Here is a 57,671-nt window from a genome sequence, read left to right on the forward strand (position 1 = left end):
GCTGATGATAGTAATGACGCTGCGTATCGTATCTGTGCAGCGTAATATCGGCGTGTCTATCGCTTGGGTTGCGGTTCTTTATACGTTGCCGGTGTTTGGTTTTATCGCCTATATTTTGTTGGGTGAGCCGATGATTGGCCGCCGTTATCGTGAGCGGGTGGATCAAGCCAGTCTATTGATGAATGACATGGCACGGCGTGAGCATTTGGTGTTTGATCAAGGTCAAGAGCTGCTACCGCCCAACTATCGCGGCGTCAGTCAGATAGGAACGCGCTGGACAGGGTTTGGTGTGTTTCCAGGTCACAATATGCAGCTGTTGACAGAGCCGAGTGCGATCTTTAACAGCTTAATAGATGATATCAATGCCGCTCAGCGGACTGTTTTGATGGAGTTTTATATTGTCTATCCAAAAGGGCAGGTACTAGAGCTGATAGAGGCGCTGGCTGCGGCGGCGCGGCGCGGGGTAGAGTGTCATCTGTTGGCCGATAGTGTGGGCAGTTTTAGCTTTTTTAATAGTAGCGCGCATCGTACGCTTGAGCGGGCGGGGGTGTTTGTCCATCAGTCGCTTCCTGTGGGCTTATTTAAGACGCTCTTTAAGCGCTCTGATTTGCGCAATCATCGCAAGATTGTGGTGATTGATGAGTATATTGGCTATATCGGTAGCTTTAATCTGGTGGACCCAAGGTTTTTTAAACAAAACAAAAACGTCGGTCAATGGATTGATGTGGCGATTCGGGCGACCAGTCAGCAAGCGATTAGTATCGCGACGGCGATGGCAAAAGTGGTGGCGACTGATATCGGCGCCGAAAACAACGAAAACCTAGATGCGCTCAATCAGCGAGTCAATAACTATACGCGAAAGCTCTATGTGATGGATCCGACCATCAACGACTTAAACAGTCGCGTAAAAGTATTGAGCGATCACATTGATTATCACGAGCAGCCAGATATTGGCTCGACGTCGATTGTGATACCCAAAAAACCAATCGTAAAAGGCGTGTTGGCGCAGCTCATACCCTCAGCACCGCAAGTCACAGCGCATGTGATTTATAACACTTTGGTGACGGTCATTCATCGCGCCAATAAACGCATTCGCATTACCACGCCGTACTTTGTGCCTGATGAGGCGCTATCAGGAGCGCTGACCATCGCCGCAAAGCGCGGGGTCGAGGTGACGCTGATTGTACCGGAAAAGGTCGATTCGTTTTTGGTGCAGCACGCCTCACAAGCGTATTATCAAGAGCTGCTAGAGGCGGGGGTCAACATCGCTTTGTTTACAGGCGGGCTGTTGCATACCAAAACGGTGGTCGTCGATGATGACTATTGCCTCTTTGGGACGGTAAATATTGATATGCGCAGCTTTTATTTAAACATGGAGGTCAGCTTGGCGATTTATACGCCAGAGATGGTCGCACAGGTGGCAGACTGTCAAGAGGTGTATTTACAAAGCTGTCGCTATGTGAGTCTTGAGGCGTGGCAGCAGCGGCATGGTGCGGAGCGACTGTTTGATAACGTGGTGCGTCTGTTTAGTCCGTTATTGTAGCCTGTGATATTTTAGGATAAGGTAAGCAGACGCTCGCTGCCGCTTAGTAAGTGAGCTGGTCGATAAATGCGCTGTGTTACCGATTTTTGACTAAATTTTTGAATATTTAAATAAAGGACACGCTGGTTTATGGCTGCATCGCCCGTAACGCCCCTTGATTATATGGCAGCTGGTTATTGGCAGGATTTTTTGGCCAATCGTCCTATCGCAGGCGGTATGGCTTATGAAAGTCAGCTGCGCGCTTGTATGCTGGATGAGTCGCTGGCAAGCTTGCAGCGCGTCGATACCTTGCTGTCTCAGATACGCCGCGATCTGATCAAAACAGAGCGCTGGTCTGAAGAGATGCTGCTGGTTGATGAGCACTATCGCAATTTGATGGTGTTTTTGGCGTTTTATGCAGGTCGCGTGCTGGCGCAGCACTGGCAGCAGACGCCGCACTGGTACGGGCAGTTTGAATTAGGCAAGCGTTATCCTGAGCTTGCGCTCATTCGTGAGGATTTTTATCAGCATATGGCGGTCATCTATCGTGAGGATAATGAGGCGACTGAGGTGACTGAGGCGAATAAGCCGCCGTTGTTTTTTGCGTTAGAGCCTATCGGGCTGCGGCTGTTTGGCCATATCGATCGCCCCTTTGTTGCTGTGCAAGGCGATCAGGTGGCAAGCGGACTGTATCAAGCGGTGAGCGCCAGATTGCCTGCGGTACATACGCCCAGCATTCATGGCACTGATGCACTCGATACCACACCATCTTTTATCAAAGACAGCATCACTACAAATAAATATGCTGACAGCCGCAATAGCGCTGCTGGCATCGATAGTATAGACCGCCAAGTCAGTATCGATAATGACACAAAAGCAGGCGCGCGCGTCAGTACCGTGCCCACGGCAGATAGCCAAATTGCCTTCAGTGAGGTATCGTTCGATAAAACACAAACGCCAATTAGTAACTTATCCCATGACGCATCAATGATAACGCAACCTGCCTCGCCGCGCACTCAGCAACCAGCACCTCAGCCTTCAAAACATGAATCACCCCAGTCATCCCAAGCACCCCCAGAACCATTGGCACCGAGCGCCAAACTAGCGCCTACGCCCGAGCTGTTTACTCAGCTAATGACTGAGCTAAAGGACATTGAGGTCATGCAGAGCGCTGGCGAGTCAGACTATCAGCAAGCCAGTCGCATTCTAGAGCAGTTCGAGCAGTATATCGCCAAGCAAAACACACCGCGCGCGCAGGTGAAATTTGCCCCAAAGCATTTGGCTGTAAAAAAACAAGCACTACTCAAATTACAAACCGCAGCAGAGGCGGGTAATACTGCTGCCATGCTACGCCTGGCAATGTATGAGCTGCTCGGCGAAGGCGTCACAGCCGAGACAGAGGCAGCGCTGGCAGCGGGCGCTGAATGGGTCAAACAAGCGGCAAGCAAAAACGACAGCCGTGGTCAGCGTTTGCTAAGTAAGATGTACTACCAAGGGCTAGGGGTGGCGCAAGATATCGACAATGGTAAATATTGGCTCGAGCAAGCGGCAAAAAACGGTCATGCAGAAGCGGCAAGTGTGCTCGAGCAGTGGCAGCAAGCGCAAGCGCTGATTACCACCCAAAAACAAGAGCAACATAGCAGCAAGCGCTATCAGTTACTGCTCTCTGCTGTCGTTATGGTGGCGATACTGATATTTATCATTGTTTAACATATAGTCGTTTCAATCTAAAAAGAACACAGTACTGCTGGGATGAATTTTTTGAAGCCTCTGGAGTGCAAAGCGCACAGCAAGCGAGAAAAATTTATACCAGCAGAACGCAATTTTTAACGTTTCCCTTTTATTTTGGACTGCTTATACTTATGGCGGGCAGTGATTAAAGGCGTGTTGTTCAGTGTCAAATTGAGGTAGAATTGGCGCGTTTTTTATTGGCATTTTGTCATCATTGATTCAATCAAAAAAATTGATAGCAGCCAAGTACAGACATATACGAGTGTATCGGTATGTGTAATACTTCAAGCGCGTTTAATACTGTCATTCTTTTATAGTGGATTGACCATATAATCTGATTCATTACCAATCTGGGCGACGCTATGTCATCTTCTCCTACGCCATCTGAGCACGTTTCGCAGAGATCTGATTCAGTATCAGGGCTTAATCATGCGGTGTATCAGCCGCCGTTTTATTATCAATGTGCCATCAATGTCCTAAAGCCCTTGTATCGACTGCAAGTATGGCGACGCTCGCACCAGCGCGACAACTATCAGCAAGAAGTGGCGCAGCGCTTTGGTAAGCATTATCCCTCGCCTCCTATAGCTGTGAGCGATAATATGACGCATCATGGCGTCATTTGGTGTCACGCGGTTTCCTTGGGTGAGACCAATACGGTCGCGCCGCTACTGGAGGCGTTATTGGCAGCGGGTTATCAGATATGGTTGACCAATACCACTCAGACGGGTTTTGCCCGTGGTGCCAGCCGTTTTGCTGATGAGATTGCCCAAGGCCAGATGAGCCATAGTTATGTGCCGGTCGATAGCCCTGTCGTGATTGAGACGTTTTTGGCACATGTACAGCCTATAGCGGCATTGTTTGTTGAGACAGAGCTGTGGGCAAATATCTTATCTAAATTGGCCGAACAGCGTATTCCCAGTATTTTGGTCAATGGCCGGCTCTCAGCGTCTTCTTTTGCCAGTTATCAAAAAATTGCTGCTGTCAGTCGTAGTATGATGAAAAACCTTACCTTAATCATCGCGCAAGACAATGAATCTGCTAAGCGCTTTCGGCAGCTCGGTGCCAGCAGTGCCCAAATCCGTGTGGCAGGCTCGCTAAAATGGGTCATCAATGCGCCAAAGCAGGACAGCAGCGCCAGTGAGCCGCGCGTAGATGAGCAAAGCAATTCGCTGCACGGTAACATCAGCGATCAGATGAGTCTGGCCGAGCGATTTGGAGTCACCGGTCGTCCGATTTGGGTGGCGGCCAGCACTCACAGCGGCGAAGAAGAGATCGCCCTGTCACTACAGCAGCAATTGTTGTCACAGGCGGCACTGACCGATACGCTGCTTGTACTCGTGCCCAGACATCCTGAGCGCTTTGATGAGGTGGCCGAGCTCGTCAAAAAGTCGGCATTGACGATGGCGCGGCGCAGTCGTGATGAGGCGATTGAGGCAGCCACGCAAGTGTATGTGGCAGATAGTATGGGCGAGCTGATGATATGGTATCAGCTTGCTAATGTGGCATTGGTCGGTGGCTCGCTTGTCGATATCGGCGGACACAATCCTGTGGAGCCGGCAAGTGTGGCCACGCCTGTCATCATGGGGCGCTATACGCAGTCGTGCCAAAGCGTGGTCGACAAGCTCGCTGAGGTTGGGGCGCTGTATCAGCCGTACAATGCTTTTTATCGTCCTGTGACGACCTCTCACGCGCATACTTCTCCTGACACGGCGGCACCAGCTAATCTCACAGACGCGGCATGGGCGTCAGCCGCCCATACTGCTGGCGACATCCGTGCGGAAACCACGCTGATTTACCAGCAGTTAGCCGCTTGGCTTTATGATCTGGCACTGGCCAAACGGGCAGGGCTTGCAGGCGAGCGGCTGACCAGACAACAACAATCGGTACTGACCCGTCAAGTGACCATGATAGAAGAAGTGATTGCCCAGCAGTCGCATCAAGAGCCTTTATGAACTGTATCTTATTGCCCAGCGACAACTTTTCGGCAGACACCGCTTATATCGATGACGCGGCGCAAATCACGCACGTCACTCAAGTATTAGCCGCCACCGCCGGAGATAGGCTGAAAATAGGCCAGCTCGGTGGCCAGCTCGGTACGGGACAGATAGCAAGCATGCACTCTGATAAAATCGAGCTATGCGATGTACAGCTGAGCAGCGAACCGCCCAAAAAGCTTGATTTGACGGTGGTGTTGGCGCTGCCACGGCCAAAGGTCTTACGCCGCCTAATCATGGATATGACGGCGCTAGGTGTGCGACATATCGTCCTGATTAATAGCTACCGCACCCAAAAAAGCTACTGGCAAAGCCCGATGCTCGATCGTTTGGATGAGTTTGTCTTAGAGGGGCTACAACAAGGCGTCGATACCATCGTGCCGCGTATCACGTTGGCCAGGCGTTTTAAGCCGTTTGTCGAAGATGAGCTGGGGGGCTTGATCACTTGCCGTGCCATCGTGGCGCACCCGTACAGTGCGCAATCATTTGCCCAATACGTCCAGCCGTCATCATTGGCGCTACCGAGCTTGGTTTGTATCGGTAGCGAGGGCGGCTGGATAGATTACGAGATTGACTTACTTGCCAAGCAAGGCTGTACGGCGGTCACCATTGGTCCACGTATCTTACGTACTGAGGCGGTGGTCAATGTCATCTTGGGTCAGTGGTTGCTCTAACTGCTATGTTTGTGTTGGGAAGACACGGCCCAAAAATACGGCAAAAATGAGCGGAGATGGAGGCTAAATCTCGCTCAAACAAATTTATTGATAATTAATCTCATTTCTATTAGTATGTTGTTTCCATATATTTAAGGGTTATCAATCGCCAGTAACGGAACTTGCTAGTAGCTGGCATGACTATTCTGACATGCCTGACATGCCTGACATGATTATTAATGTCTTGTGTCAGCGCTCTGTATTGCAGCAAGTGTTGTTATTGATAAAATACCCATTTTATATCGTCGCCATCTTATCTATCTCACCTTTTTTATAGCACTATTATGGGGAAAACTATGTCATTGAACACCATCAGCGCTACGCGTTCTGCTTCTAAGCTTACTTTACCTGTTGTCGTCTGTGGCATGATGCTCGGACTAGCGGGTTGTAGTAATTCCTCAACGACAGAAGAGAGCGCCGAGACTACGGCCAGCGAGAGCACTGCGCCGCAAGCGACCACCGATGATGCCACAAGTGCAGATGGGCAAACCATTACTATTTATTCTTCTCGTAATGAGCAGCTGATCAAGCCGCTGCTTGATCGTTATACCGAAGAGACAGGCGTAAAAATTGAGCTGGTAACGGACAAGACAGGCCCGCTAATGGCGCGTTTGCAAGCAGAAGGCCAAAACACGCCAGCTGACATGCTATTGACCGTCGATGCGGGCAACTTATGGCAAGCCGCGCAGCAAGGCCTGCTCCAGCCTGTGGCTTCGACGGTACTTGAAAACAACGTCCCTGCCAAATATCGTGACCCAAAAGGCCAGTGGACAGGGCTGTCACTACGCGCTCGTACGATCTTTTATGATCCAAGCAAGGTCAGCGCCGATCAGCTGTCAACTTATGCAGATTTGGCTGATCCAAAATGGAAAGGCAAGCTATGCTTACGTACCTCAAAGAAAGTCTATAACCAATCATTGGTTGCTAGCATGATTGAGCACTTGGGCGCAGAAAAAACCGAAGAAATCATCCGCGGCTGGGTAGATAACTTAGCCACAGATGTGTTCAGTGATGACACCAGCATGCTAGAGGCGATCGCGGCGGGTCAGTGTGAGGTCGGTATCGCCAATAGCTACTATTATGGCCGTATATTGGACGAAAAACCAAACTTCCCAGTAAAAATATTTTGGGCCAATCAAGGCACCACTGGTACGCATGTAAACGTCTCAGGTGCCGGTGTGGTCGCAGGCTCAGACAATCCAGATGGTACGCTAAAGCTGATCGAATGGTTGTCCTCTGATGAAGCCCAAGGAATCTATGCCAGCTCGGACAAGGAGTTTCCGGTCAAAGAAGGCGTGGATGAGTCTGAGATGCTAAGATCATGGGGTAGCTTCAAGAAAGACGACATCAATGTACAAAAATTTGGTGAGCTGCAAACCCAAGCCATTCAGATGATGGATAAAGCGGGTTATAAATAGATCTCGATGACTGATGCCAATCTCAAATTTCTTTGGGATTGGTATTTGTTGTTTTGTGGACTCTATAAGTATGACACGGTAATAATGATATGATCACAACGCCAGATGCGTCTGTAAGTCAAAGCGATATCGTCGATGGTGATATGAGTGACGGGCATTCAGCAGTCAGTCAAGACCACACTTTGCGTAAGCGCATTCTTTCAAAATCAGTTTTAGGACTGATTTCGTTGTTTATGCTGGTGCCAATTTTGATCGTGCTGTTGTCTTGGACGCAGCCTGTCGCTGATATTTGGACACACATGCGTGAGTATGTGCTGCCACAAGTGCTCAAAAACACCGCTATTTTATTGATGATGGTCACCGTTATTTCTGGGACAGTCGGTACTGCCTTGGCGTGGGTGACCAGTATGTACCGCTTTCCTGGCCAGCGGTTTTTTTCGTGGGCGTTGATGTTGCCGCTGGCGATACCTGCCTATGTTTTGGCGTTTGTGACCGTCGGTATTGTGGATTTTAGTGGGCCGTTACAGACCGCCTTACGTGATTTGGGCATAAGTATGGCGATTCCGTCCGTGCGAAATGTCTGGGGCGCAGGGCTGGTGTTGTCGCTGGCGTTTTATCCTTATGTATATCTGCTGGCGCGTCAAGCGTTTTTATCTCAAGGTCGGCGGGCGATTGAAGCTGGTCAAATGCTGGGGCTGAGCCGTCGACGGGTGTTTTTTCGTTTGGCCTTGCCGCAAGCCTTGCCGTGGATTATCGGCGGTTTACTGTTGGCGAGTATGGAGACCTTGGCGGACTTTGGCGCGGTGTCGGTGTTTAATGTCGATACCTTTACCACAGCGATCTACAAGGCGTGGTTTGGGTTTTTTAGCTTGACCACGGCCGCGCAGCTTGCCGCGTTATTGATCGGTGTGGTCTTTGTCGTGGTGTTGTTTGAGCAGTATTGGCAGGCCAAGCGCGGCACTGCGGTCACCCAAGGCAGCAGTCATCGTTTTGAAGCGAGCAAACCTGCTAAGTGGGGTATGGCGCTGCTGTGTACGCTAGTGTTTGCGCTGGCTTTTTTGATACCGTTTTTGCAGCTTATCTACTGGACGGCGGCCAATTTTCGTCAAGACTTCGATGCTCGTTATATCGATTTTGTCACCAATAGCCTGATGATTGCGAGTATGACCACGATGTTTATTGCTTTTTTGGCGATTGTCATCGCGTGGATCAAGCGTCAGTATCCTGACAAAACAACCAAGCTGATGACGACCTTGGCAAACCTAGGCTATGTGGTACCAGGTACGGTACTGGCGGTGGGGATATTTATTCCCATTGCATGGCTTGACAATCAGATGATTGCCTTTGGTATCACCTCGCAGCAGATATTGTCAGGCAGCGTCATTGTGATGCTGCTGGCTCTATCGACGCGCTTTATGACGGTGAGTTTTCAGCCTGTCGATCGCCAGTTGCAGCGCCTGACGGTCAATCAAGAAGCGGCGGCCAAACTGCTCAGTGACAGTGCTTATCAGCGCTGGCGACAGGTCATGCTGCCGGTATTAAGCCCCGGGGTTTTGACAGCGTTGCTCATGGGTTTTGTTGAGGTGATGAAAGAGATGCCCATTACTTTGATGACGCGGCGGCAAGGCTGGGATACGCTGGCGGTGCGGGTGTTTGAGATGACAAGCGAGGGCATGTGGGGGCGAGCTGCGCTGCCAAGCCTCTTAATCGTGCTGGTTGGGCTGCTACCAGTATGGATATTGCTACGCCAAAGTGACAAACAAGGCTAACAGTAGTTTTGGACAGTGTGACTTATGCACTTTATCAGCCTGCGGTCTATGACTTGTGTGGCCTGAGTCCTTTAAACCTGCTACAGTACGATTTTAGTCTTTTTTAGCACCCATTTGTATGTGCGCGCAGCATGCCTAAGGTTTTATTTTTTATCGCTAACTGGTACCTTTTATGTACACTGATTCAACCCATGATCCATCAGAATCTAAACCTATCCATACCAGCAGTCTAAAGGCCAAGTCTATACAAGCCAAGACGCGTCTTGAGCACCGAAAAAACGCCTCAGTTATCAAAGCCCATAATCTGGCGCATGCGGCTGTCGAGCGAGATGCATCAAAACCCGATGAGGCACCGCAAAAGATAGACACCCGCCAAGACCATAAAGTTAAAAACACAAATTCCCAAAAAAAACAAGTAGATAGCGCAGCGTCGCCGTATTTTAGTGTCCAAGATCTCATCGTAGGTTATGACGATACGATCGTCGTCGATGGTTTGTCGTTGACGTTACAGCAGGGCGAGATTGGGTGTTTTTTGGGGTATAGTGGCTGTGGCAAAACCACGGCCTTACGTGCCATTGCAGGACTAGAGCAAAGCCGCGGTGGTAGTATTTATCTGAGCAATCAACGCCTGACAGATAAGCGCGCGCGCAAGTCGTTTGCCGTTGCGCCAGCCAAGCGCGGCATGGGTATGGTGTTTCAGGACTATGCGTTGTTTGGTCACCTAAGTGTGGCAAAAAACATCGCGTTTGGCCTGAATAAATGGTCTACCGCCGACAAAAAAGCCCGCGTGGCTGAGATGCTAAGTTTGGTTGACTTGACTGAGCACGCGGACAAACGCCCAAATGAGCTATCAGGCGGTCAGCAGCAGCGTGTGGCGCTTGCAAGAGCGCTGGCACCAAAACCTAAGCTACTACTGCTTGATGAGCCGTTCTCTAATCTAGACGTGGTACTGCGTGAGTCGCTGGCGATGAGTGTACGTGATATTCTCAAACGCACCAACACCACTGCGATACTGGTCACGCATGATCAAAACGAAGCGTTTGCTATTGCTGATAAAGTTGGGGTGATGCATCAAGGTAAGCTGGTACAGTGGGCCACGCCAAGTGAGCTATATCATGAGCCAGTCAGTCCTTTTGTTGCTGAGTTTGTCGGTGAAGGGGCGATGATAGATGGCATCATCAAAGAAGGGCACGTCGAGACAGCGCTGGGTGATATCTATCGCCGTATGGAAGTCTACGACGAAGCCGGCTATCCGCAGTACTGTGAGTATGATTATCCAAATGGCACACCGATCAAGGTGCTGGTGCGCCCTGATGACATCATTCATGACGATGACAGTACGCAGACTGCATTGGTGGTTGGCCGCGTGTTTCGCGGTGCAAACTATTTATACCGTTTGCAGTTGGATGATGGTCAGACGGTATTGTCTTTGGTCGCCAGCCACCACAATCATGAGATAGGCTCACACATCGGTATTTTGCCCATACTCGAGCATGTGGTTGTCTTCGATGAAACGGACGTCAATGCCACCACATGGTCAGAGTACGATGGCGTAGAGCGGTTTGCAGATATTCGGCAAGACTGAGCAAGCGAGCAGGCAGGTTAGGCTTGCTGTGTTGCCAGTATATGCAGGTAGCGTCCCAGCCATTTGTAGGGCTCGTACTGTGAATAGCGTAGCTCCATACGTATCACCGCCTCGGGGTCAGTGTGTCCGCCACGTTTGAGCGGGGCATAGTCATGAAACACGCGTAGACCACTGCTGCGTATGACGTGATAACGATGCGCGCCGAGCCATGTCTCGACCTCTTCTTTTGCGACTGGATGATTGGGCGTTAGGCTCTTGACGTTGTCTGCTTTATAGTCGCTATTGTCGAGTAAATTAAAATTCCCCATGATTAAATTACGATAATCAAAGCTCGCTGGGTTATAAAAACACAGTGATAGCGCGCCTTTGGGCATCAAATACTGATCAAAAAAGTCCATCACACCGGCAGGCTCTGCTAGCCATTCAAGCAGCGCATGACATAGTATTAAATCAAACTTTTCTGTATCTAACTTTTCTGTGCTTAGCTTAGCTGGCAGCTCCTGATAAGGGCAGACATGCCAAGTGATATCAAGAGGCGTGTCTGTCTGCGCTGCATGAGCCTGTGCTTTGGCAAGCATGTTGGCGGAGATGTCATTGATTACCACAGTATGCCCTTGGGCGGCCAGCTCGATGGCGATTTGTGCCAGACCTGCGCCCACATCCAGTACACGTAGTGGCCGGCCAAGGCGCTGGCGCATCTGGGCGCTGTACTCAAAAATGTCACGGCGTAGTACCGCCAGCCTAATCTCACCCTTTAATCCGCCGTAGACTTTTTTTTCAAAATGATCGGCGATGGCATCAAAGCTGCGATCTGTGCGCTCGCTGCGGCTTTGAGCGGCTGTTGCTGGTTGGGCGGTGGCTTTAGTGGTGAACTTAGTGGTGGCTTTGGTTTTTACTTTGGAAGATGCGTGCATGTCGCTGAGACTGAGGTCGTTGTCGTTTGCCATATTTGTCATATTATTATCGGTAAAAGGTGATTGTGGGCGTTGAGTGTGCTTAAGCGCTTGGTATCATCGGCTACGGGATGAAAGGCTGAGCAGGCTTGTCGATACTCAACGCGGGTATGGCTGGTGCTTGTGATGCGCTATTGTGTCTGTTTTCTGGTAGCTTTTCGGTAGTGTTTGCGATATAAAGGTATCATTACTTGCCAAGGACGCACGGCGCTTTTTTTTACAATTTTTCACCGCTTTTGACTGCTAAGGATAGCCATTATGATCACTCCCCACTCACGGCGCGGCCGCGCAGCGACTCACAAACCGATAGCGATGCGCAGTGTCTTATCAGTCGCCATCGCCAGTAGTATATGGCTGGTCGGCTGCGGCGATGACAATGACTTTGATAATGATGTTGATATCGTCTCATCAGCCACTGCTGAATTTGTCAACTCCTTTAGCGCCTCTCAAGTAGACAGCAGTTTTGGGCTGGGTAGTACAGCAACGCCCGCAGCCAAATGCGGCGTCACGATAGAAAAAGTCAGCTATGATACCAAGGGTGCTGCAGACGAAGATACCAATGCTACCGCAGCTTTGATGCTGCCAACGGGCGATGCTCCTGAATGCCAAGGCGCGCGACCGCTGCTATTATATGCCCATGGTACGACCACCGACAAGTCTTATGACTTTGCGCAAGTGGGTAATATTCAAAATCCTGCGGTAAGCGAAGCCAACTTAATCGCTGCTAATTTTGCCGCACAAGGCTATATCGTTGTCGCACCCAATTATGCAGGCTATGATGACTCCACGCTTGATTACCATCCTTACCTTGTGGCTCAGCAGCAGTCGACAGACATGGTCGACGCCCTAGACAGCGCGCGCGATATCATGGCACGGCAAAAGCGTGCCAATGCGGTCAATTACCGTGATATTGCGGATTCAGGCAAGCTATTTATCGCTGGCTACTCGCAAGGCGGCTATGTCACGATGGCAACGGCCAGATTGCTACAATCCCAAGAAAAACCAGTGACAGCCATCGCGCCATCTTCGGGGCCTTATGCGCTCGCAGCGTTTGGTGATGAGATATTTAGAGGTAACGTCAATATCGGTGCCTCAAGGTTTGCGCCATTACTTGGCAGTGGCCTACAAGAAAAATATGGCAATATTTATAATAAAAAATCAGACATATTCCTAGATAAATATGCGGATGCACAGCTGCCAAATGCGTTGTCGTTTGGTCAGCTAGTCGATACGAAAAAACTGCCTAATAATGCGCTGTTTCAAAAAAATCCTAGTGACCCTAGGCTGGCAGGGCTAGAGCAAGGTAAACTGTTTTCTATCTTGGGTGGTTATGATGAAAATGACTATCTGATTAAGACAGATTTTCGTGCCGCCTATGTCGCTGATACCGACAAACATCCTGATGGACTGTGGGCAGAGAACGGCGATGGTCTACCAGCAGCCATGCCTGAAAACACTCTACGTAAGGCATTAAAAGACAATGACTTACGTGGTTATGTGCCGACCATGCCGACACTGCTTTGCGGCGGCAACCAAGACCCGACGGTTTATTTTGATACCAATACCGGCTCGATGGTCACGCTACTGCAAGCAGCGGCAAAAGAATCAGCCAAAAACCTCAATGTCACCGTGCTCGATGTCGATATAGACAATGCTGACGAGCGCCCAGATCAGCAGACCTTGAGCTTGATTGGCCAAGCTGCCATGAATACTTGGGATGCAGAGGCGGTCAGAGTCCGCGTACAGACTCGCTTTAGTCAGAGCGTAGAAAAGGTAAAAGCTGACGCTGAGGCGCAAGGCAATATACCACTCCTAGCATTTTATACCAATTATCATGGTGGTCTGGTCAGTCCAGCCTGTACTGAGGCCACGCGTGCGTTTTTTGATCAAAACTTTAAGCCGGTAGTCAATCCAACATGACATCGGCAGCCTTTAGGTCATGTACTACGGCTGCTATTTCGCAATAGGTTAACGATACTCAAACGGATAAATCGTCTGACAATCCACCAAACTGTGTCCATAATATTGGACGCAGTTTTTTATGCCGCTTAACGAGACGTCAATAAGAGAAACCCTATGAAATCTATCTTGTTATCACTACTGGCTTGCGCTGTTATCACTGCGCCCATCAGCCAAGTACAAGCTCGAAATACGCCTTGTTCAGGGAAAATGGGCGGGGTGTCACACTGTTCAAAAGATGGCAAATTTGTTTGTCATAACGGCAAGATTAGTCAGTCTAAAAAGATCTGCCGCTGACACACAAAAAATAGAGAAAAAAAGTCAAAAAAACGACCGCTAATCTCCTGATTCGCTTGGTTTTAATCCTGTGCAAATGCCCCTAATACGGCAAATTTGTGCTAAAATAGCTTCTTTTATAAAACGTTACTTTTAACAAAAACCGTATCACTATTTTCTTGTTGTTTTGTGCGCTGAGTGAGGGTTTTTTGGAGTCTATATTTCAATGATAGCTGCATTTTTTTGCAGCTGTATTTTTGTATGACCCAAAGACATCTCAAGCAATGTTGACAGCATCAGAAAAAAGTGAGTGAAGGAGTGTATATGAGCGAATCGGTCAGTCCTATTGGCATCGTAGATGAACTAAAGCAGTCGTATTTGGATTATGCGATGAGCGTGATCGTCTCACGTGCGCTGCCTGATGTGCGTGATGGGTTCAAGCCTGTACACCGCCGTGTGATGTATGCCATGCACGTGCTATCAAACGATTATAACAAACCCTACAAAAAATCAGCACGTGTGGTCGGTGACGTCATCGGTAAATATCACCCACATGGTGATAGTGCGGTTTATGATGCTATCGTGCGTATGGCGCAGGATTTTAGTCTGCGTTATCCGATGATCGATGGCCAAGGTAACTTTGGCTCGATCGATGATGATCCACCGGCGGCCATGCGTTATACCGAAGTTCGTATGACCAAGCTGACTCACCAGATGCTTGCAGATTTGGATAAAGACACGGTCGATTGGGAAGACAACTACGACGGCTCTGAGCGCATGCCAAGCGTGATGCCAGCGCGTATTCCCAACCTACTGGTCAACGGGGCGACAGGTATCGCCGTTGGTATGGCGACCAATATGGCGCCGCATAACCTGACCGAAGTGATCAATGCTTGTCTTGCTTATGCTGCAAATCCGCAAGTTTCAGCGGAAGAGCTGATGTCGCATATCTCAGGCCCCGATTTCCCAACGGGCGGTATTATTTATGGCCGCGCGGGTATTTTAGATGCCTATCGTACCGGTAAAGGCCGCTTGCATATTCGTGGGCGCTATCATATCGAGCCGATGAGTGACACAGGTGTCAACCGTGATCGCGAGCGTATTGTCTTTACCGAAGTGCCGTATCAGGCCAATAAAGCCAAGTTGATTGAGCGTATTGCAGAGCTGGTACGAGACAAAAAAATCGAGGGCATCACCGAGATTCGCGATGAGTCGGATAAAGAAGGGATGCGTATCGCCATTGACTTGCGCCGCGGCGAGACGGCTGAAGTCATTGTCAATAATTTGTTTTTGCAAACGCCGCTAGAGTCGAGCTTTAGTATCAATATGGTGGCGCTGGATAATGGTCAGCCAAAACTGCTGACTTTGCGCCAGCTGATCGCCGCCTTTGTTCGTCACCGTCAAGAAGTGGTGACGCGTCGTACGATTTTTGAGCTAAACAAAGCGCGCGTCCGTGGTCATTTGCTCGAAGGTTTGACCGTTGCGCTCGCCAATATCGACGATATCATCGCCACTATCAAAGCCTCGGCCAACCGCGGCTTGGCACGCGAGAGCTTATTAAATAATACATGGGGCTCCGGTAGTGTCGTGGCGATGCTAACAGCGGCTGGTAGCCAGTCTGTGCGTCCTGAATTTATCGAAGGCGAGGACCCAAAAGCGCCGTTTGGTTTGATCGAAGGTGAGGAGCGCTATCGCTTATCACTTGAGCAGGTCAATGCGATTTTAGACATGCAGCTGCACCGTTTGACGGGACTTGAGCAAGACAAGTTGACCGAAGAGTATCAAGATTTGCTGCGTGAAATCGCTCATTTGGAGTCGATTCTTGGTGATTTTGATAAGCTGATGAGTATCATCTCTAATGAGCTTATCGAGATTCGTGATAACTTTGGTGATGAGCGCCGTACCGATATTATCGACTCGCGTATGGACTTTAACCGTGAAGACCTCATCCCTGAGCAGACTGTCGTGATGACTGTCTCGCGCACCGGCTACGCCAAGACTCAGCCCATTGATGATTATGTGGCGCAAAAACGCGGCGGCAAAGGCAAGTCGGCAACTGCTATGAAAGAAGATGATGTGATAGATCACTTGGTAGTGACCTCGACGCATGCGACCGTGCTGTGCTTTACGGACAGCGGCCGCGTCTTTAGCCTACGTGGGTTTGAAGTGCCGATTGCTAGCCGAGGCTCACGCGGTCGTCCATTGGTCAACCTCATCAGTTTGGATGCTGACGAAACCGTCACCACCATTTTGCCTATTCCAAAAATCGTCGAAGAGCTGTCTGGCAACACTGTGAGCGATGGCGATGATGATAGCTCAGAGAGTAGCAATGAGGCCGAGCCGCCGTTTGTTTTCTTTGCCACTGCCAATGGTACGGTGAAACGCGTAGAGCTCAAGCAGTTTGCCAATATCCGCTCCAATGGCTTGATTGCCATTGGTCTAGAAGACGGTGACAAACTGGTGAGCGCCCGTATCACCAACGGTAGCCAAGAGGTGATGCTATTTGCATCGAGTGGTAAAGCCATTCGTTTTGATGAAAACGATGCCCGCGCCATGGGCCGTACTGCCAAAGGTGTACGCGGTATGCGTTTGGCTGATGATGAATTTATCAAATCACTAGTCGTTATCGAAGATGATGTACGCGAAATCCTTATCGCTTGTGAAAACGGCTTTGGTAAGCGTACCTTTATCGACGAGTTTAATACGCAAAACCGCGGTGGCGGCGGTGTGATAGCCATCAAAACCAGCGCACGTAATGGCGCACTGGTGCGAGCGACCAAGGTTGACCCTACAGACGATATCATTCTAATATCGGACAAAGGCACGCTCGTGCGTACGCCAGTTGAGCATGTGGCCAGCTCTGGTCGTAACACCCAAGGCGTCACCTTGATTCGCCTATCAAAAGAAGAAAAGCTGGTGGCGATGGCGCGGGTCGAGCACGAAGAGAGCGACGATGAACTGGTCGATGCCATGCGTGAAGATGGCACCTTTGAGGTAGCAGGCCAAGCGCAAATCGATATCGATGCGGCGACCGACGTTCACGATGTTATCGACATTGCCAACGATCCTGTATTAGATGAAACAAACACTGAGGGTGACAATACCGACGATAAGTAACGGTTTCAGTAGTTCGCTTTTGCTCTAGTTTGGCATTCTTGCTCTAGAAAAAGCCTCTGACGTTATCGTTGGAGGCTTTTTTTTGGATGTCATTTATCGCTTATAGGATGTTGTCTTTGATAATCCTTTTTATCTTTTATTACCACTGTTTATGCTGATCTTTGAATGATACTTACTTATACCTAAAAAGTGCTAAATTGAGGCTGTTGTTATGCTGACGACCAATCAAACCTTTCAGGGGTTGCAAAAAGTTAAATAAAACATATACAAACCTACCTATTTATTACTATAATAGATAGATTATATCTATAATATAGAGAGCAAGTTATGGGGAAACTGGTTAGTATTGGGGAGGCTGCCAAACATTTCGGGGTTGCTCAATCCACATTAAGACGTTGGGATGAGGATGGTACGTTAGTCGCCAAGCGAACCGAAAACGGGCATAGGCGATATGATTTAAGTGAAATCAGACCGCATTCCTTGAATACACCACCTAAATTAGACCGAAAAACCATTGCTTATGCTCGTGTGTCGAGTCGTGATCAAAAAGACGACTTACTTCTCCAGTCTCAAGTTTTGGAACTTTATTGTGCCAGGCAAGGCTGGACTTTTGAGACGATTACCGATCTTGGTAGTGGAATGGATTATAAAAAGAAAGGCTTAAAAAACCTGCTTGATGACATACTGAGCAATAAAGTTGAACGGCTGGTAATTACCCATAAAGACAGGCTTTTACGATTTGGTGCAGAACTGGTTTTCATGTTGTGTGAGGCTCGTGACGTTGAAGTGGTAATAATCAATCAAGGTGAAGAGTTGAGTTTTGAGCAAGAATTAGCCCAAGATGTATTGGAGATTATCACCGTATTTTCAGCGAGGCTATACGGCTCTTGCAGCAAGAAAAACCAACAATTAATAGAGGCGGTTAAAAAAGCATTATGATCCGTGGACACATTATCGAACTCAAGCCAAACAACGTACAGGCAAATCACCTTGCTCGTGCTTGTGGCGTGGCGAGAAAAGCCTACAACTGGGCTTTGCATGAGTGGCAGCGGCAGTATGCGCTTGACAAAGCGTACCGTGATGCGTGTTTGGCCGCAGGCGTTGAGGTTGATACTAAAAATCTAAACAAGCCCTCACAGGCGAAGCTCAGACGCGAATTGAACGCCATTAAGCGTGAATTATTCCCCTATATGCTGGAAGTGACCAAATGCGCTCCGCAGGCGGCAATCATGCAGTTGGGTGATGCTTATAACAACTTCTTTAAAGGCTTAGCGAAATACCCAACCGCTCGTAAAAAAGGCCGTGACGATAGATTCAGTTTATCCAACGACCAATTTGCCATTAAAGGTAAATCCATTCGTATCCCAAACTTGGGCTGGGTTCGCTTAAAAGAAGCTTTACGTTTTGACGGCAAGATCATGTCAGCCACCATCTCTAAACGTGGCGGTAAGTGGTTTGTTAGTGTGGCTGTTGAAATACAAAAAGCTGTAATTCCTACTAAAAAGACAGGTAAAAGCGTTGGTGTTGATCTTGGTATTACCGACTTACTGGTTTTATCAGACGGCACTAAAATTAAAGCGCCAAAACCACTTCAAGCAAACCTTAAAAAACTAAGAACGCTAAACAAAGCGCTCAGTCGCACTAAAAAAGGCAGTAAAAACAGAGAAAAAGCGAAAACCAAGCTCTCTCGTTTGCACTATAAGATCAGGTGTATTAGGCAAGATTCTCTCCATCAAATCACAACAAGTCTGGTTAATGAGTTCGATGTGATTGCGATTGAGGATTTGAATGTCAAAGGTATGGTTAAGAACAGGCGGCTATCAAGAGCTATCAGTGACTTGGGTTTCTTTGAGTTTAAGCGACAGCTTATCTACAAAGCCACTGAGCAAGGCAAGGTTGTGAAATCAGTCGGACCCTTCTACCCAAGCTCAAAAACCTGTTCAAACTGCAATCATATCCTTGGTAAAGATGAGCTAACATTGAAAATGCGTGAGTGGTTGTGCCCTAACTGTCAGGTTTCTCATGACCGTGACCTCAACGCCAGCATCAATATTTTAAATAACGCGACTGTTATTTTAACAGCTGCATAATCCTGTTTATTGGACGGTGAGTTCCATCGCCAATTAAAAAAGTCTGTGGAGTCGTGGTCAGTCTAAATCTCAAATGAGAAATAGCGCGTGACAATGAAGCAGAAAGAAAACGTCAAACCTATCTAATAGTCAATACTGGCTAGGTTTGAGTAAGATTTTTGGAACGGGACTATCGCGTCGATATCATCGAGTGTTTTATTTTCGATGATGTTTTTATTTGGGTTATTTATGCAGCCTTTGACGGGCACGCAAGTGGCGTCATGGCGTGTGTTGATGATGCTACTCAGTCTGGTGCTGCTGGTCAGTGTGAGCAAGCAGTGGCAGCATGTTTTTGATTATCTAAAAACGCTCAAAACCGCCAAAGACTGGCTGATATTTATACTGCCAACCCCGATATTGGGTGGGCAGATTTGGCTGTTTATGTGGGCACCTGTGAACGGTTATGGCCTTGATGTCACTTTGGGGTATTTTTTATTGCCGCTGGTGATGATCGTTCTTGGTCGCTTTTTTTATCGTGAGCCGATGAGCCTGCTGCAAGGAGCGGCGGCGCTACTGGCGGCTTTTGGTATTGGTCATGATATCTTGCAATACGGCTCGATATCGTGGGTGACGCTGTTTGTATGCTTGGGCTATCCGCCGTATTATCTGCTCAGGCGGACGATTGCTGTGCCACCGATTACGGGATTGTTGTCTGATTTGACGCTGCTGACGCCAGTGGTGCTACTGATGCTCTATACCAGTGGCGGCTTTAGTATGGCGGCGCAAAATATGAAGTTTTGGTATTTATTGCCACTGCTAGGCGCTTTTAGTGCACTGGCGATGTCGCTGACGATGCTGGCCAGTAGCAAGCTGCCCGTGTCGCTATTTGGCGCGCTTAGCTATATCGAGCCTATGCTATTGTTTGTATTGTCCATCACCGTGCTCAGTCAGAGCTTAGATGAAGGAGGCTCATTGTTTATGTATGGCATGATTACGGCAGCGCTGCTGGTGATGATTGTCGATAGTGCGATAGGTTATCTGAGTCGGCGCCGTAGCGATCATTTGCATGGCTACCGCGAGCCACAAGTAGGCGGCTTTCCACCACGACGCCGCCTGATAAATCGCCGTATTGATGGCGCACTAAAAGCGCATCGGTTTCGTAAAATACGCCGTTATCAGCGAAAAATGGATAAAATCCAGCGAAAAATAGAGCAGTTAGATGCCAAATAAAGCGCCAAACTCGTAACGATATAGTCGATCCGAAATAAAAATGGCGTGCAAGATACTATGTGTCAGGCGCTACTGGTATAAATTTTCTTTGCTCGCTGTGTGACTTCATCACGCCAGAGGCGGCATAAAATTCATTTCAGTAGTACGGCACCTGTTTTAAAGTAGGTCGGCTATATAAAATTCAAAGACTCGTCAAGTGGATGTATTGCTTATCTATTCTGACTTTGACATAATGCTGGCTATGATATAAGTATGAGTCATTTCAAGCGTTTATCTTGTGATATGTAACGACAGATGATTGTATTAGTCTGCTTTTAAAACCGAAGGGTTTTAGCATGATTGGCGACGTACAACCTGCGTGTACAATGAGATAGACAACAGGTCTTGTAGACAAAAGCCTCCGACGTCCGCGTCTGAGGCTTTTGTTTTTTTCTAAAATTGCCAAGGACGTGCGCTTATCTCAAAAGGCTGTTTTTATGCTCACCACCACCCAAACGTCGCAGGGCACCATCGCTGCCGTGGCAGCAAACTTTTTATACTCATTGTTGTTTTTATTTGGTCTATTGATGCAGCCGCTATCTGGGACGCAAGTCGCCTCGTGGCGTGTGCTGATGATGCTGTTGAGTTTGGTGCTGCTGGTCAGTGTGTTAAAACAGTGGCAGCATATCTTTGATTACCTAAAAACCCTAAAAACATCCAAAGAGTGGTTTTTATTTATCTTGCCGACGCCGATATTGGGCGCCCAGATTTGGATATTTATGTGGGCACCAGTCAATAATCTGGGGCTTGAGGTGACACTGGGGTATTTTTTGTACCCGATGATTATGATCATGGTGGGTCGGTTTTTTTATAATGAAGCGATGACGCCGCTACAGTGGGTCGCCACCATCTGCGCAGCTCTGGGCATCGCGTATGATGTCTGGCAGTACGGCGCGATTTCTTGGGCGACATTGTTTGTCTGTCTGGGTTATCCGCCTTATTATCTGCTGCGTCGCAAGCTGGCAGTACCGCCCATCACCGGCCTTATCTCTGATTTGGTGCTGCTGACGCCAGTGGTGATGATTGCCCTGTATATGAGTGGCGGGTTTGCGCTGGCGATCACTACCGATAAATTTTGGTATCTGTTGCCGCTGCTGGGTATCATCAGCACCGCGGCGATGTCGCTGACCATGGTCGCCAGTCAAAAGTTGCCCGTCTCGTTGTTTGGCACACTATGCTATCTTGAGCCGATTTTTTTGTTTATCTTTTCGATTACGATATTGCACCAAAGCATCAATGAGGGCGGCTCATTATTTATGTACGGCATGATTTTTGTCGCGTTACTGATTATGATTGCTGATAGTGCGCTTGGCTATAGGGCGCGTCGCCGTGATGATCGCCTGCATGGTTACAACGAGCCACAAGTCGGTAGCTTTCCACCGCGTCGCCGCCTGACCAACCGCCGTATCGAAGGGGTGCTTGCGGCTCATCGTTTTCGTAAAATTAAACGCTATCAGCAAAAAATAGACAAAATGACGCGCAAGATAGAGCAGCTGCATTCGAAGTAAGGCGATCATATGGCGGATGATAGGTTTGATTTGTTAGCCATGGTTTTTTAGCCATAGTTTTTGCCCGTGTGCACCGCAGTTTGTGTGTTAATAACAGATGAATTGCGCTATTATCGAGCAGTATGCACGCCAAGCGCTGTCACGGACAAACGCCGTTACTGCCAAGCGCGTCAGGCGCAGGACACTTTGTCTATATGCTATTGCTCACTCACATGATAACTAGGACGGTTTATGTTACATCTTCATCATTTAGCAAACTCACGCTCGTTTCGTATTATTTGGCTGTTAGAAGAGCTAAACACCGATTATGAATTGACTTGCTACGAGCGCAACAGAGCGTATCGTGCGCCTGATAGCTTAAAAAAAGTGCATCCAATCGGTCATGCACCAATGCTAGAGGTCAACGATCGCGTGCTGATTGAGTCAGGGTTTATCATCGAGTATTTAATCAAGCATTACGATACCGACAAGCAGTTCAAACCTGCTGATGACAACGAAGCGGCGTGGGAGGCTTATACCTTTTGGTTACACTTTGCCGAGGCATCATTGATGCCGCCGCTAGTGATGCGTTTGGTGTTTAGCAAAGTTGTTGACCAGTCGCCCATGCTCATCAAACCAGTCAGCAAAAAAATCCAAAGCCAAGTGGAAAAAAACATGATTAGCCGCAGCCTAGACAGTATGCTGGGCATGATGGAGCAGCACCTACAGGACAATCATTGGTTTGCTGGTAGTGAGTTTAGCGCCGCTGATATTCAGATGCATCTTGCCGTCGTCGGAGCCAATGCAGGCTCTGGTTTGGATAGCAGTAAGTACACCAATATTTTAAACTGGCTAAAACGCTGCGAAGAGCGTGAGGCGTTTAAACGTGCCGAAGAAAAAGGCGGGCGTTTAAAATTCTAAACAAAGCGAATGGTATAAATGATTAGGATACGCCCTAATTATTGATTTAAAATCAACATAAAAGGTTTTGTTTATTTATAGACAAAACCTTTTTTAGGATAAGACATGACAGACTTGAATAAACCCAACAGGACACCGACTGACAGTGAGATTGCAGCCAAACAGCATACAGAGGCTACAGAGGTGCATCGCCAGCAAGTATCTATCAAAGCATGGTCACAAAAGCTGCTGGTGGTGATTTTGTGTGTTGCCAGCTTTTATGGCGGCTGGAAATCTTATGAGTCCAATATGGTCAATGAATGTACGGCTAATGGCGGTAAAATGATTGAAGGTCAAAGGACCATGCTATGCCAGTCGTTACAGTAGATAAGGATTTAGCTAAAAGAGGGCGTTTATGTTAAAGCTCACCTTTTTGGGCACCTCCGCTGGCGTGCCAACCAAGCAGCGTAACGTCACAGCGCTGGCGATAGAGTGCCTCAATCCTTATAGCTCGGGGGCAAGTCGACAGCAAAACAAAAAGTCGCGTCCTTGGGTTTTAATTGATTGCGGTGAGGGCACACAGCATCAGCTGCTTTATACCAAGCTATCTTTGCATCAGCTACAAGCCATTTGTATCACTCATGTGCATGGCGACCATTGTTATGGTCTGCCGGGGTTACTTGCGAGTGCGGCCATGTCAGGACGTACTGCAGCGCTGACGCTTATTGCGCCCAAAGCCATTGCCAAAATGCTTGAGGCAATGAGGCTGACAACCGAGCTGTATTTGCCATTTGCCATTGATTTTATGGCGATAGAAGATATATTGTCTGAGCCAAATGATGAGCACAAAAGTGATGTAACTATCAATGTAGATCACCAACATCAGCTGGTTATAGACATTCACCCGCTGTCGCACCGCGTCGCCTCTTATGGTTTTGGTATTACTCAGACGATCAGCCGCCGTACCCTGAATACTGATAAATTGACAGCTGATGGTATCCCAGCCAGTGCGCTGTGGGGCAGGCTGCAGCAAGGCGAAGATGTTGTGACAGAAGACGGACGCATGCTGTCGTCTGCTGAGTATGTCGATAATGACAGCCAACGTACTCGGGTAGTGATTGCAGGCGATAATGATACGCCAGAGTGCCTATATGCGGCGGTCGTTGATGCAGACTTGCTGGTGCATGAAGCCACTTATACCCATGCGGTGTTAAATAAGATACAGGCAAAAAACCCAGACTTTGATCCCATGCACAGTAGCGCGCAGCTGATCGGCAAATTTGCCCAAGAGAGCGGACTGTCAAACTTGATATTGACCCATTTTAGCGCACGTTATCAAAGCTTTGATAATCCGCAGAGTCGTACGCCAAACATGGCGCATATTCGTCTGGATGCCCAAAGTGTTTATGTAGGCAATCTATGGCTGGCCGCAGATTTCGACCAATATATAGTAAATGGCGCAGCGAATTTGGTAGATGAAGAAGCGGGTAGCCGCGTGCAGTACTTAGGTTCTGCACGCGCTCCTAAAAAATGACAGGTAGCCGATGTTTAAGACTGATTGTCCTCAGCAGCTAACTGCGCTTGTCCTATCCAGTAGCGGCTAAACTGATAGGCCACTCGCCCCGAACGCCCGCCACGCTCTGATGCCCAGCGTAAGGCAGCGGCTCTGATATTGTCAGGTAGCGCTTTATTTTCTTCTTCATTATTGTTACTTTCTTTAACGTCATTCGCATTATCTAGATTGCGATTTGATGCAAGTGATAAATAATGGCGAACGATGTGTAAGTAAGTATTTTGATCCATCGGGTGAAACGACAGCCACAAGCCAAAGCGATCAGACAACGATACCGTCTCGTCGATGGTCTCATAAGGATTGACTTCATCGGTTTGCCCATTATAAATATTGACATTGTCTTTCATCAGCTGCGGTAAAAGGTGCCGACGGTTACTGGTGGCATACACCAGTAGCTTGTCTTGCTCGGAGTCCAGCGCCCCGTCTAACACACTCTTTAACGTCCGGTAACTCTCGTCTTGACCGTTAAATGCCAAATCATCACAGTACACGATATAGCGGCAATCGGTGTCCGCTGGTAGGGCGCGGATGGCGGCGCGTATCTTATCAAGCACCCGCAGGTCATCACGGGCGATTTCGATGATACGTAGCCCTTCGCTATGGTAGGCTTGTAGCAATGCTCGAATCAGCGATGATTTCCCTGCGCCGCGCGTCCCTGTCATCAAGACGTGATTGGCCGGATAGCCCTTTAAAAACTGCCGTGTGTTTTGCACCAGTTTTGCCTTTTGCGTATCGATACCATGCAAATCATCCAGACTTAAAAACAAATTGACTGCCAAAGGCTCCAAGCGCCCGCGGTGGCCACCGACCCAGCGATAGGCCAGCTGCTGCGGATCGATATCGATCTTTGGCGTGACTTGCTCTTGCAGATACTGCCCCAGTAACTCTAATAGCGGCTCGGGCAGGGCATAATTTATAACGGATGTGGAAGACTGGGACATAATACTGGGTCGCTTATAACAGAAAAAATATTAACGAAAATAGGTACCGTCCTACTGGCATTTATTTTCCTTGCGTGCTGTGCCTACGCCGGCAGATGCTGCGCAAAATGAATACCAGTAGCATATGATATCAAGTGTGCCAATTTTATGTTGGGTTGGCTATATAAAATGACGATATACAAATACAAAGTAATTCTAAATAAAGGCCTTACTTTAGCATGAAAGACAATGCCAGTAATTCATCGCTAAGACAAGCGAAGACAGCGCCAGTATGGCAGGCTGATGCTCAGCAGATATTGCCTGTACTGACAAAAGAATTGGTAAAGTTGCAGTATCGTCAGGTATCGCACTTGCGCATCGGCGTGTATGCAGGCGACTATCAGGGCTTGAGCCGTGCCATGCACTCACAGTTTGGCCCAGTGCTACTTAAGTGGCAATTAAGCAAGCATCATTGTCAGCAGAGCGCTCAAGCGGTATCTAGCGGCGTCTTTTATGAGTATGGCGTCATCACCGCGCTGTCTGCTTTAACGCCATATCAGCGCGTGGCACCGCCACTACTGGCGCATTATGAGTTACGTCTGCACATTGCAGCGCCGCCGTCAGCGCTCATCGTTGTGGTGATGCCCTATTATAAAAACGGCAGTCTATCACAGTATTTAAAGCGGCCGCTGCCCGCCCGTCAAAAGCATCAGCTTATCATGCAAGCGGCACAAGTAATCACGCAGCTGCATCGCGTAGGCTGGCTGCATAATGATATTAAACCCAGTAATATCTTGCTAGATGATTTGTCGCCACCTCATTTTTTGTCAAGTCAGACAGATGATAGCAGCCTCAAGACTGACTTGTTATTAACTGATTTTGCTTTGGCCACTCGTGTGGAGGCGTCAACCATAGGTCATCTTGCGGGTACACCGGCGTATCTGGCACCTGAGCGCTGGCAAGGACACGGCGCATCGGTGCAGAACGATATCTATGCGTTTGGGATTATGCTGTATGAGATATTGGTGGGGGTGCGGCCGTTGCAGATTGATAAACAAAGTCGTGAGCCGCTCAAGGCATGGGCAGTCCAGCACTGTCAGCAGCCAATTCCAAGGCTACCGCCAGCATACCGCCATTATCAACCCATTATTGATCAAGCATTGGCAAAGCGAGTAGAGAAAAGGTATCAAAGCATGGCGCAGATACTTTTGGCGTTAAGACGTATGTGAGATTAAAGAGAAGGTCGGTTAGGGAAGAGTATTGAGAAATAAAGCGTATAGTGAGTTCAGTATAAAAACGATACAGTTCCACGTTGATATATAATGTATCTGTTTTATTGAGAATTGACTATAGTATAGATTGGAGCAAACGCTGAGCGCTAAATACTGAAGCTGCTATACTTCGATAATAGCTTCGATGCTTGGCGTTTAGTAAGAGCTTTCTAATTAGCAAGCATATAAGCATAAAAACTAACAGGCACAAAAAAACCTGCATCAAGGCAGGTTTTAATATTTGGTCTAAGATGTACTATCCGAAAATGGTGGGGCTGGAGAGACTCGAACTCTCACACCTTGCGGCGCCAGAACCTAAATCTGGTGCGTCTACCAATTCCGCCACAGCCCCATTTTCGTTACTCTATCATCAAAAGCATATGAACTCAAATGCTATCGAAATAGTTAACTGATTCGGTAGTGCGTCTCAGTGGTTGGCTATTATATAGAGTTTAAATTGTTTGGCAACCCCTATTTGCAATTATTTTTGATATTTTAGCAATTATTTTTCATGTTTTTCATAAGTTAATGATATAAAAAGACTTTTATTTTAAGTTTTTTTAACGTTTTAGTGATATTTATTTTGATCTTGTGCTGGCGTGAGGTTTAGTTGCTGCAATTTGCGTGTCAATGTATTGCGTCCCCAGCCTAGCAGATGGGCCGCCGCTATTTTTTTGCCACCACTATGGTTGAGGGCGGCGGTGAGTAGTACGCGTTCAAATTCAGGCGTAGCTGTTTGTAGGATGTCGGTTTCGCCGGTCTGTAGCGCCTGCTTTGCCCATGCGGCTAGAGGCTGTTGCCAGTCGGTCTGCGTCGTCATAGGTGGATTGGGGCTAATAGCGCCAGAGTCGATCGACCCTTGGGTATTCATGTCTATCTGCGGCGGGATTTGGGATGAGCGCGCTGCATGAGGTGGCTGTGGCTGCTGTGTTATATCCGCTGGCACACTATCGAGCAGCTCTGGTGGTAAGTCCTCTACCATGACCGTGTCACCGGTGGCCATCACGGTCAGCCACAGGCAGACATTTTCGAGCTGACGCACATTACCGCGCCACTCAAACGCCTGCATGACTTGCAGTGCTGCTGGATGCAGATGTTTTTTGGCAGTATTCATCTGCTTGGCGGCGCGCTGCATAAAGTAGCTGGCGAGGGCAGGGATATCTTCACGGCGTGTGCGCAGGGGCGGCAGAGGCAAGCGTATGACGTTAAGGCGATAAAACAAATCTTCGCGGAACTTACCTTGTTTGACCAGTGCTTCTAAGTGTTGATGAGTGGCGGCGATGATACGCACATCGACTTTGACAGGCTGCTGCCCACCAACGCGATAAAACTCGCCATTGGCCAATACTCGCAGCAAACGTGTCTGCGTACTAAAGGGCATGTCACCGATCTCATCCAAAAACAGTGTCCCACCATTGGCCTGTTCAAACCGTCCTTGCCGTGTGGTCGTCGCCCCCGTAAACGCACCTTTTTCGTGACCAAATAGCTCAGATTCGATTAAATCATGCGGAATCGCTGCCATGTTTAAGGCAATAAAAGGCTGCTGTCGCCGCGGTGAATGCTGATGCAGGGCGCTGGCGACCAGCTCTTTACCGGTGCCTGATTCGCCTGTGATCAACACTGTGATGGGAGAGTGGGCCAAACGGCCAATCGCGCGAAACACCGTTTGCATCGCTTGTGACTGCCCGATGATGCCACTGGGGTTGTCGGTCGCGGCGGGTGGTGTCGGAGATGTCTCTTTGGCAGCTGGTTTGATCGGCGCGGTGGTTGGTGAGGTTTTGGATGCTTGGTTTGTATGGCCAGTCGGCTTAGTAGGTTTATTGGGCTCGTTGGGCGTCGCATCCGATTTGACAGCGGATTTTCTGGTGTTTTTTGTCTTAACATCGGTATGGGGCTGATAGTGAATGGCTTTATAAATCGTTGTCACCGCTTCATCTAAATCAAAGGGTTTGGGCAGATACTCAAATGCGCCAGTCTGATAGCTACTGATGGCAGAGCTTAGATCAGAATGCGCCGTCATAATGACGATGGGCAGCTGAGGGAAATGCTGATGTACCCAGTCGCTAAAGGACAGACCATCCATCATAGGCATACGAATATCAGTCAATATCACATCAGGGAGCTGGTCTGCAGGTGTTTGCTGCTGCAAGATATCATTTAGGCGTGTCCATGCCGCTTGCGCTTGCGTGAAGCTAATCACAGTGAGCCCTGCATCTTCAAAGGTATCGGCCAATATCAGGCGTAGGGCGGCATCATCATCGATAAGCCATAACGTAGCAGCGGCAAGACTGCTGGGTTTGTCCGTTGGAGCAGGTATTGGCTGATCGCTTGAGAGTTGATGGTCATGTAAAGCGTGGTTGTCATTATACTCAGTCATATCTTGGGCCTAGTGGGCGATAACATCAGAGGGTGTATTGGTTGTCATGAGGTTATTATAGGATTGTTATGAGGTGTTTATAGTAAGGTCTGGCTGGCTAAAGGGCAAATACAGGGCAAACTGAGTTTGGCGTGTGTGATGGGTGTTCGATTGGGCAGAGCTGACATCGATCATACCATGATGGCGGCTGATGATATCTTGGACAATAGACAGCCCTAGACCCGTGCCTGCTGCGCGGCTGGTGACCATCGGAAAAAATATCTGGCCAATGAGATCGTCATCTATGCCTGAGCCATTATCGGTGATGGTCACTTGCAAAACTTGTTTGTGCTGCTGGCTGCCGATGGTGTGCTGAAAGACCACTCGTGTTTGTAGATGCAGTATGGGCTGATAAGTAGAATTGCTATCCATTTGCATGGTAGCTTGTGGTGGTTCTTGAGACTCTGAGATTTTATGCTGTTGTAGCGTTTGTTCAAACTCAGTCATCGACTCACAAGCATTATTAATGAGGTTCAAAAATACTTGAATCAGTTGATCCTTATCAGCGCAGAGCTCAGGCAGTGATAAATCATAATCACGCTGTAGCGTCACCTGTGGATATTGGTTGACGATTAGAGACAAGACATGCTCTAGCGGCTCATGAATATTGAGCATTTGCCAGTTTGGTAACTGATTGGAGCCAAGAAACTGACCGATAAGTTGAGTCAGACGGTCGGTCTCTGCGATGATGATATCGGTGTAGCTGCGCAGTTTTGCCGCGTTTTTTTGTTTGTCAGGAGGGGGGCTGGCAGCACTTTGTTGAGTGTGCGCTGCATCAGCCAAAAAACCGCCCTCACTAAACTTGATAAATTGCCGCTGCAACAACTGCGCTGCCCCGCGAATACCGGCCAATGGGTTTTTTATTTCGTGAGCGACCGAGCGTAGCATCTGACGCGCGACGTTATATTGCTGCTGCTGGCGCTGCTCCTCTGAGATACGGCTTTGGCGATCCTTGCCCCACATCTCAATGATAAAACCATGCTGCTGCTCGTCAATGACCGGCGTCACGCTATAGTCGATCAGCAGCGCTGTATGATTGTTCAATTGTGTGCTCACAAGATGATCATGATCAATAAATGGCTGTTGATACACTCTGGCTTGCCGAAAGCGCTCGGTCAAGGAGCAAGCGACATTCTTTGTTTTTTTAGAATTGTAAGTATCGCTATGGGTTTTGAGATGGTCTTTGGGGTGGTCTTTGAAAGTCGATGTTGAGGTTTTTGGGGTGAGCAGCGCCAAGATAGATTGCCCCAGTAGGCGGCCACTACTGGTCGCCAGCAGTTGCTCTGCTTGAGCATTTAGCCAAGTAATGGTCAGTTCCTCATCGACCCACAAGATAGCCGTAAACAAATGCTGAGCCATAAAGGCAAAATTGGGGGCAGGTTTTGTCACTACTACATCAGCTGTCATGAAGTACGCCTAACATAAAAAAGAAATCTACCAATATTTAATCATAAATCAACGCTATAGAGCGGCAAAACTGGTGATTATCATAAAAAAAACGTACAATGCGCACAGCCAATTTATCTCAAGCAAGGTCAGCCATGCCCAAAACCTCTACCGAGTCGGTAAATACGACGATATCTTCACAGCCAGCTTCTACTGCTCCAAAAAACACAGCCACTATCTTTAATCCTGCTAAGCCTGCGCAAAAGCAGTCAACGAGTCAGGCAGACGGTACTCAGCCCTATCACCACAAAGCCAATCATAATCAAAATCGCAGTATCGCGCAAAGTGGCGATGCCACAGTAGCCCGTACAGCTGCGAGCGATGCGCCAGTTCAAGCCGCGCCAAAGATCGGTTTTGTGTCGCTTGGTTGCCCAAAGGCACTGGTCGATAGTGAGCGGATCATCACAGAGCTTAGCCGCGATGGTTATCAGGTCGCAAGTGACTACGATGGCGCAGATTTGGTGGTGGTTAACACCTGCGGTTTTATTGAGTCAGCGGTACAAGAGTCGCTCGACGCCATCGGAGAAGCCATCAGCAAAAACGGTAAGGTCATCGTTACTGGCTGCTTAGGAAAAGAAGCGGATAAAATCCGTGAGATGCATCCAGCGGTGCTATCGGTCACAGGCGCACATGCTTATGATGAGGTCATCACTGCCGTCTCGCAGCATGTGCCCAAGCCCAAGCCCAAGCGCGACGTAGATAGCCATTACGATCCAAAAATAGATCTGATCAATGAAGCGGGTATTAAGCTGACCCCAAGCCATTATGCTTATCTAAAGATATCAGAAGGCTGTAATCACCGTTGTACCTTTTGCATCATTCCAAGCTTGCGCGGTGACTTAGTCTCGCGTCCGATTGATAATGTCATGAAAGAAGCACTGGCGCTCAAAAACGCTGGCGTGAAAGAATTGCTAATTATCTCGCAAGACACGTCAGCTTATGGGCTCGATCTAAAGTACAAAACCAGCTTTTGGAATGGCATGCCGCTCAAATCCAAGTTTTATGATTTATGCCAAGCACTAAATGACTTGGGTATCTGGGTGCGTCTGCATTATGTCTATCCGTATCCGCACGTAGATAAAGTCGTCGAGCTGATGGGCGAAAAAAAGCTACTGCCGTATTTAGACATTCCGTTTCAGCATGCCAGTCACCGCATCTTAAAGGCCATGAAGCGTCCAGCGCATAGCGAAAACACCTTGGCACGTATCAAAGCGTGGCGTGAGATTTGCCCTGATATCGTCATTCGCTCAACCTTCGTCGTCGGCTTCCCTGGCGAGACCGAAGAAGACTTTCAATGTCTGCTCGATTGGCTCGTCGAGGCACGCCTTGACCGCGTCGGTGCCTTTACCTATTCAGAGGTCGAAGGCGCGGTAGCCAATGACTTGCCAGGTCATGTGCCTGAAGAAGTGAAGCAATCTCGCTATGAGCGCTTGATGACGCTACAACAAGACATCTCAGCACAAAAGCTGCAAGAGAAAGTCGGTAAAACCTTAACGGTGTTGGTCGATGAGATCGATAGTGCTGAGGGCATTGCGATTTGTCGGAGTTACGCCGATGCCCCAGAGATCGATGGTCATGTCTATGTCGATGACATCAGCGCGCAAGTCAAGGTTGGTCAGTTTTTGACCGTCACCATTGACGAGGCCAGCGAGTACGACTTATTTGCCAGCTATCAAGGCTAGGGCGTGTCCTGATTTTAAAAATGGCGATAAAAATGAGATAAATCGCCGTCAAACAAGGAAAATAGCGCAGATAATATCGAGATATTAGTCAGCTATTTGACACCGTTTGGCCGGGTTTGGCCATTTTTAGCCCATTTAGATGGCTATCGATTGAATTGAGGGCACGCCCTAAGCCATCACAATGATAGATGAGTGAAAATTGCCCAATCGCGGGCAGTTTTTGCTACAATTAGCGCAATTTGGCCTTTTTATCTACTCAGCACGGTTTTGTCTGCTCAGCACTGCATCACGAGTAGGGCGCTGCACGCAACCTAGCGATACGCAGACACTGGCTTGCGTATCAACGCTGGCTGTACATAAATCAGAAGGCAATCTTCATTTGTATTTTATCGATGACTTTAATTATAATTTAATGCTAACAAGGTGACCTCATGTCTGACAAAAACCCGCGTTACTCTCGTATCTTGCTAAAACTCTCAGGCGAAGCCTTGGCTGGTGGCAAGGACATGGGTATCGATACCGAAGTGCTCGATAAGATGAGCCTATCTATCGCCCACTTGCGCGGCCTTGGTGTGCAAGTTGGTATCGTCGTTGGTGGTGGTAACTTATATCGCGGTGCCCAGCTGCAACAAGAGGGCCTAGTCGGCCGTGTGACCGGCGATCAAATGGGTATGCTTGCGACTGTGATGAACGGTCTGGCCATGCGTGATGCGCTTGAGCGCCGCAATATCAAAACGCGCTTGATGTCAGCCTTACCGATTGGTGAAGTCACTGAAAGCTATAGCAGCCGCAATGCCATTCGCTACCTAAAAAACGGTGAGGTTTGTATCTTTGTCGCCGGTACTGGTAATCCTTTCTTTACCACTGACACAGCAGCATGTCTGCGCGGTATCGAGGTTGAAGCAGGCTTGATATTAAAAGCCACCAAAGTGGATGGCGTCTATGACAAAGACCCAAGTTTGCATGCCGATGCCAAAAAATACGATGGTTTGACTTTTGATGAAGTCTTAGAGCAAAAGCTTGGCGTTATGGACTTAACCGCTATCGCCTTGTGCCGTGAGCACAATGTACCGCTACAAGTGTTTGATATGACCAAGCCCAACGCCTTATTAAATGTGGTCATGGGCGAAAACGAAGGCACGCGCGTTTATCATTAGTATTAATTGGCATAATATTGCCCAATATGCGCGGTCAAGCGCCATGCTACGAGTGATGAGTTGCCGCAAAATAACTATCTATTAACAACCATGAATGATTTATCGACAGCGATAAATAAGGATGCACAATGATTAAAGAGATTAAGCAAGACGGTGAAGCCCGTATGCAAAAAACCTTAGAAGCGCTTGAAAACACCTTTAGTAAGGTACGTACAGGCCGCGCCCATCCAGGCATGCTATCTGGCGTGATGGTCAGCTACTACGGCGCAGACACACCGCTCAACCAAGTAGCCAGTGTCAATGTCGAAGACTCGCGCACATTGCTTGTACAGCCTTTTGACCGCACGATGGTACAGGCTGTGGACAAGGCCATTCGCGAAGCGGATTTGGGATTGAACCCGATGACCGCTGATGTGATTCGTGTGCCGATGCCAGCACTGACAGAAGAGACCCGCCGCGATATGCAAAAGCTGGCGCGCGGTGAAGCAGAAAACAGCCGCGTCTCGATTCGTAATATCCGCCGTGATATGATGAATGACATAAAAGATCTGGCAAAAGAAAAAGAGATCTCAGAAGATGACGAGCGCCGCGCTAGTGATGATATTCAAAAAATCACTGATAAATACATCGAGACCATCGACAGCCGTTTGAGCAAAAAAGAAAGCGAGCTGATGGAAGTATAACGATTGATGGCAGAGCGCGACTGGGGTGCTGTTTTTAAATGCAGGCTGTGCCGTATCGAATGATAGCAGCACGCAAGTAACGTTTATACCAGTCGCGCAGCCCTATCTATAAAAGTTTTATTTCCAATGGACTATATGTCGTTTAGCAGCCACTGCGCCAGTGCGATTGGCTGCTTATTATTGTGTCGTCAATCATAAAGCCGTAGCAGACCGCTTTATGATAAGTTTGTGAATAATTACCACATCTTATTTTTTTGGCTTTTTTGCCGTCATGACACGCGTTATTATTAAACCATCTCAACAATAAGCAAGCTAGCCTATGTCTACTTCAGCCGCCTTGGCTCCTGCTCTTCTACCCCGTCATATCGCCATCATCATGGATGGCAACAACCGCTATGGCAAAGCCAATCATCTACCCAAAGGCCATGGACATGTGGCAGGCAAAGATGCGCTAGACCCTATTGTCGAATACTGTGTCGATACTGGTATTGAGGTTTTGACGGTATTTGCTTTTTCTAGCGAAAACTGGCAACGTCCGCCGAGTGAAGTGACGCTGCTCATGCAGCTTTTAACCTCAACCATTCATGAGCAAATGCCGCGGATGGACAAATACCGTATTCGCTTACGGTTTATCGGAGATCGCAGTCCGCTCAGTGCAGAGTTACAAGCATTGATGGCCGATGCAGAAGAAAAAACCGCGCATTTTGATGCCATGACATTGGTCATTGCCATCAGCTATGGTGGACAGTGGGATATTGCCCATGCTGCCAAACAGTTGGCCAAACAGGTGCAGGCAGGGGAGCTGTGTGCTGATGATATCGATAAAGACTTGCTTGGCCGCCATGTCCAGTTAGCAGACGCCCCAGCGGTCGATATGCTGATACGGACAGGCGGTGAGTACCGATTATCGAACTTTTTATTATGGCAGTCCGCTTATGCTGAGTTGTTTTTTACCAAAACCCTATGGCCTGATTTTCGCGCAGCAGAGCTGGCATCGATGGTTACAGAGTTTGCCCAGCGCCAACGCCGCTTTGGTAAAACCAGCGAGCAAGTCGCTTGCGCGCAGCAATTACCCTAAACAACCCTAACGTCTTATCTTATACTTGCTTGTCCGATACTTGCTCGCTGCTTGTCTTTTTTGTGCTTTAAAAGCCTGCTACGCTTTTAGTAGTGATTATTCACAGTGGTTAAGGCCGCGTGCTTATGAAATAATAAACCGCTTTTGTTGCAGTCAGTAGCAATGAGTGGGCTATTGTGGATTAGCTGCTATAATGCATTTTTTGACCATACGTTTTTCATTATTATAAGGCTCAATGAGTATGTGGCAACGGATTAAGACGGCAATTGTTCTCGTTATTATCGTTGGTATTGCAATGTTTGCGAGCCAAACACCGATTTTGTTTGCGCCGCTGTTGGCGATAGGGGTAATCATCGCCGCTCACGAATGGACCAAGCTGATGCCCAAATGGCGTCAGCCAGCGTTATTTGTGCTTTTGGTTTTGGCGCTGACTGTGGTGTCACTGCTGTTTAAAGTGACGTGGCTGTTTTGGTGGGCCGCATCGCTCGTCATATGGCTGATGGCGCTGTCTTGGGTTCGGGTCTTTCCGACGACGACCAATTGGTATGGCAAAAAGCTGGGCTTGATGGGCGCGGTGATATTAACCGCCGCCATCACGGCTATGTTTTATCTGTGGCAGCTATCAGCTTGGTGGCTGCTGTATGTGTTTTTATTGGTGTGGTGCGCGGATAGTGGGGCATATTTTGTCGGGCGCAAGCTTGGTCGCCGCAAAATGGCACCAAACGTTTCACCCAATAAAAGTATGGAAGGATTGGCCGGCGGCATTGTCACAGGGTTGCTCGTCGTCGTGGCCATCAGCGTCTTTAAGCTACAGCTGACAGGGGTGCCACTGATCGCCTTTGCTGCGCTATCGGTACTGACGATACTGGCTTCGGTACTCGGCGATTTGTTTGAGTCAATGCTCAAACGCCGTGCTGGTGTCAAAGACTCAGGGACAATCTTGCCAGGGCATGGCGGTATCCTTGATCGTATTGACTCCTTATTGTCTGCCACGCCGATATTTGCGCTTGGCTTTTGGGCACTGCAATACTTTGGTTTGATAGTGGTATAAAAGTGTCTTGCTTGGATTTATCCAGTTAGGCTTTATTTTTATTTTTTTTGTATTATTGATAGGCAACGATGGTTATGATGCAACGTATCGCCGTATTAGGCGCAACTGGCTCGATTGGCGATAGTACGTTGGCGATTTTGGCGGCCCATCCGCAGCAGTACCAAGTCTATGCCTTGTCGGGTTACCATCGTTTGGACAAACTGTTTGCGCTGTGTCAGCAGTTTTTGCCAAAGCGCGTCAACGTACCGGCAGCCGCAGTCGATGATTTTGCTCAGCGTCTAAGCGCAGCGAAGCTTGATATCGAGGTCGTCGGCGGCGCAGCAGGGCTTGTAGATATCGCCACCGATAGCCAAACCGATACGGTCGTTGCTGCCATTGTCGGTGCAGCAGGGTTGCCTTCTACATTGGCCGCCGCGCGCGCAGGCAAGCGTATCTTGCTTGCTAATAAAGAAGCGCTGGTGATGGCAGGACAGGTGATGATCGATGCGGTCAAAACCCACCACGCCACTTTGTTGCCGCTTGACTCTGAACATAACGCGATTTTTCAGTGTTTGCCGGTAGATATCCAACAAGACAGCCGCCAGATTCACCAGCCAAAGCACGGGGTGCGTAAATTGTGGTTGACAGCCTCTGGTGGGCCATTTTTGCAGCAGTCATTTGCGCAGATGCAGCAAGCTGGCGTCGCTGAAGCTGTCAAACATCCCAATTGGTCGATGGGACAAAAGATATCGGTCGACTCGGCAACGATGATGAACAAAGGGCTTGAGCTGATAGAAGCCTGTCATTTGTTTGATTTGAGTGAGGATAAAATAAATGTGGTGATTCATCCACAAAGCATCATTCACTCAATGGTAGAATATAGCGATGGCAGCTTTTTGGCGCAGCTGGGCAGCCCAGATATGAAGACACCCATTGCTCATGCACTCAGCTATCCTGCGCGTATCGATAGCGGCTCGCAGCCTTTGGACTTGTATGCGCTAAGCGGCCTAGAATTTATCGAGCCTGATTTACAAAAATTTGCCTGTTTGCGTTTGGCGAGACAAGCCATGCAAGCGGGTACGCAGGCGACCATCGTACTCAATGCCGCCAATGAGATTGCCGTGGCCGCGTTTTTGGCAGGACAAATTCGCTTGACAGATATTGCTGATATCAATGAGCAGGCACTCAGTGAGATACAAGTACCGCTGTTAGCGGCGTCGGCGGATATAGAAGATATATTGTCGATTGACCAGCTAGCGCGTCGGCATACTGAGGCATTGGTGGCCAAGGTGGCAAAATCCATATAAGTGGCGCAGACGCTATAAGAATAGAAGTCTTGCAAATCAGCCTTGTACGAGAGAACTTGCTAAAAAACCATATTGAGAAGACATCATGACGTTTTTATTGACGCTCCTTGCGGCCATTTTTGTCTTAGGTCCGCTCATTGCCCTGCATGAATGGGGGCACTATATCGTGGCGCGCCTGTGCGGTGTTAAGGTGCTGACATACTCTATTGGTTTTGGCCCCAAAGTCGTAGGCTGGACCAGCAAAAAAAGCGGTATTGATTATCGTATTTCGGCGCTGCCACTGGGCGGCTATGTCAAAATGCTCGATGAGCGAGAAGGCGAGGTGGCAGCCGATGAGCAGCACTTGGCATTTAACCGCCAGCATCCGCTAAAAAAAATCGCTATCGTCGCAGCAGGCCCTATCATGAACTTTGTCATTGCGATTGGTTTGTTTTGGGTGTTGTTTATGACCCCGTCTGAGCAGCTGGCGACAAAGATTGGGCAGGTGTTGCCTGATACGCCAGCGGCCACCGCTCAGCTGCCCGTTGGCGATAAGATCGTCGCCATCGATGGTCATGAGGTACAGACGTGGGAAGGGATTAATTACCGTCTCGCTGGACGCATGGGCGAGACGGACAATATAAGTGTCACGCTACAAGCTGATGACAACGCCGCCAAGACTTACTACGCGCCTGTGAATGAGTTCATGCAAGGCGATGACCATGGAAAAGATGCGCTGAGCAGCTTTGGTATGCTGCCATGGCAACCGACGATTGCCCCTATCGTCGGTGAGTTGACACCTGATGGTGCCGCCAATCGTCAAGGCCTCAAGGTCGGTGACCGTATCACGGCGATTAATGATGTCGCCATCGCAGACTGGATCAGTGCCACGCGCATCATTCGCGATAATCCTGAGACTTTACTCAATTTTACCGTCTTAAGAGAGGGTAATCCTGTACAATTGGCCATTATGCCGCAGGGCAAAAAAGACAACTTAGGTAACGACTTTGGGCAAATTGGTGCTATGGTGGCACAGTCTGAGATTGTCATTCCTGAAGATTATAAAACCACAGTGGTCTATGGTCCAGGCGAGTCACTGGTCAAGTCGTTTGAAAAAACCGAACAGTTGGCGGTGATGACGGTCAGCTCGATGGGCAAAATGCTCTCAGGTATGATTGGTCTCGATAATTTATCAGGCCCGATCACCATTGCCAAAGTCGCCAAACAAAGCTTCGATATTAGCTGGCAGATGGTATTGTCTACCGCCGCGCTGATCAGTCTGAGTCTGGCAGTGCTCAACCTTTTGCCTATTCCTGTATTGGATGGAGGGCATATCGTCTATCATCTCATAGAGCTGATTCGCGGTAAGCCGCTCTCAGAAGGCGTGCAAATGGCTGGACTTAATATCGGTTTACTCTTGCTGGCAGGTTTCATGGTGTTAGCAATTGGTAATGATATCAGCCGACTTTTTTGATGGTTTGCCCAAGCGTTTGGGTGATAAGACAAGATGCACTAATGGTTTTACGCGTATCGGGCAGCGATTGCGGGTGTGGCGGCAGAGCAGCTTTGTGCCGCCGTCTCTGTACTAATCGTAATTTTTAGTTTATTTTATGATGCGTTTTATATAAAGTGTTCTGAGTCTTGTCCGCCGAAGTATGCGACTTTATGGCAAATGGACAAGACAACATGTGCTTTTTAACTTAACTTAAGCAATTTTTTTATTGACGGATAGTGTTTATGCGTACGCCTTTATTTATGAGCGCGGCAGGGTTGCCGTTAGTGGTAGCGATGATGAGTATGCCGGTACAGGCTGCAGAATTTGTAGTGACTGACATCGGTTTTAATGGCTTACAACGTCTAACCCCCGATAGCCTCTATCCGGTTCTACCTATCACGGTAGGAGATACGGTAAATGACAGCAGCTTGGCGGCCAGTATTAAGGCGCTATATGCAACCGAAAACTTCGCGGACATTCAAAGCCGTGTCGAAGGCGGTCAATTACGCTTTGATGTCGTTGAGCGTCCTACCATCGCCGAAGTTAACTTTGAGGGCAATAAGCTCATCCCAAAAGAAGGACTAGAGCAAGGACTGAGCAACGCAGGTTTGTCTGTCGGTGATGTGCTCAAGCAAGCGACCTTACAAGGCGTCGCCAACGAGCTGCAGCAGCAGTATATCAGCCAAGGCTACTACAACAGTAATATCGAAGTCGACCAAACGCTACTCGATGGCAATCGTGTCAAGCTCGATGTACGCTTTATCGAAGGCAAGCCTGCCAAAGTCGTCGATATCAATATCATCGGTAACAAGCACTTCAGCGATGATGAGATCAAAGATGTCTTTGCCGTAAAAGAATCTTCTTGGACACGCCTGTTATCTAAATCTGATCGCTATGCCAAAGAAAAGCTGGCGGCCAGTTTGGAAAACTTAAAAGCCTTGTACCAAAATGACGGCTACGTGCGTTTTGCCGTCGACAATGCGGTACTTAATATCAGCGAAGATAAGCGCAGTGTGTTTATCGAAGTCAGCCTAAGCGAAGGCGAGCAGTACCAGTTTGGTGAGGTCAATTTTTTAGGCAAGCCAACGTTTGAGACGACTGAGCTACAAGAGCTGGTCACCTTTGCCCCAAACGAAAAATACTCGCAAGCCAAACTCGATGAAACCACCGCTGAGCTCAAGCGCCGTTATGGCAACGAAGGCTATTATCTGGCCCAAGTTAGACCAGTACCACGTATCAATGACGATACCAAAATGGTCGATGTGGATTACTTTATCGATCCTGCCCGTCCTATCTACGTGCGCCGTATCAACTTTACGGGCAATATTAAAACCCAAGACGAAGTACTGCGCCGTGAGATGCGCCAACTAGAAGGCGCGCTTGCCTCTAGCGAAAAAATCCAATTGTCACGCACGCGTCTGATGCGCACCGGTTTCTTTAAAACGGTTAATGTCGATGTAAAACCAGTGCCCAACCAGCCAGACCAAGTAGACGTACATTACACGGTAGAAGAGCAGCCTTCAGGTAGCTCGACCATTGCCGCTGGTTATTCACAAAGTGGTGGTGTGACCTTCCAGTTGGATTTGACCCAAAACAACTTTATGGGTACAGGTAACCGAGTCAAAGCCGCGCTGTCTCGCTCAGAGACCCGCGACTCATATAGTTTGGGCTATACCGATCCGTACTTTACCGAAAACGGTGTCTCTCAAGGTTTGAGCGCGTATTATCGTGAGACAAAGTACGATGACAGAAACGTCAGTAACTATGTGACCGACTCCTATGGTGCCACGCTCAACTACAGCTATCCTGTCGATGAAACCAAACGCGTCAGCGCAGGTCTCAACGTGGATAATACCTCAGTACGGGGTGGCCGCTTCTTAGGGGTTTCAAACGTCCAGCAGTTAATCGATGATGGTGGATCTTTTGAGCAGTTCACCTTTATTGATGAAGAGGGTGAAGAGCAGCTTTCAGGCCGTACTGGCTTTAAAAACGACTATCAGACCTATAATCTACTATTCGGCTGGGACTATAGCACCCTAGATCGTCCTGTATTCCCAACCAAAGGTATGAGCCATACCGTTGATGCGACTATCGGCCTTGGTGATGCCAGCTATCAAAAACTTGTGTACCGCGGCAATATTTATTATCCGATTTATAAGGATTGGATAGCACGTGGTTATACCAAGCTTGGCTATGGTAATGATTTACCGTTTTATGAAAACTTCTACGCTGGTGGTTATGGCTCTGTTCGTGGTTATGAAGCCTCAACACTTGGACCAAAGTCACAGACGTATTATGATGCCATCAATGATGATGTGCGTTATAAAGACGAAGAAATCGGTGGTAACGCGCTGGCCAGTTTTGGGGCTGAGCTGGTATTGCCCATGCCATTTAAAGGTGACTGGGCTGACCAAGTACGTCCTGTACTATTTGCAGAGGGCGGGCAAGTCTTTGATACCACCGATAAAGAAGACCGTACTTTCGTAGACCCTGATACGGGTGCTGATACTGGCGTACCATTATTGACTCAAGACAATGACTTGCGCTTTAGTGCTGGTGCTGGTATCACTTGGTATACGCCAATTGGCCCTATCTCCTTGAGTTATGCGATGCCTATCGGTGATAAAGAAGGTGATGAGACCGAAAAAGTACAGTTCCAGATTGGTAATACGTTCTAACGTAGCAGCCATCTGAAGCGCTTTGGCTTTGATCTTATTTGTACGGCACAATAACTTGTGTGGTATAAATAGAAGGTACTAGATAAATTGGTCATCAAGCTGATATAGCAGCTTGATGACTGTCTTATTTATAATACGACTTTTATTCTTACTTCATACTAGGGTGTGTCCCTAATTCAAAAAAGTGAAAAAATACCAAAATAAGCTCATAATAAATAATTTTGAGTCTAGAGACGATGGCCAGAATAGTACTAACTGACGAATTATGGCAACAACTACAAGAAGTTATGAAGCAGCACGGTTGTTATATAACTAAAAATACTCGCACTATTATGGAAGCCATAATTTGGAAACTCAGAACAGGCGCTCCATGGAGAGACATACCCGAAGAACTTGTGTCGTGGAAAACTGCCTATAACCGTTTTAACCGATGGTCAGAAAATGGGTTATGGGAGCGTTTTTTTTTAGCCTACGAAAAGAAATTGATACGGAGTGGGTTTTCATTGATGGAAGCTACATACGGTGTCATCAACATGCGTGTGGAGCTAGGATTGGTGAGCCTCGAGCAATTGGACAAAGCCACGGTGGACGAACTACAAAAATTCATTTATGTTGTGATGCCAATGGATATCCGCTCAATTTTAAAATCACTGGGGGTGAAGTCCACGACAGTCAGGCTGCACCAGAGTTAATTGAGTTGGTTGATAAAGCTGATTACTTGATTGCTGATAAAGGTTATGATTCTGATAGTATCAGAGACAAGGCTTGTGAGCATAGCATGAAACCTGTTATACCAAAGAGGAAAAATGCTAAACAGCCCAATCCTGATTTTGATAGCTACCTGTATAAATTACGCCATTTGGTAGAAAATATGTTCGCAAGGTTAAAGCAGTTTCGTAGTATTGCAACAAGATACGAGAAACTAGCTCGTAATTTCGAGTCAATGCTTTACCTTGCCTGTACTATTATCCATGCTAAAGTGAATTGAGGACACACCCTAATAATAACTATGATAACGATTGAGCAACTTATCACCCAAATTGAGCAGCGCCAGCCTGTTATAAATAAAGCAGAGCTGAGCGCTGAGCAGTTATGCCAACAGCTTGGCGGTATCGGTAGTCTGACGACAGCCAATGACACGCAGCTGAGTTTTTTGGCCGATCCTCGTTACCTCTCTAGTTTGGCAGACAGTCAAGCAGGAACTGTGTTAGTCACAGCAGATTATCGCCAGCAAGTACCCGCATCAACCTTGGCGTTGGTGGTCGCAAATCCATACTTGGCTTACGCCAGCGCCAGTCAGTTATTTGCTTATCAGTCAGCCTCGAGTCGTATTCATCCGAGTGCGGTGATTGCCGATAGTGCCATCATCGGCGAGCAGGTGAGCATAGGGGCGTTTTGTGTGATAGGCGAGCAGGTGCAGCTGGGAGCGCGAACAGCGCTGGCTGCCCACGTGACGATTGAGGCAGGTACGAGGGTTGGCAGCGATTGTGTCATCAAATCACAAGTGGTCATTGGTCATGATTGTACCATTGGCGATTATGTCAGAGTGCATGCTGGTACAAGTATTGGCTCAGAAGGTTTTGGCTTTGCCCCGACCAACGACCCAAGCACCACCGGGTGGGAGCGTATTGCGCAGTTAGGCCGAGTCATCATCGGTGATCATGTCCGTATTGGCAGTCAGACTTGTATCGACCGCGGTGCTATCGATGATACCGTCATCGGCAATCATGTGATTATCGACAATCTGGTGCAAGTGGCGCACAATGTGCATATCGGTGATGGGACGGCCATCGCCGCGCACACCGGTATCGCTGGGAGTACGCATATCGGTAAACGCTGTATTATTGGTGGCGCGGTCGGTATCACTGGCCACATCGAGATTGCTGATGATGTTACGTTGTCGGGTATGACGATGGTGACCAAATCCATCAAACAAGCAGGCTCTTACTCTTCAGGTACCGCTGCCATGCCAACTGCCAACTGGCGACGTGCTGCTGTTAGGTTTCGCCAGCTCGGTCGCGATGAGCGCTGATTTGACTGGCCACAAGATATCACTCTATTTCATAACCCTTAGTAGTTAACCATATAATATTCCATACTTTAATCCTTAACCTTTTAATCCTTTTATACTTAGCAATGAGCAAGGACGCGGCATATGAGCAGCAAAGACATAGATGTTTTAAATGATACCGACATGAAAAGCTTGGCTGAGCAAGGCCTGACTTTGCCTCTGACTTATCATACGCTAAAGCACTACTTACCGCATCGCTATCCTTTTATGCTGGTCGATAAAGTGATCGACTGTATCCCTGGTGAATGCATCACTGGGGTCAAAAACGTCACCATTAATGAAGAGTTTTTTAATGGGCATTTCCCAAATGAGCCTATCATGCCAGGCGTGCTGATGGTCGAATGTATGGCTCAAGTGTCAGGGGTGCTTGGGTTTATCAGCGCAGGATTGACTGGCGAAGATGGTTATCTGTATTTGTTTGCTGGGGTGGATAAGGTTCGTTTTAAGCGCCGCGTTATCCCTGGTGATCAGCTGATTATTCGGGCAAAAACTGTGATGCAAAAGCGCGGTATTTATAAGTTTGACTGTACCGTCCATGTCGAAGATGAGCTGGCGGCGAGCGCACAGGTGATGATTGCTCGTCAAGAGCAATAAAATTGGCTGATAACTTTTAGGCTCATCGGTATCTAAAGAGTTATGTCAAAACAGGCAAGAAGAATTATAATGAGCATCGATATTTTGTCGCAAGACTGACTTTGGTTTGTTTGATAAGTTATGACTGACGGTCAGTGTTTTACCATTTATTCGCACCAGAAGATACAAAGGCCCACATTATGAGTCAGATCCATCCAACAGCACTCATCTCACCCTCCGCTCAGATAGATGAGACTGCCATCATTGGCCCGTACTGTATCGTCGGGGATGAGGTCAGCATCGGCGCGCATACGGTATTGCATCGTCATGTGGTCGTGACCAAGCTGACTCGTATCGGCGCGCACAATCAATTTTATCAGTTTGCCAGTATTGGTGAAGATCCGCAGGATTTGAAGTATGCAGGCGAGCGCACTTGGCTTGAGATTGGCGATTATAATACCATTCGTGAGGCCTGCAGCTTGCACCGCGGCACCGCTCAAGACAGCGAGTTGACCAAGATTGGTAGTCATAATTTGTTGATGGTCAACACCCACGTGGCTCACGACTGCGTGATAGGCGATCACAATGTGTTGGCTAATAATGTGGGGGTAGCGGGTCATGTCACTATCGGTAACCATACCATCATCGGTGGCAACTCTGGTATTCATCAGTTTTGTACGGTAGATGACTATAGTCTGATCGGTGGGGCAAGTCTGATCTTAAAAGATGTGGCCGCCTTTACCATGGTATCTGGCAATCCTGCCAAAACCCATGGTCTCAATGTCGAAGGTATGCGCCGCAAAAACTGGTCAAAAGAGACGATTGATGTTTTGCGTCAAGCGTATCGTACGATTTTTAGATCGGGTCTGACTACTGTACAAGCGCTTGAGGTGCTGCATACCGAGCTACTACCGAGAGAGCCAAAGATTCAGCTGCTTATTGACTCCTTACAAAACAGCCGCCGCGGTGTCGTGCGCTAAGTGGTTAGTAGACAATTGATTAGGCTTAGCCACAATTTATGATAAAAAGGATTGTTGATAGTCCAAAAACTCTTGTTAGTTAGAGGTAAAATGATAAAAAGCCATAACCAATTGTTATGGCTTTTTATATTTATGGGCACTTGACTTTTTTGGTTGCTTAGCAGAAACTGAGCGTTTACGGTATTGTAAACAATTTTTTCTTAATGTTACTGGACGCTTCATATTGGGGCGTTTAATAATTCGTTTACGCATTATGATGGGCGGATTATGATAATCAAGGAAGGTTATCAGTGGTATTAATTGAAGCAAGAGGACGGAAAAGATGGCTATGAATAAACAAGAACATGCACAATGGAGCTCAAGCTTTGGCTTCGTGCTAGCAGCGGTAGGGTCGGCAGTTGGGTTGGGAAATATATGGAAATTTCCATATATGGTCGGTGAAAGTGGGGGTTCCGCTTTTGTTATCGCTTATTTATTCTGTATCGCGTTAGTAGGTTTTCCGATTCTAGTCGCTGAGTGGTTGATCGGTCGCCGCGGACAAAAAAACCCAGTCAATACCTTTGCTGATGTGGCCGCCAGCCAAGGCAAGTCACGCAGCTGGGGTATCGTGGGTGCGTCAGGTATTTTGGGCGGTTTCTTAATTTTATCGTTTTATAGTGTCATCGGTGGCTGGGCGCTAAACTATATCACCAAAATCGCCTCAGGTGAGTTTGCTGGCCAAAATGGCGACGCAGTTGGTGCGACATTTGATGCTATGCTGGCCTCAGCCGGCACATTGACCATTTGGCACACTGTGTTTATGGCGCTGACGGCTATCATCGTCGGTATGGGGGTGGCAAGTGGTATCGAAAAAACCGCCAAGGTGTTAATGCCATTATTGGGTCTTATCTTGTTTGTCATCGTCGGTTATAACGTCATGAATGGAGGATTTGGTGAAGCGGTTGCTTATCTATTTGCTCCAGACCTTAGCAAGCTGACTGCAGACGTGATGCTTGCTGCGCTTGGTCATGCGTTCTTTACTCTATCTATCGGTATGGGCATTATGATTGCGTATGGCTCTTATTTGGGCCGTGAAGTTAACTTACTCAAGACCGCCCGTACAGTGGTTATCTTGGATACCGTGATTGCCTTGGCCGCTGGTCTGGCGATCTTCCCGATTATCTTTAGCAATGGCTTAGATCCTGCCTCAGGCCCTGGTCTTATCTTTGTCAGCTTGCCAATTGCCTTTGGTAGCATGGGCGCAGGTACGATCATCGGTACTTTGTTTTTCTTATTGATTACCTTTGCCGCTATCACTTCATCGATTTCGCTACTTGAGCCGACGGTGGAGTTTCTAGAAGAGCGTACCTCGATGAGCCGTACAGTATCGACCATCGTGGCGAGTATTGTGATTTGGCTACTTGGTATCGCAGCCTTGTTGTCGTTTAACCTATGGGCTGATTTTACGATCATGGGCAACGGAGTCTTTGATGCTTTAGATAAGCTCACCAGTAAGTTTATCCTACCACTTACGGGTCTGGCGGCGATTATCTTCCTTGGCTGGCAGATGGATCAGCGCAGTGTCCAGCAAGAGCTTGGTCTGTCTAATGGTACGTGGACGCTATGGCAGATTATCTCCAAGTTTGTAGCGCCAATCGCAGTGGTTATCGTGTTTGTGACCACATTGATGGGTTAAAACGTTTGGCCATTAGCCTTTTTTAATGGCGCATACATCAGTCAAGTAGCAAAAAGGGCTTAAGAATTTTCTTAAGCCCTTTTTTGGTCTGAATGATAGATAAGGATGCAGAGAGATAGATAGGCGTTTAAAGAGTTAGCGTAGGTTTAGCTCAGGCACCGTTTGACCACGCTTGGCATAAAACTCACTGACAAAGGCATCAAAGGTATCTTGCTCGATGGCGTCTCTGATGCCTTGCATCAAGCGCTGATAATAACGCAGGTTATGAATGGTAGCCAGCTGCGCGCCTAGCATCTCTTTACATTTATTGAGATGGTATAAATAGGCACGGCTAAAGTTTTGGCAAGTATAGCAATCACACTCAGGGTCTAGTGGGCCTTCATCGTTACGATACTGGCTATTGCGGATACGCACTACGCCTGCATTGTCTGTATCACCTGTGACAAAGTAATGGCCATTACGGGCGTTACGAGTGGGCATGACACAGTCAAACATATCGACCCCACGGCGTACCGCCTCAACGATGTCCTCAGGCTTGCCAACGCCCATCAGATAGCGCGGCTTGTCTGCTGGCATCGCCTCTGGGATATAGTCTAGTACATCCATCATTTCATCTTTTGGCTCGCCGACAGATAGGCCGCCGATGGCATAACCATCAAAACCAATCTCAAGCAGGCCCTCGAGCGATTGCTGGCGTAGCTCTGGGTACATACTGCCTTGAATAATACCAAACAGCGCATTGGTGCTGCCTAGTCTATTGTGCTCATCAAAGCAGCGCTGGCCCCAACGTAGCGACAGCTCTAAAGACTTTTTGGCCTCGTCGTGAGTGGCAGGATAGGGGGTGCACTCATCAAACTGCATGACGATGTCTGAGTTTAAGCTGTACTGAATCTGCATCGACTTTTCTGGTGACAAAAACACCTTGGCACCGTCGATGGGCGACTTAAAATTGACGCCTTCTTCGGTGATTTTGCGCATCGCACCGAGGCTAAAGACCTGAAAGCCACCTGAGTCGGTCAAGATAGGCTTATCCCAGTGCATAAACTTGTGTAGGCCGCCGAACTTGTCGATGACCTCAGTACCAGGACGTAGCCATAAGTGAAACGTATTACCAAGGATGATATCAGCGCCAATGGCTTCGATATCACGCGGCAGCATGCCTTTGACCGTACCATAAGTACCGACAGGCATAAAGGCAGGCGTTTGTACGTCGCCATGATTGAGATGGACAGTGCCACGGCGCGCACGCGTCTCGCCGCTGGCCGTTTTGTGTAAGACAAATTGCATATGATAACCGCTATGTAAGCTATGGAAATGGCGCTAATTATAGCATTGTTAAGGGTTTATTGGGACAGGGATGCGAGTCTCAACTTTGCTGCTATTTATATTATGCGCGATTATGTACGGCTCATAGCGCGTTATGAAGAGTGAACCTAAAATCGCCATAAAAAAAGACAGCCATCTGCTGTCTTTTTTGTACTTCATAGTTGAGTTGTAAAATTAGGCGTTTTGCTCGCGGATGATGTTTAGCATACGGCGTAAGGGTTCGGCTGCACCCCACAGTAGCTGATCACCCACAGTAAATGCACCGAGATATTCAGGCCCCATGTTTAGCTTACGCAGGCGTCCTAGCGCCACAGTTAAGGTACCTGTTACGGCAACAGGTGTTAAGCGGTTCATCGTGGCTTCTTTGTCGTCTTCGACCAAGTCCAACCACTCATTACCGCTATTTTTTAGCGCCGCTTCGATTTCCTCTAGCGGGATGTCTTTTTTGAGCTTGATGGTCAGGCCTTGAGCGTGGCAGCGCATGGCACCGATACGCACACACATACCATCGATAGGGATGGTGTTGGCTGCTGAGTTGCCAAGGATTTTGTTGGTTTCGACGCCGCCTTTCCATTCTTCGCGCGATTGCTTGTTTTCTAATTGCGCATCGATATAAGGGATCAAGCTGCCTGCGAGCGGTACACCAAAATACTGCTTAGGAAAGTCATCTGCGCGCTGGGTCTGCGCGATTTTTTTGTCGATATCCAAGATAGCACTTGCAGGATCAGCCAGCTCGTCCTTGACCGCATCACGTAGTACGCCCATGCCTTCGATGAGCTCGCGCATGTTGTTTGCGCCAGAGCCACTCGCCGCCTGATAAGTCATGGCGCTGACCCATTCTACCCAGCCTTTATTAAACAGTTCACCGATCGCCATCAGCATCAAGGATACCGTACAGTTGCCACCGATAAAGTCTTTTTTGCCACTGGCGAGCGCGCTATCGATGACATTGCGATTGACTGGATCAAGGATAATGATGCTGTCATCTGCCATACGCAAGGTACTGGCCGCATCGATCCAGTAGCCATTCCAGCCGCTATCGCGTAGCGGCTGATGCACCTTTGCAGTGTAGTCGCCGCCCTGACAGGTAATAATCACATCACAAGCTGCGAGTGCGTCGATATCATGAGCGTCCTTTAATTGGCTGGTCTGTACGCCATCGAAGCTTGGCGCATCGCCACCTGCGTTACTGGTCGAAAAAAACACGGGCGTAATACCATCAAAGTCTTTTTCTTGCTGCATGCGCTGTATTAACACTGAGCCAACCATACCGCGCCAGCCCACCAAGCCTACTGTTAAATTACTCATGAAATTTAATCCTATTTACAATTATTTGTTGCATCGCCAACCAATAACAATGCCGTGAATGCTCCCAAAAAGCAAGACGTTTTGGCGATTTTTAGCGGTTTTTTATACACTATTTGCTATGTTTACTATAACGTGATGTTATTAGTATGCAGATGCTGGTTATTGCGGTTTTATGGTACAAAAGCCTTATCAACAAAAGCTTGTCAACGAATCACCAACACCACACTGCCAGATACTTGACATTGTAATGTTTTATAGTTGTTGTCATATAATTCGACTGTAGCAGTAGGCGTCACTGGATTGAAGTGCTAAAGTAATCGCTAGCATCAGTATCGTGAGCCGTACGCCTAAAGATGCCTGAATACCCAACATATCTTATGCAGCGGCAAACCAAAATTTCAACCAACGGTTAATACATACTATGGATCTTTCACTACTATATTATTCTGTCCAGTGGCTAGCAGGGCTCGTCGCGTTTGTGACGATTTGGGGCTGGCTGCCGCTAGATAATTGGTGGGTGCGCGGTGTCGATTTTCCTCGTATTCAGATCATGGTGCTGGGGGTAATCGCTTGGGTTGGTATGTTGATGTTTTGGCCAGACTGGCAGCTATGGCAGTGGTTGTTGTTTGTGGTTTTGAGTCTCACATTGGCGTTTCAGCTAAGAATGGTGTTGCCCTATACCAAACTATGGAAAAAAGAAGTACAACAAGCAAAATCCAAACCTGCAGGGCAAGCGCATCAACTAAAGCTCATGGTGTCAAATGTCCTAACGCCCAATGATCACACCAAAAAGCTGGTCGAGCTGGTCAAGCAAAAGCAGCCCGATATTTTAATCACCTTAGAGAGTGATAAAAAGTGGGAAAAAGCACTGGAGCAGATTGAGCCAGACTATCCTTATACCGTCAAGGTGCCATTAGACAATTTATATGGCATGCACCTGTACTCGAAACTTGAACTGATCGACCCTGAGGTCAAGTATTTGATGATAGATGACATACCGTCGATTCACTCACAGCTGCGCCTGCAAAATGGTCAAGTGATTTGGCTATATTGCTTGCACCCCATGCCGCCCAGTCCTACTGAGGCCGACAAATCGACCACTCGCGATGCCGAGTTGCTAATGGTCGGCAAACACATTAAAGAGCACGATCAAACCGCCATACTGGCAGGCGATCTTAATGACGTGGCCTGGTCGAAGACGACGCGCCGCTTTCAGCGCATCTCGGGCTTGCTGGACCCGCGTATCGGTCGCCATTTTATCAATACCTTTCATGTCAATTATCCATTTTTGCGTTGGGCGCTTGATCATATTTTTCACAGTGCTTGCTTCACAGTCGTTGATATTCAGCGTTTGCCGTCTATAGGCTCTGATCACTTTCCAGTCATGACGACGCTACAGTATGAGCCAGAGGAAGCCGAGCAACAACAAAAAAACGCCCCAACGGCCGAAGCAGACGACATCAAAGAGACAGATAACAAAATAGAAGAGGGCAAAGAAGAAGGCGAAAAAGTCTCTAAAGAGCATGCTAAAGAGCAGCAGTTATTGGGATAGAATAGGGTTGCAAACAGTCAAATAAAATATATACAAACCTACCTATTTATTACTATAATAGATAGATTATATCTATAATATAGAGAGCAAGTTATGGGGAAACTGGTTAGTATTGGGGAGGCTGCCAAACATTTCGGGGTTGCTCAATCCACATTAAGACGTTGGGATGAGGATGGTACGTTAGTCGCCAAGCGAACCGAAAACGGGCATAGGCGATATGATTTAAGTGAAATCAGACCGCATTCCTTGAATACACCACCTAAATTAGACCGAAAAACCATTGCTTATGCTCGTGTGTCGAGTCGTGATCAAAAAGACGACTTACTTCTCCAGTCTCAAGTTTTGGAACTTTATTGTGCCAGGCAAGGCTGGACTTTTGAGACGATTACCGATCTTGGTAGTGGAATGGATTATAAAAAGAAAGGCTTAAAAAACCTGCTTGATGACATACTGAGCAATAAAGTTGAACGGCTGGTAATTACCCATAAAGACAGGCTTTTACGATTTGGTGCAGAACTGGTTTTCATGTTGTGTGAGGCTCGTGACGTTGAAGTGGTAATAATCAATCAAGGTGAAGAATTGAGTTTTGAGCAAGAATTAGCCCAAGATGTATTGGAGATTATCACCGTATTTTCAGCGAGGCTATACGGCTCTTGCAGCAAGAAAAACCAACAATTAATAGAGGCGGTTAAAAAAGCATTATGATCCGTGGACACATTATCGAACTCAAGCCAAACAACGTACAGGCAAATCACCTTGCTCGTGCTTGTGGCGTGGCGAGAAAAGCCTACAACTGGGCTTTGCATGAGTGGCAGCGGCAGTATGCGCTTGACAAAGCGTACCGTGATGCGTGTTTGGCCGCAGGCGTTGAGGTTGATACTAAAAATCTAAACAAGCCCTCACAGGCGAAGCTCAGACGCGAATTGAACGCCATTAAGCGTGAATTATTCCCCTATATGCTGGAAGTGACCAAATGCGCTCCGCAGGCGGCAATCATGCAGTTGGGTGATGCTTATAACAACTTCTTTAAAGGCTTAGCGAAATACCCAACCGCTCGTAAAAAAGGCCGTGACGATAGATTCAGTTTATCCAACGACCAATTTGCCATTAAAGGTAAATCCATTCGTATCCCAAACTTGGGCTGGGTTCGCTTAAAAGAAGCTTTACGTTTTGACGGCAAGATCATGTCAGCCACCATCTCTAAACGTGGCGGTAAGTGGTTTGTTAGTGTGGCTGTTGAAATACAAAAAGCTGTAATTCCTACTAAAAAGACAGGTAAAAGCGTTGGTGTTGATCTTGGTATTACCGACTTACTGGTTTTATCAGACGGCACTAAAATTAAAGCGCCAAAACCACTTCAAGCAAACCTTAAAAAACTAAGAACGCTAAACAAAGCGCTCAGTCGCACTAAAAAAGGCAGTAAAAACAGAGAAAAAGCGAAAACCAAGCTCTCTCGTTTGCACTATAAGATCAGGTGTATTAGGCAAGATTCTCTCCATCAAATCACAACAAGTCTGGTTAATGAGTTTGATGTGATTGCGATTGAGGATTTGAATGTCAAAGGTATGGTTAAGAACAGGCGGCTATCAAGAGCTATCAGTGACTTGGGTTTCTTTGAGTTTAAGCGACAGCTTATCTACAAAGCCACTGAGCAAGGCAAGGTTGTGAAATCAGTCGGACCCTTCTACCCAAGCTCAAAAACCTGTTCAAACTGCAATCATATCCTTGGTAAAGATGAGCTAACATTGAAAATGCGTGAGTGGTTGTGCCCTAACTGTCAGGTTTCTCATGACCGTGACCTCAACGCCAGCATCAATATTTTAAATAACGCGACTGTTATTTTAACAGCTGCATAATCCTGTTTATTGGACGGTGAGTTCCATCGCCAATTAAAAAAGTCTGTGGAGTCGTGGTCAGTCTAAATCTCAAATGAGAAATAGCGCGTGACAATGAAGCAGAAAGAAAACGTCAAACCTATCTAATAGTCAATATTGGCTAGGTTTGAGTAAGATTTTTGGAACGGTAGATTGGTTCTAGATAAGTCACGAGCCGCCAAATAAGGCGAGTGGGGCAGTAAGCGGGTGTACAAATGTAAGCATATGCTTACGCGAAATAAGGTCTTTAGCCTCTAGGCGCATCAAAGTGATTGCCCTACAATACAACCATCAACACAAGGAGAGGCAAGGATGCAGTGTTGAGGCAGTATCGATAAAAGCACAGGTCAGCCCGCTGTCTTATAGATGACTGTTTATGACTTAGGATAAGTCGACATGGAAGAAATAATAATAACAACATGAAGCGCCGTAAGCCCTGAACCAATCGCCCTAGGTTCGGGGCTTTTCTTTGTCTGCCATCTGGTATTTATTTGCTGATCCTAGCCGCCATACCACCGAGGCGTTACACTCCTTAAATTCCATGCTACAAGCGCCGAGCTAAAAGAAACCAAACTGCTGACGAAGCCAAATTGCATAAAAAACAGACGACCATAAAAAAACCCTCATCAAAGTGATGAGGGTTTTGGCAAATGCCATAATTGAATTAAAAATAATTCAAATTTTTACAACTAAAATGTGGCTCTCCAACCTGGGCTCGAACCAGGGACACACGGATTAACAGTCCGTTGCTCTACCAACTGAGCTATTGGAGAATAGGCTGTACGTACATGATACGTGACAACAAGACTTAGAAAATCTCTAATGAGTTCTTGCTAAGTGGGGCGTATTCTAGCAAAGATAAAAAATACGTCAAGCCTTTTTTTGCATAAATTGCAAAGATTGTCATTTTAATGAAAAGATAGAGCGTTTTTATCAAATCAAGCCGTCATAAAAAAACGCCCACATAACAAATATGGAGCGTCTTTTTTTATAGTTTTTAACAATCAAGCTATTTAGCTTAAAAGCCTTTTTGCTTAGTGAGTTGCTTATTCAGCAACGTCCAAGTCAGCCACGGCTTTTTCGATACGTGATAGCGCATCTTTTAGCGTCGCTTCGTCAGTGGCATAAGAGATGCGCATATAGCCGCCAAGACCAAAGGCATCACCAGGGACGACCGCTACGCCAACTTTATCCAGTAGCCATTCTGAAAACTCTGTACATGAAGACAGGCCAGCGGCTTTGATTAATGGCTTGATTTGAGGATAGACGTAAAATGCGCCATCAGGACGCAGACACGTGATGCCTTTAATGGCATTTAGACCATCAACGACCAAATCACAACGCTTCTCAAAGGCTTCTACCATTGGTGCCAGTACGCTTTGGTCACCACTGATGGCGGCTTCTGCAGCCACTTGGCTGATAGAGGTTGGGCAAGAGGTCGACTGCGACTGTACTTTTTTCATCGCGCCGATGAGTTTGGCAGGGCCACCAGCGTAGCCGATGCGCCAGCCTGTCATGGCGTAGGCTTTTGATACGCCGTTTAGGATGATGGCGCGCTCTTTTAGCTCAGGTGCGGCGTTTAAGATATTGTAGAATTTATCACCCGTCCAGCGAATGTGCTCATACATATCATCTGAGGCCACATAGACGTGCGGGTGTTTTTTCAATACTTCCGCAATGGCTTTTAGCTCATCCAACGTATAGATCATACCTGTTGGGTTCGATGGGCTGTTTAGCACTAGCAGTTTGGTTTTGTCTGTGATGGCGGCTTCTAATTGCTCGGCGGTGATCTTGAAATCTTGCTCAGCAGGGCATTCTACGATGACCGGCTTACCGCCTGCGATGATGACCATATCAGGATAGCTGACCCAGTAAGGCGCTGGAATGATGACTTCGTCGCCTGGATTGATAAAGGCTTGGGCAAGGTTAAAGAAAGACTGCTTACCACCGACCGATACTAGGATTTCATTTGGCTCATAACTGATGTCGTTATCACGTTTGAACTTGTCGATGATGGCTTTTTTGAGCTCTGGTGTACCATCGACAGCGGTGTACTTGGTAAAACCGTTATTGATTGCATCAATGGCTGCCTTTTTGATGTGCTCTGGTGTATCAAAGTCAGGTTCGCCAGCACCTAGGCCGATGATGTCTTTACCAGCCGCTTTTAGCTCTTTGGCTTTATTGGTAATCGCTAGAGTCGGTGATGGTTTGATGCTATTGACGCGTTCAGACAGTTGCAACTCGCTCATGAGGGATCCTTTTTATAATGAAGGGTGGTTGGGGTAGCTGATGTTAATTATATAACGTTTTTATCGTCATCAGGGCATGATGTCGGTATATAGTCAATCCTAAATAAAACGGGCAATTACTATATAGGCGGGTGCTACAGATAGGTAGTTTGCACAGCCTTTGTCGGTGTAGTGCCTATTGTAAAGTAGCTCAACTGTAAAGAGGCTCAACTATAGACTGAATATTGTAGCACGCTGATATTTCGCTGTCGCATGGGGCTGGTAACAAAAATTATGGTGATGCTGCATAAAATTCATCCCAGTAGCGCTTTGGAACTTATGACAGTTTTGTTTTGAACTGACTATATATTAAATTAACTATATTTACCGATGGGCTATTATTTATATTTTATTTACACAATGTAGACCATCTGATGACACAGGGGCGTTTGTGATATATAGCAAGCTGCGGTATAAATGATAAGCAAGCTAAAAACATAAATACGTGTACAACCTTTTAAGGAACATTATGCCGCAGTTCAACACCAGCTCCACCGCCAAAAAAGCCCCTTTAAACCACGAATTGTATATGTCGGTGCTGATGACGCCTGATATGGCAAATTTTATCGGCAATGTCCATGGTGGCGATTTGCTTAAGATGCTCGATCAGGTCGCTTATGCCTGTGCCAGCCGTTATAGCGGCAACTATGTGGTGACGTTATCGGTCGATCAAGTGATGTTTCGGGAGCCTATCTATGTCGGAGAGCTGGTGACGTTTGCTGCTAGTGTCAATTATGTGGGTACCACCTCAATGGAGGTGGGTATTCGCGTTGAGGCCGAAGATGTGCGTGCGCGTACGGTACGCCATACCAATAGCTGCTACTTTACCATGGTTGCAATCGATGACAATGGTAAGCCAACGCCAGCGCCGCCTCTTGAGATCAAAAACGAGATGCAGCAATGCCGTGCCGATGCAGCATTAGAGCGAAAAGAAATGCGTATGGAGAGCGCACATCGTCCTAGTTGCGATATCGATAAGATGACTGGCGAGCGAGGTGGTGAGCCGCGTAGTTAGAGCACGCATGGCAATCTGCACGGTAGGCGACTGTTTTCTTTTTATTTCACTATTTTTATCTCACTATCTTTGTATCACTGACCTATATAACCTGTTTATATGAGTCAGTGATAACGAGGCTAACATGACCAACAAGCCAAAAGACACCACATCGAATGACGCGTTAGCACCGAGAAGCCGTACTCGCGGCACAGGCACTGTCAAAAATCAGTCTGACGACCAGACACATCGCCATGCTAAGCCGGCAGATAAAAAGCCTGCGGGTTCATTGATTACGGTCTTAATCGCTGTTGGGGCAAATCTGATTATCGCCATTGCAAAGACGGTCGCGGCCTTTATGACTGGTTCTGCCTCTATGATTGCTGAGTCTGCGCACTCTTGGGCGGATGCTGGCAATGGGGCGCTGCTGATAGTCGCCGAAAAAAAGTCCATCAGACCTGCCGATAGAAGCCATCCACTCGGCTATGGTAAAGAGTCCTATGTTTGGTCGATGATTGCGGCTTTTGGCGTGTTTATGGCAGGCTCTATCGTCTCTATCTACACCATCTACACCGGTATCACCGAATGGAATACCGCTGAGAGCGAGACCAACTATACCATCGGCTAATGGGTCGGTCCCAAAAAGATATTTATGGTCGCTGCAGTCGATATCGCAGGCAACCAAAAAGAAGAAAAAATAGCGCAAAAATTTGAAGATATCGAAAATCAGTTTCGAGACAATCCCCTGTTTCAAGAAGCGATTCTCACGTTATCTGTACCAAATGCAGCCGTGTTGACACCTCCTAGTGATGTGGATAAAGCGCATCTTTCCTAGCATGTTTTACGACATCAGCCAGCATCTCAACCAGCGCATAAATGACAAAGTGCGATTAGGTTGACCTTAAGAATAAATATCGCTTATTTATCACCACAAAAGTCATACCCATAAAAAAAGCCACCTTTATTGGTGGCTTTTCTATGATTATTTCTCATTAATTATAATTATAATTATAATTATAAATTGATTTAACCGCTATAGATCAAGCCCTTATCACTTCTTTGGAGCGTTGGCACCGATAAACCATGCGTCTTTGTCGACGATACGGCTCACCTCTGTTAATAAATCTGCCGTGTCTTCATCGCCTGCATCACCCGCGGTATCGATTGCTTCGCGCAGTGAGGCGGCGATGGTTTTGTAGCGTTTGGTGAGCTCGCGCACGTGTTCATCGACCTCCGTGATATCGGTGGGATACGTCTCTAAAATCGAGTCCTCAACCACCCGTTTTGAGATGCCGTTGGCTTTACCGCCCAAGATTACGATGCGCTCAGCTACCGTATCATAAGCTTCTGTTAGGCGCTCATAGGTCTCGTCTAGTAACTGATGCACGCCGATAAATCCAGTACCTTGTAAGTTCCAATGGCACTGCTTGCTATCCATACTTAGGTCGATCAGGTTGGCCAAGTTGGCGTTTAGTAAATCCACCATTTTTTTGGCAGTATCATCATTGATACCACTTGCATAACGTTCTCTCATATTTTACTCCATTATTATC

Annotated in this window: 45 protein-coding genes and 2 tRNA genes (1 of these 47 cut by a window edge); 37 read left to right on the forward strand and 10 right to left on the reverse strand. The window is 47.6% G+C overall.

The window, feature by feature from the left end; all coding sequences use genetic code 11:
- From C6W44_RS08745 to C6W44_RS08775, 7 genes are all read left to right on the forward strand, one after another.
- Positions 1 to 1,543, forward strand: the 3' portion of a protein-coding gene (locus C6W44_RS08745; RefSeq protein ID WP_227526397.1) for a cardiolipin synthase. It extends 113 nt beyond the left edge of the window; the window shows 1,543 of its 1,656 coding nt (coding positions 114–1,656); the start codon falls outside the window, past its left edge; it ends in the stop codon at positions 1,541 to 1,543.
- 129 nt (positions 1,544 to 1,672) lie between these two features.
- Positions 1,673 to 3,232, forward strand: coding sequence for a tetratricopeptide repeat protein (locus C6W44_RS08750; protein WP_105245037.1), 1,560 nt, complete (start codon positions 1,673 to 1,675; stop codon positions 3,230 to 3,232).
- A 383-nt stretch (positions 3,233 to 3,615) separates the two neighbouring features.
- Positions 3,616 to 5,205, forward strand: a complete 1,590-nt coding sequence (locus C6W44_RS08755; RefSeq protein ID WP_105245038.1) for a 3-deoxy-D-manno-octulosonic acid transferase — start codon at positions 3,616 to 3,618, stop codon at positions 5,203 to 5,205.
- Entirely contained in the window at positions 5,202 to 5,921 is a 720-nt protein-coding gene (locus C6W44_RS08760; protein WP_105245039.1) for a 16S rRNA (uracil(1498)-N(3))-methyltransferase, read from the forward strand. The genes C6W44_RS08755 and C6W44_RS08760 overlap by 4 nt, the downstream gene beginning before the upstream one ends.
- Positions 5,922 to 6,256: 335 nt before the next feature.
- Positions 6,257 to 7,378, forward strand: coding sequence for an extracellular solute-binding protein (locus C6W44_RS08765; protein ID WP_105245040.1), 1,122 nt, complete (start codon positions 6,257 to 6,259; stop codon positions 7,376 to 7,378).
- Between the two features lie 89 nt (positions 7,379 to 7,467).
- Positions 7,468 to 9,147 (forward strand): ABC transporter permease, encoded by a 1,680-nt coding sequence (locus tag C6W44_RS08770; RefSeq protein WP_105245041.1) that lies wholly within the window; start codon positions 7,468 to 7,470, stop codon positions 9,145 to 9,147.
- Positions 9,148 to 9,319: 172 nt separating this feature from the next.
- Entirely contained in the window at positions 9,320 to 10,732 is a 1,413-nt protein-coding gene (locus C6W44_RS08775) for an ABC transporter ATP-binding protein (RefSeq protein WP_199774471.1), read from the forward strand.
- Positions 10,733 to 10,749: 17 nt separating this feature from the next.
- Here C6W44_RS08775 and C6W44_RS08780 read toward each other — a convergent pair whose 3' ends face one another.
- Positions 10,750 to 11,688, reverse strand: coding sequence for a methyltransferase domain-containing protein (locus tag C6W44_RS08780; RefSeq protein WP_227526398.1), 939 nt, complete (start codon positions 11,686 to 11,688; stop codon positions 10,750 to 10,752).
- A gap of 255 nt (positions 11,689 to 11,943) precedes the next feature.
- Here C6W44_RS08780 and C6W44_RS08785 point away from each other — a divergent pair, with 255 nt between their 5' ends.
- The 10 genes from C6W44_RS08785 to C6W44_RS08830 all read left to right on the forward strand — a co-directional run bounded on the left by C6W44_RS08785 (position 11,944) and on the right by C6W44_RS08830 (position 24,296).
- On the forward strand, positions 11,944 to 13,605 hold the full coding sequence (locus C6W44_RS08785; protein WP_105245042.1) for an alpha/beta hydrolase family protein: 1,662 nt from the start codon (positions 11,944 to 11,946) through the stop codon (positions 13,603 to 13,605).
- Between the two features lie 156 nt (positions 13,606 to 13,761).
- Positions 13,762 to 13,941, forward strand: coding sequence for a hypothetical protein (locus C6W44_RS08790; protein ID WP_105245043.1), 180 nt, complete (start codon positions 13,762 to 13,764; stop codon positions 13,939 to 13,941).
- A 303-nt stretch (positions 13,942 to 14,244) separates the two neighbouring features.
- On the forward strand, positions 14,245 to 17,037 hold the full coding sequence (gene gyrA, locus C6W44_RS08795) for a DNA gyrase subunit A (protein ID WP_105245044.1): 2,793 nt from the start codon (positions 14,245 to 14,247) through the stop codon (positions 17,035 to 17,037).
- Between the two features lie 327 nt (positions 17,038 to 17,364).
- Entirely contained in the window at positions 17,365 to 17,976 is a 612-nt protein-coding gene (locus tag C6W44_RS08800) for an IS607 family transposase (protein ID WP_105243882.1), read from the forward strand.
- Complete coding sequence (locus C6W44_RS08805; RefSeq protein WP_093071385.1) at positions 17,973 to 19,127, forward strand: RNA-guided endonuclease InsQ/TnpB family protein; 1,155 nt, start codon at positions 17,973 to 17,975, stop codon at positions 19,125 to 19,127. Before C6W44_RS08800 ends, C6W44_RS08805 begins: the two co-directional genes overlap by 4 nt.
- Positions 19,128 to 19,298: 171 nt before the next feature.
- Complete coding sequence (gene rarD, locus C6W44_RS08810) at positions 19,299 to 20,336, forward strand: EamA family transporter RarD (protein WP_227526476.1); 1,038 nt, start codon at positions 19,299 to 19,301, stop codon at positions 20,334 to 20,336.
- Positions 20,337 to 20,812: 476 nt separating this feature from the next.
- Positions 20,813 to 21,883 carry an EamA family transporter RarD gene (rarD, locus tag C6W44_RS08815; RefSeq protein ID WP_105245046.1) on the forward strand — a complete coding sequence of 357 codons (1,071 nt, stop codon included), beginning with the start codon at positions 20,813 to 20,815 and terminating at the stop codon, positions 21,881 to 21,883.
- A 231-nt stretch (positions 21,884 to 22,114) separates the two neighbouring features.
- The gene (locus C6W44_RS08820) at positions 22,115 to 22,783 is read left to right on the forward strand and encodes a glutathione S-transferase (protein ID WP_105245047.1); all 669 of its coding nucleotides are present in this window, start codon (positions 22,115 to 22,117) and stop codon (positions 22,781 to 22,783) included.
- Positions 22,784 to 22,888: 105 nt separating this feature from the next.
- Positions 22,889 to 23,149, forward strand: a complete 261-nt coding sequence (locus C6W44_RS08825; protein ID WP_105245048.1) for a hypothetical protein — start codon at positions 22,889 to 22,891, stop codon at positions 23,147 to 23,149.
- Positions 23,150 to 23,177: 28 nt separating this feature from the next.
- The gene (locus tag C6W44_RS08830; protein WP_105245049.1) at positions 23,178 to 24,296 is read left to right on the forward strand and encodes a ribonuclease Z; all 1,119 of its coding nucleotides are present in this window, start codon (positions 23,178 to 23,180) and stop codon (positions 24,294 to 24,296) included.
- A gap of 14 nt (positions 24,297 to 24,310) precedes the next feature.
- Here C6W44_RS08830 and C6W44_RS08835 read toward each other — a convergent pair whose 3' ends face one another.
- Positions 24,311 to 25,276: an ATP-binding protein gene (locus tag C6W44_RS08835; RefSeq protein ID WP_105245050.1), complete on the reverse strand. Its 966-nt coding sequence runs from the start codon at positions 25,274 to 25,276 to the stop codon at positions 24,311 to 24,313.
- A 218-nt stretch (positions 25,277 to 25,494) separates the two neighbouring features.
- On the opposite strand from C6W44_RS08835, the gene C6W44_RS08840 reads away from it, so the two are divergent.
- A complete protein-coding gene (locus C6W44_RS08840; protein ID WP_105245051.1) occupies positions 25,495 to 26,484 on the forward strand; it encodes a serine/threonine-protein kinase in 990 nt (329 codons plus the stop codon).
- Positions 26,485 to 26,793: 309 nt separating this feature from the next.
- Here the strand turns inward: C6W44_RS08840 and C6W44_RS08845 are convergent.
- The 3 genes from C6W44_RS08845 to C6W44_RS08855 form a co-directional block, all read right to left on the reverse strand.
- A tRNA-Leu gene (locus C6W44_RS08845) sits at positions 26,794 to 26,878 on the reverse strand.
- 216 nt (positions 26,879 to 27,094) lie between these two features.
- On the reverse strand, positions 27,095 to 28,903 hold the full coding sequence (locus C6W44_RS08850; RefSeq protein ID WP_105245052.1) for a sigma 54-interacting transcriptional regulator: 1,809 nt from the start codon (positions 28,901 to 28,903) through the stop codon (positions 27,095 to 27,097).
- 66 nt (positions 28,904 to 28,969) lie between these two features.
- Positions 28,970 to 30,349, reverse strand: coding sequence for a two-component system sensor histidine kinase NtrB (locus tag C6W44_RS08855; protein ID WP_105245053.1), 1,380 nt, complete (start codon positions 30,347 to 30,349; stop codon positions 28,970 to 28,972).
- Between the two features lie 134 nt (positions 30,350 to 30,483).
- Here C6W44_RS08855 and rimO point away from each other — a divergent pair, with 134 nt between their 5' ends.
- From rimO to C6W44_RS08920, 13 genes are all read left to right on the forward strand, one after another.
- The gene (gene rimO, locus C6W44_RS08860) at positions 30,484 to 32,070 is read left to right on the forward strand and encodes a 30S ribosomal protein S12 methylthiotransferase RimO (protein WP_105245054.1); all 1,587 of its coding nucleotides are present in this window, start codon (positions 30,484 to 30,486) and stop codon (positions 32,068 to 32,070) included.
- 431 nt (positions 32,071 to 32,501) lie between these two features.
- Positions 32,502 to 33,227 carry a UMP kinase gene (gene pyrH / locus C6W44_RS08865; protein WP_075101540.1) on the forward strand — a complete coding sequence of 242 codons (726 nt, stop codon included), beginning with the start codon at positions 32,502 to 32,504 and terminating at the stop codon, positions 33,225 to 33,227.
- 128 nt (positions 33,228 to 33,355) lie between these two features.
- Positions 33,356 to 33,910, forward strand: a complete 555-nt coding sequence (gene frr, locus C6W44_RS08870; protein WP_075101541.1) for a ribosome recycling factor — start codon at positions 33,356 to 33,358, stop codon at positions 33,908 to 33,910.
- A 319-nt stretch (positions 33,911 to 34,229) separates the two neighbouring features.
- Complete coding sequence (gene uppS / locus C6W44_RS08875; protein WP_105245055.1) at positions 34,230 to 34,988, forward strand: polyprenyl diphosphate synthase; 759 nt, start codon at positions 34,230 to 34,232, stop codon at positions 34,986 to 34,988.
- 241 nt (positions 34,989 to 35,229) lie between these two features.
- Positions 35,230 to 36,039: a phosphatidate cytidylyltransferase gene (locus C6W44_RS08880; protein WP_105245056.1), complete on the forward strand. Its 810-nt coding sequence runs from the start codon at positions 35,230 to 35,232 to the stop codon at positions 36,037 to 36,039.
- A gap of 74 nt (positions 36,040 to 36,113) precedes the next feature.
- Complete coding sequence (gene ispC, locus C6W44_RS08885; protein WP_198335928.1) at positions 36,114 to 37,325, forward strand: 1-deoxy-D-xylulose-5-phosphate reductoisomerase; 1,212 nt, start codon at positions 36,114 to 36,116, stop codon at positions 37,323 to 37,325.
- 85 nt (positions 37,326 to 37,410) lie between these two features.
- Positions 37,411 to 38,778 carry an RIP metalloprotease RseP gene (rseP, locus tag C6W44_RS08890; protein WP_105245058.1) on the forward strand — a complete coding sequence of 456 codons (1,368 nt, stop codon included), beginning with the start codon at positions 37,411 to 37,413 and terminating at the stop codon, positions 38,776 to 38,778.
- 263 nt (positions 38,779 to 39,041) lie between these two features.
- Positions 39,042 to 41,477 carry an outer membrane protein assembly factor BamA gene (gene bamA, locus C6W44_RS08895; RefSeq protein ID WP_105245059.1) on the forward strand — a complete coding sequence of 812 codons (2,436 nt, stop codon included), beginning with the start codon at positions 39,042 to 39,044 and terminating at the stop codon, positions 41,475 to 41,477.
- 236 nt (positions 41,478 to 41,713) lie between these two features.
- Positions 41,714 to 42,465 (forward strand): IS5 family transposase gene (locus C6W44_RS08900; RefSeq protein ID WP_105245060.1). Its coding sequence is split into 2 segments (ribosomal slippage): positions 41,714 to 41,915 and positions 41,915 to 42,465, totalling 753 coding nucleotides; the frame shifts between segments, so codons are not numbered across the junction.
- A 21-nt stretch (positions 42,466 to 42,486) separates the two neighbouring features.
- On the forward strand, positions 42,487 to 43,509 hold the full coding sequence (lpxD, locus tag C6W44_RS08905; RefSeq protein ID WP_105245061.1) for a UDP-3-O-(3-hydroxymyristoyl)glucosamine N-acyltransferase: 1,023 nt from the start codon (positions 42,487 to 42,489) through the stop codon (positions 43,507 to 43,509).
- Positions 43,510 to 43,632: 123 nt separating this feature from the next.
- The gene (gene fabZ, locus C6W44_RS08910; RefSeq protein ID WP_105245062.1) at positions 43,633 to 44,142 is read left to right on the forward strand and encodes a 3-hydroxyacyl-ACP dehydratase FabZ; all 510 of its coding nucleotides are present in this window, start codon (positions 43,633 to 43,635) and stop codon (positions 44,140 to 44,142) included.
- Positions 44,143 to 44,321: 179 nt separating this feature from the next.
- Positions 44,322 to 45,101, forward strand: coding sequence for an acyl-ACP--UDP-N-acetylglucosamine O-acyltransferase (lpxA, locus tag C6W44_RS08915; RefSeq protein WP_105245063.1), 780 nt, complete (start codon positions 44,322 to 44,324; stop codon positions 45,099 to 45,101).
- 322 nt (positions 45,102 to 45,423) lie between these two features.
- Positions 45,424 to 46,776 (forward strand): sodium-dependent transporter, encoded by a 1,353-nt coding sequence (locus tag C6W44_RS08920; protein ID WP_105245064.1) that lies wholly within the window; start codon positions 45,424 to 45,426, stop codon positions 46,774 to 46,776.
- A 135-nt stretch (positions 46,777 to 46,911) separates the two neighbouring features.
- Here the strand turns inward: C6W44_RS08920 and tgt are convergent, their stop codons facing one another.
- Together tgt and asd are read right to left on the reverse strand one after the other, a co-directional pair.
- On the reverse strand, positions 46,912 to 48,063 hold the full coding sequence (gene tgt, locus C6W44_RS08925) for a tRNA guanosine(34) transglycosylase Tgt (RefSeq protein WP_105245065.1): 1,152 nt from the start codon (positions 48,061 to 48,063) through the stop codon (positions 46,912 to 46,914).
- Between the two features lie 213 nt (positions 48,064 to 48,276).
- A complete protein-coding gene (gene asd, locus C6W44_RS08930; RefSeq protein ID WP_105245066.1) occupies positions 48,277 to 49,410 on the reverse strand; it encodes an aspartate-semialdehyde dehydrogenase in 1,134 nt (377 codons plus the stop codon).
- A gap of 421 nt (positions 49,411 to 49,831) precedes the next feature.
- Here asd and C6W44_RS08935 point away from each other — a divergent pair, with 421 nt between their 5' ends.
- The 3 genes from C6W44_RS08935 to C6W44_RS08945 all read left to right on the forward strand — a co-directional run bounded on the left by C6W44_RS08935 (position 49,832) and on the right by C6W44_RS08945 (position 52,818).
- The gene (locus tag C6W44_RS08935) at positions 49,832 to 50,962 is read left to right on the forward strand and encodes an endonuclease/exonuclease/phosphatase family protein (protein ID WP_105245067.1); all 1,131 of its coding nucleotides are present in this window, start codon (positions 49,832 to 49,834) and stop codon (positions 50,960 to 50,962) included.
- A gap of 93 nt (positions 50,963 to 51,055) precedes the next feature.
- The gene (locus C6W44_RS08940) at positions 51,056 to 51,667 is read left to right on the forward strand and encodes an IS607 family transposase (RefSeq protein WP_105243882.1); all 612 of its coding nucleotides are present in this window, start codon (positions 51,056 to 51,058) and stop codon (positions 51,665 to 51,667) included.
- Positions 51,664 to 52,818, forward strand: a complete 1,155-nt coding sequence (locus C6W44_RS08945; protein WP_093071385.1) for an RNA-guided endonuclease InsQ/TnpB family protein — start codon at positions 51,664 to 51,666, stop codon at positions 52,816 to 52,818. The genes C6W44_RS08940 and C6W44_RS08945 overlap by 4 nt, the downstream gene beginning before the upstream one ends.
- Positions 52,819 to 53,533: 715 nt before the next feature.
- Here C6W44_RS08945 and C6W44_RS08950 read toward each other — a convergent pair.
- Both C6W44_RS08950 and C6W44_RS08955 read right to left on the reverse strand, forming a co-directional pair.
- Positions 53,534 to 53,609: transfer RNA gene (locus C6W44_RS08950), tRNA-Asn, on the reverse strand.
- 273 nt (positions 53,610 to 53,882) lie between these two features.
- A complete protein-coding gene (locus C6W44_RS08955; RefSeq protein ID WP_105245068.1) occupies positions 53,883 to 55,085 on the reverse strand; it encodes a pyridoxal phosphate-dependent aminotransferase in 1,203 nt (400 codons plus the stop codon).
- 508 nt (positions 55,086 to 55,593) lie between these two features.
- Here C6W44_RS08955 and C6W44_RS08960 point away from each other — a divergent pair.
- The 3 genes from C6W44_RS08960 to C6W44_RS13595 all read left to right on the forward strand — a co-directional run bounded on the left by C6W44_RS08960 (position 55,594) and on the right by C6W44_RS13595 (position 56,953).
- Complete coding sequence (locus C6W44_RS08960) at positions 55,594 to 56,139, forward strand: acyl-CoA thioesterase (protein ID WP_105245069.1); 546 nt, start codon at positions 55,594 to 55,596, stop codon at positions 56,137 to 56,139.
- A gap of 124 nt (positions 56,140 to 56,263) precedes the next feature.
- A complete protein-coding gene (locus tag C6W44_RS08965; RefSeq protein ID WP_227526400.1) occupies positions 56,264 to 56,746 on the forward strand; it encodes a cation diffusion facilitator family transporter in 483 nt (160 codons plus the stop codon).
- 24 nt (positions 56,747 to 56,770) lie between these two features.
- A complete protein-coding gene (locus C6W44_RS13595) occupies positions 56,771 to 56,953 on the forward strand; it encodes a hypothetical protein (RefSeq protein WP_227526401.1) in 183 nt (60 codons plus the stop codon).
- 216 nt (positions 56,954 to 57,169) lie between these two features.
- On the opposite strand, the gene dps is transcribed toward C6W44_RS13595, so the two are convergent.
- Entirely contained in the window at positions 57,170 to 57,652 is a 483-nt protein-coding gene (gene dps, locus C6W44_RS08970) for a DNA starvation/stationary phase protection protein Dps (RefSeq protein WP_075101556.1), read from the reverse strand.
- Between the last annotated feature and the right edge of the window lie 19 nt (positions 57,653 to 57,671).

The sequence above is a fragment of the Psychrobacter sp. Marseille-P5312 genome (assembly GCF_900291405.1).
GTDB lineage: Bacteria > Pseudomonadota > Gammaproteobacteria > Pseudomonadales > Moraxellaceae > Psychrobacter > Psychrobacter celer.

What these genes read in the sequence shown, in the direction of transcription:
- C6W44_RS08750 (WP_105245037.1), top strand. Translation starts at nt 1,673, where the DNA reads ATGGCTGCATCGCCCGTAACGCCCCTTGATTATATGGCAGCTGGTTAT.
- C6W44_RS08755 (WP_105245038.1), top strand. Translation starts at nt 3,616, where the DNA reads ATGTCATCTTCTCCTACGCCATCTGAGCACGTTTCGCAGAGATCTGAT.
- C6W44_RS08760 (WP_105245039.1), top strand. Translation starts at nt 5,202, where the DNA reads ATGAACTGTATCTTATTGCCCAGCGACAACTTTTCGGCAGACACCGCT.
- C6W44_RS08765 (WP_105245040.1), top strand. Translation starts at nt 6,257, where the DNA reads ATGTCATTGAACACCATCAGCGCTACGCGTTCTGCTTCTAAGCTTACT.
- C6W44_RS08770 (WP_105245041.1), top strand. Translation starts at nt 7,468, where the DNA reads ATGATCACAACGCCAGATGCGTCTGTAAGTCAAAGCGATATCGTCGAT.
- C6W44_RS08775 (WP_199774471.1), top strand. Translation starts at nt 9,320, where the DNA reads ATGTACACTGATTCAACCCATGATCCATCAGAATCTAAACCTATCCAT.
- C6W44_RS08780 (WP_227526398.1), bottom strand. Translation starts at nt 11,688, where the DNA reads ATGACAAATATGGCAAACGACAACGACCTCAGTCTCAGCGACATGCAC.
- C6W44_RS08785 (WP_105245042.1), top strand. Translation starts at nt 11,944, where the DNA reads ATGATCACTCCCCACTCACGGCGCGGCCGCGCAGCGACTCACAAACCG.
- C6W44_RS08790 (WP_105245043.1), top strand. Translation starts at nt 13,762, where the DNA reads ATGAAATCTATCTTGTTATCACTACTGGCTTGCGCTGTTATCACTGCG.
- gyrA (WP_105245044.1), top strand. Translation starts at nt 14,245, where the DNA reads ATGAGCGAATCGGTCAGTCCTATTGGCATCGTAGATGAACTAAAGCAG.
- C6W44_RS08800 (WP_105243882.1), top strand. Translation starts at nt 17,365, where the DNA reads ATGGGGAAACTGGTTAGTATTGGGGAGGCTGCCAAACATTTCGGGGTT.
- C6W44_RS08805 (WP_093071385.1), top strand. Translation starts at nt 17,973, where the DNA reads ATGATCCGTGGACACATTATCGAACTCAAGCCAAACAACGTACAGGCA.
- rarD (WP_105245046.1), top strand. Translation starts at nt 20,813, where the DNA reads ATGCTCACCACCACCCAAACGTCGCAGGGCACCATCGCTGCCGTGGCA.
- C6W44_RS08820 (WP_105245047.1), top strand. Translation starts at nt 22,115, where the DNA reads ATGTTACATCTTCATCATTTAGCAAACTCACGCTCGTTTCGTATTATT.
- C6W44_RS08825 (WP_105245048.1), top strand. Translation starts at nt 22,889, where the DNA reads ATGACAGACTTGAATAAACCCAACAGGACACCGACTGACAGTGAGATT.
- C6W44_RS08830 (WP_105245049.1), top strand. Translation starts at nt 23,178, where the DNA reads ATGTTAAAGCTCACCTTTTTGGGCACCTCCGCTGGCGTGCCAACCAAG.
- C6W44_RS08835 (WP_105245050.1), bottom strand. Translation starts at nt 25,276, where the DNA reads ATGTCCCAGTCTTCCACATCCGTTATAAATTATGCCCTGCCCGAGCCG.
- C6W44_RS08840 (WP_105245051.1), top strand. Translation starts at nt 25,495, where the DNA reads ATGAAAGACAATGCCAGTAATTCATCGCTAAGACAAGCGAAGACAGCG.
- C6W44_RS08850 (WP_105245052.1), bottom strand. Translation starts at nt 28,903, where the DNA reads ATGACTGAGTATAATGACAACCACGCTTTACATGACCATCAACTCTCA.
- C6W44_RS08855 (WP_105245053.1), bottom strand. Translation starts at nt 30,349, where the DNA reads ATGACAGCTGATGTAGTAGTGACAAAACCTGCCCCCAATTTTGCCTTT.
- rimO (WP_105245054.1), top strand. Translation starts at nt 30,484, where the DNA reads ATGCCCAAAACCTCTACCGAGTCGGTAAATACGACGATATCTTCACAG.
- pyrH (WP_075101540.1), top strand. Translation starts at nt 32,502, where the DNA reads ATGTCTGACAAAAACCCGCGTTACTCTCGTATCTTGCTAAAACTCTCA.
- frr (WP_075101541.1), top strand. Translation starts at nt 33,356, where the DNA reads ATGATTAAAGAGATTAAGCAAGACGGTGAAGCCCGTATGCAAAAAACC.
- uppS (WP_105245055.1), top strand. Translation starts at nt 34,230, where the DNA reads ATGTCTACTTCAGCCGCCTTGGCTCCTGCTCTTCTACCCCGTCATATC.
- C6W44_RS08880 (WP_105245056.1), top strand. Translation starts at nt 35,230, where the DNA reads ATGTGGCAACGGATTAAGACGGCAATTGTTCTCGTTATTATCGTTGGT.
- ispC (WP_198335928.1), top strand. Translation starts at nt 36,114, where the DNA reads ATGATGCAACGTATCGCCGTATTAGGCGCAACTGGCTCGATTGGCGAT.
- rseP (WP_105245058.1), top strand. Translation starts at nt 37,411, where the DNA reads ATGACGTTTTTATTGACGCTCCTTGCGGCCATTTTTGTCTTAGGTCCG.
- bamA (WP_105245059.1), top strand. Translation starts at nt 39,042, where the DNA reads ATGCGTACGCCTTTATTTATGAGCGCGGCAGGGTTGCCGTTAGTGGTA.
- lpxD (WP_105245061.1), top strand. Translation starts at nt 42,487, where the DNA reads ATGATAACGATTGAGCAACTTATCACCCAAATTGAGCAGCGCCAGCCT.
- fabZ (WP_105245062.1), top strand. Translation starts at nt 43,633, where the DNA reads ATGAGCAGCAAAGACATAGATGTTTTAAATGATACCGACATGAAAAGC.
- lpxA (WP_105245063.1), top strand. Translation starts at nt 44,322, where the DNA reads ATGAGTCAGATCCATCCAACAGCACTCATCTCACCCTCCGCTCAGATA.
- C6W44_RS08920 (WP_105245064.1), top strand. Translation starts at nt 45,424, where the DNA reads ATGGCTATGAATAAACAAGAACATGCACAATGGAGCTCAAGCTTTGGC.
- tgt (WP_105245065.1), bottom strand. Translation starts at nt 48,063, where the DNA reads ATGCAATTTGTCTTACACAAAACGGCCAGCGGCGAGACGCGTGCGCGC.
- asd (WP_105245066.1), bottom strand. Translation starts at nt 49,410, where the DNA reads ATGAGTAATTTAACAGTAGGCTTGGTGGGCTGGCGCGGTATGGTTGGC.
- C6W44_RS08935 (WP_105245067.1), top strand. Translation starts at nt 49,832, where the DNA reads ATGGATCTTTCACTACTATATTATTCTGTCCAGTGGCTAGCAGGGCTC.
- C6W44_RS08940 (WP_105243882.1), top strand. Translation starts at nt 51,056, where the DNA reads ATGGGGAAACTGGTTAGTATTGGGGAGGCTGCCAAACATTTCGGGGTT.
- C6W44_RS08945 (WP_093071385.1), top strand. Translation starts at nt 51,664, where the DNA reads ATGATCCGTGGACACATTATCGAACTCAAGCCAAACAACGTACAGGCA.
- C6W44_RS08955 (WP_105245068.1), bottom strand. Translation starts at nt 55,085, where the DNA reads ATGAGCGAGTTGCAACTGTCTGAACGCGTCAATAGCATCAAACCATCA.
- C6W44_RS08960 (WP_105245069.1), top strand. Translation starts at nt 55,594, where the DNA reads ATGCCGCAGTTCAACACCAGCTCCACCGCCAAAAAAGCCCCTTTAAAC.
- C6W44_RS08965 (WP_227526400.1), top strand. Translation starts at nt 56,264, where the DNA reads ATGACCAACAAGCCAAAAGACACCACATCGAATGACGCGTTAGCACCG.
- C6W44_RS13595 (WP_227526401.1), top strand. Translation starts at nt 56,771, where the DNA reads ATGGTCGCTGCAGTCGATATCGCAGGCAACCAAAAAGAAGAAAAAATA.
- dps (WP_075101556.1), bottom strand. Translation starts at nt 57,652, where the DNA reads ATGAGAGAACGTTATGCAAGTGGTATCAATGATGATACTGCCAAAAAA.